Raw genomic sequence first — 57,671 nt, 5'->3', positions numbered from 1 at the left:
GACGGACCTCAGTGACGTGAGTGCCGTCGTCGTGCGGTATTTTGGCGGGATACTCCTGGGGGCCGGCGGGCTGGTGCGGGCGTACTCCGAGTCGGTGTCCGCAGCCCTTGACCTCGCGCCACTGGTGCAGCGCAGGAGGCTGCGCCTCTGCGCCGTCCGGGTACCCCATGCCGCTGCCGGCCGGCTGGAGAACGATCTCCGCGCCGCCGGCTATGCCATGGCAGCAACGGGATACGAGCCGCAGGCGACCGTCCTGCGGCTGGCCTTCCCGGACTCGCCGGAGGTCCTGGCGGAGGCGGCCGAGCGACTGGCAGCCATGACGTCCGGAAGCGCGGACCTGGAGCCCGAAGGCACAGACTGGGTGGACGTGCCGCTCCCCCGCTGACCGCGGCCGCGCCGGAGGCGGATGCCCAACGAAGTGCCCAACCAAGGATCTGCCCCGAGCAGATATCCGGACCAGGAAACCAATTATCAGGTTGCTTATCAGTTGCCTGGTTCCTAGGGTTGAGGTGTAAGCCAGCACCGCGCGCCCGGCCGGCCCGTGCCCGTGCGGCACACCTCAGGCGGCGCGCCACGTTGAAGGAGGACGAATGTCGGAACACAGCATCGCAGGCAAGAAAGTCGCCTTTCTGCTCACGCACGGCGTGGAGCAGGTGGAGCTGACCAGCCCCTGGAACGCGGTCAAGGAAGCCGGTGGCGAGCCCACCCTCGTTGCTCCCGTCAGCGGAAAGCTCCAAGGCTTCAACGGCGTCGAGAAAGGGGACACGTTCGACGTCGACCTCACCCTGGCGGAGGCCAGCGCCTCGGATTTCGACGCCCTGGTGATCCCCGGCGGCGTCGTGAACGCCGATCACCTGCGCGTGAACAAAGACGCCCAGGCCTTTGCGCGGAGCTTCTTCGAGCAGCACAAGCCCGTAGCCGCGATTTGCCACGGCCCCTGGCTGCTCATCGACGCCGGTGTAGTCAAGGGCCGGAACCTCACCTCGTACCACACCCTCGCGACCGATCTCAGGAACGCTGGTGCCAATTGGACCGACGAGCAGGTGGTAGTGGACCAGGGGTTCGTGACCAGCCGGAAGCCGGACGACCTCCCGGCCTTCAATGACAAGGTGCTGGAGGAAATCGCCGAAGGGGCACACGCGGGCCAGACCGCCTGACGCTGCCGGTTCAGCAACCCAAAAAGGTGGCCGCCCCCTTCCGGGGACGGCCACCTTTTTACTGGCTGTCAGTACTTACGGCAATTAGTTGCCGGTCAGCTTCTCGCGCAGTGCTGCGAGGGCCTCGTCCGAAGCAAGCGTGCCTGCACCGGTCTCGGCAGCAGCCGGCTCGGAGGAGTAGCTCGTGGTGCCGGAGTCGCTCTCACCGGACGTTGCAGCTGCAGCGTCGTCGGCAGCGTGCTGGGCAACCTGCTTCTTGTGGGCTTCCCAGCGGGTCTGGGCGTCAGCGTACTGCTGCTCCCAGGCTGCGCGCTGGTTCTCGTAGCCTTCAAGCCACTCGTTGGACTCCGGGTCGAAGCCCTCCGGGTACTTGTAGTTGCCCTCTTCGTCGTACTCGGCGGCCATGCCGTAGAGTGCCGGGTCGAATTCGGTGCTGTCGGCATCGACGCCCTCGTTGGCCTGCTTGAGGGAGAGGGAGATGCGGCGGCGCTCAAGGTCGATGTCGATGACCTTGACGAACAGCTCGTCGCCGACGGAGACAACCTGCTCAGCCAGCTCAACGTGGCGCACAGCGAGCTCGGAGATGTGGACCAGGCCTTCGATGCCGTCTTCGACGCGGACGAACGCACCGAACGGAACCAGCTTGGTGACCTTACCCGGAACAACCTGGCCGAGGGCGTGGGTGCGGGCGAAGGTCTGCCACGGGTCTTCCTGCGTAGCCTTGAGCGACAGGGAGACGCGCTCGCGGTCCAGGTCGACCTCGAGGACCTCGACGGTGACTTCCTGGCCAACTTCGACAACCTCGGACGGGTGGTCGATGTGCTTCCAGGACAGCTCGGAAACGTGGACGAGGCCGTCTACGCCGCCCAGGTCCACGAAGGCACCGAAGTTGACGATGGAGGAAACGACGCCGGGACGGACCTGGCCCTTTTCCAGCTTGTTGAGGAAGGTCGAGCGGACCTCGGACTGGGTCTGCTCGAGCCATGCACGGCGGGACAGCACAACGTTGTTGCGGTTCTTGTCCAGCTCGATGATCTTGGCTTCGATCTGCTGACCGATGTACGGAGCCAGGTCGCGCACGCGGCGCATCTCGACGAGGGACGCCGGCAGGAAGCCGCGCAGACCGATGTCGAGGATAAGACCACCCTTGACAACCTCGATGACGGTACCGGTGACAACACCGTCTTCTTCCTTGACCTTCTCGATGTCGCCCCAGGCGCGCTCGTACTGAGCACGCTTCTTGGAGAGGATCAGGCGGCCTTCTTTGTCTTCCTTGGTGAGCACCAGGGCTTCGACCTGATCGCCAACGGAGACGACGTCTCCGGGGTCAACGTCGTGCTTGATGGAAAGCTCGCGGGAGGGGATGACACCTTCGGTCTTGTAACCGATGTCGAGCAGAACTTCGTCGCGGTCGACCTTGACGACGGTACCTTCGACGAGGTCGCCGTCGTTGAAGTACTTGATGGTGGCGTCGACTGCTGCGAGGAAGTCCTCAGCGGTACCGATGTCGTTAATGGCGACTACGGGGGTACCGGGCTTCTCGGTGGAGGTGATGGTCATGTAGTAGGGGCTCCGTTGTGGATAGTTAGTCGGTCAGGCAAACCATCGCCCCAGCGTTATGGAACGCAGGCGCAAAGCGCGGCAGATCGCAAGAATCTGCCGGGTCCTCCTGATTTTGTGGATTAGAGATGCGTGCACGTAGTACACGCCCGTTTAGTCTAGTCGCTCGCGTGAACCCGGGTCAAAGCGTCGCGGCTACCCCTGCGGGCCTGTGACCTGCCCCAATGCGGTCAGAAGTGGGTCAGGCAGTGCGGCGCGCGCTCGACGGCGAACATGTGCCGCGCTTTCAGCGCCGCGCCGGGTCCATGCTCGGTAATCCGCCCGGCCGAGGCCAGCGTCACCGGACACACACCGCCGACGTAGATGGAGCCGAGTTCGGCGACGTCGAGCGACAGCTCCGGCTGGACACCGGACGGAGCCTCGGTGACCCGGGCATCGCCGCCGCTGACCTCGAGGAGGAAGGTGCCGTCCGCCAAGCCCAGGGAATCGCTGATCCCCAGGACCAGGGACCCGTCCGCGGAGTAGCGCCGGGCTGCCAGAGCCTTGCCTGCGTCGAGGATCCGGAGCCACAGCATGTCCCGGTGGTCGGAGGAGTCGATGCACCGCGGGTCTTCCAGCGCCCACCCGAGCGGGTCATCCGCCGGGGCGTCAGCCCAGCTGACCCGCTCGGTCAGGTCGATGCTGCCGAGGAACTGCCACAGCTCCAGGTAGGCGGAGTGGGTGGCGGCCACGAGGTCGACGAGTTCGATTGTGTAGGGCTTGGTGTCCCAGCCCGCGAACTTGTACGAGACATAGCCGTCCACGGCGCCGGAGGCGTCGTAGTGCAGGGCGCACTTGATGGCCTCGTCCTCTTTGCCTTCATCGCCCACGGCCCCGGAGACCTTCTGCCGGTAGGCTTCCTGCCGGACGATGGACCCCGGGGTGTGCCGGTGCACGCGTTCGAATACGTCCGGCGCCAGGTCCAGGAGGACTTTCCGGTCCGCTATTTCCACTCTCCCTGTCGCGGCATGGCGAAGTCGGAACCTCGGGCCGGTATCGACCTTGATGGACCGCTCGAAGGTGGCCACGCCGTAGCCGAAACGGCCGTAGATGGACCCCTCCGAGGCCGTAAGGGCCGCCATGGCCAGCCCGTCGGCCTTGGCGGACGAGAGGTCCTCGGTCATCATCCGGCGCAGGAGGCCCTGGCGACGGTGGGTCCCGCGCACCGTCACTGCCGTCACCATGTGCGTCCGGAGCTGGCGGCCGTAGCCGACGTTCAGGTCCTTTCGCAAGGTGCCAAACGTCGCCACGGGAACGTTGGCGCCCAGGGAATGCGGGGCAACCTGGCTGGTCTGGTAGACGCCCGTCAGCTCACGGCAGTCCACCCGGTACATTGCCAGGATCTTCTCCACGAATGCGTCATTCCGCCGGGTGTCGTGGAAGCCGAAGCCCACGGCCTGTAGCCAGTCGGCTCCCTCGGTGTACCCGGGCGCGCCTTCGTCCGAAACCCTGAATCGCCTGATCTCATAGCTATCTGCCATGTACTGCTCCCCCTTTGAACCGACTGAAATTTGGCCACGGATGACAATCATGCGCAGGGCGCCGGATAAGGCGCCCTGCACATTCTGTATGTACTAGTGGCCTGCGTCGTACCAGCTCGTGCCCACGCCGATCTGCACGTCCAGGGGAACGCTCAGTTGCGCAGCGGAGCCCATCTGCTCGGTGACCAGCTTCTCAACCGCCTCGCGTTCCCCCTTGGCCACTTCCAGCACGAGTTCATCGTGCACCTGCAACAGCATGCGCGACTTGAGTCCCTGCGCGGCCAGCTCGGCGTGCACGCCCAGCATCGCGCGTTTGATGATGTCCGCGGCGGACCCCTGGATGGGCGAGTTAAGCGCGATGCGCTCGGCGTTTTCCCGCATCTGCCGGTCCGTGCTGGTGAGATCCGGCAGGTAGCGGCGCCGCCCTTCGATGGTGGACGTGTAACCGTCGATCCTGGCCTGGTCCACCACGCCCCGGAGGTAGTCGCGGACGGCGCCGAACCGGTCAAAGTAGTTCTTCATGAGGGTCCTGGCCTCATCGACCGAAATTTCCAGCTGCTTGGACAGGCCGAAGGAGGTCAGCCCATAGGCCAGGCCGTAGGACATCGCCTTGACCTTGGAGCGCATGGCGCTGGTGACCTCTGCCGGCGGCACGTGGAAGATGGACGAGCCGACGAAGCGGTGCAGGTCCTCGCCCTGGCGGTAGGCCTCAATCAGCCCCGCGTCACCGGACAGGTGCGCCATGATGCGCATTTCAATCTGCGAGTAGTCCGCGGACAGCAGGCACTCGTACCCGTCGCTGACCACGAAGATGCCACGGACGCGCCGGCCTTCCTCACTGCGGATCGGGATGTTCTGCAGGTTGGGGTTGTTGGAGGAGATGCGCCCCGTCGCCGCCACGTTCTGGGCGTACGTGGTGTGGATGCGCCCGTCCTCGGCCACGGACTTCTTGAGCGTCTCCACCATCTGGCGCAGCTTGGCCGATTCGCGGTGCGCCATGAGCTGGACCAGGAATTCATGGCCCGTCTTCTCCAGCAGGTTCTTCAGCGAAGCGGCGTCTGTGGTGTAGCCCGATTTGATTTTCTTGGTCTTGGGCAGCTGCAGCTCGTCGAACAGCACAGTTTGCAGCTGCTTCGGCGAACCCAGGTTGACCTCGTGGCCGATCGCGGCGAACGCACGTTCCTGCGCATCGTCGATCACCCGGGCCAGGTCCGCCAGCTGTTCGTCCATCAAGTCCATGGAGACGGCGATGCCGGCATGCTCCATGTCGGCCAGGACCCGGCTCACCGGCAGTTCCAGTGTGGCGAGCAGTTCCTCGGCCTTGCGTTCCTGCAGTTCCGATTCGAAGAACCGGCTCAGCTTGTGGACGACGGCGGCGACCTGGACCAGCGCCCCCGACGCCGCTGCGGCGTCGTCGTCGAACGTCAGTTCCAGCTGCCCGGCCTTGGCGGCCTCAGGGGAAACGTGGATGTTCAGGTGGTATTGGGCCAGCTCGGCCAGCTCGTAGGTGCGGCGGTCGGGCTGGATGAGGTAGCCGGAGATGGAGGTGTCATCCACGACGCCTTCCAGGCCAAGCCCGCGGTTATTCAGGGCTTTCAGGGCTGCCTTGTAGCCGTGCATGACCTTCGCGGATTCCCCGTCCCGGAGCCACTGCGCCAGGACGTTCTCAGCGTCGGCGTCCAGCGAGGTGAGGTCGACGTAGGCGGCGGCGTCATCGCGCACGATCGCAACGGCGTCGGCGTCCTCGCCGATCCGGCCGGGCAGGACGTCGACGGCGAGGGCGGACCGCTGGCCGGCCCCTGCCTCCAGGAAGGACCGGAGCGCGTCCGCGTCGGTCAGCCTGGCGAAGTCCCGGCTCTCCAGGGGCTCGCGTTCCGCTTCCGGGGCCTCGCTGGCGTACAGGTCAAAGAGCCGCGTGCGGATGGTCTTGAACTCGAGGGTGTCGAAGAGCTCCTCGAGCGCTTCCTGGTTTGGCCGCGGATCCGCCAGTTCGTCCAGCGTCACGGGAAGGTCGAGGTCTGTGTGCAGCCTGTTCAGCTTGCGGTTGCGCTTCACCGCCTCAACGTTGGCCCGCAGCGCGTCGCCCACCTTCCCGCCGATGGCATCGAGGTGTTCCAGCACGCCTTCGAGTCCACCATAGAGGTTGATCCACTTCGCAGCCGTCTTGGGTCCGACGCCGGGAACCCCGGGGAGGTTGTCCGCGGTCTCCCCCACCAGGGCGGCGAGATCCGAATACTGGGCGGGCGAGACAAAGTACTTTTCCTGGACGGCGGCAGCGTCCATGCGCGGGATGTCGCTGACGCCCTTCCGGGGATACAGCACGAAAACGTTGTCCGTGATGAGCTGGAAGGCGTCCCGGTCACCCGATACGAGCAGGACTTCGTAGCCGGCCTTTTCACCCATTGCTGCCAGCGTGGCCAGGATGTCGTCCGCTTCGTAGCCGGGCATCTTGATGGTCTTGATGCCCCACGCGCCCATCACCTGGTCGATGAGGTCGATCTGGCCGCTCATCTCCCGGGGAGTCTCATTGCGGCCGCCCTTGTACTCGCTGTACTCGGCCTTGCGGTGAGTGGTGTCATCCGACACGTCGAAAGCCACTGCGATGTGCGTGGGCTTTTGTTCCTTGATCAGGTTGATGAGCATGGATGTAAACCCATGGATCGCATTCGTGTGCTGGCCCCGGGCGGTGGAGAACTTGTCAGCCGGGAGGGCAAAGAAAGCCCGGAAGGCCATGGAGTGCCCGTCCAGCACCAGAAGCCGGGGCTGGTCCGTCAGGGGAATGACGGGGGCCTCGGTTGCCGACACCGACGGGCCGGCAGGCGAGGACACCGCGATGTCCTGAAGGGTCTCGGTTGTGGACGGGAAGGGGGCCGGTTTGGTTGTTTCACTCACAGGTGCCAGCCTAGTTGCCATGATGGACAATTTCACTCTCGGCAGCCCTGACGGGGAACCGGCCGGGGATCGCGGGCCGGCGGAAGCAGCGCGCCCTGCCGGGGAGGTTCCCTCCGTCGAGGCCCAGTTCAGGGAAGAGCTCTTTGCCGCCGGTGTGCCAGAACACCTCCACGACTGGCTTGGCGGGTACGGAATCGGTGCCCTCGTGGTGAAGATGGGCATCCGTTTCCTGGAGATGAGCCCCGAACGGACGGTGGCCACGATGCCGGTGGAGGGGAACACCCAGGTGGCGGGAATCCTCCATGGCGGCGCCCACGTGGTGCTGGCCGAGACCCTGGGATCATTCGCGGCCGGGATGCATGCGGGGCCGGGCCGGCAGGCACTGGGCATCGAAGTGGGGGCGACGCATCACCGGGCCATCGCGTCAGGCACCGTGACGGGCACCTGCACGGCCATCCACTTGGGCCGCACGCTGACCACCCACGAGATTGTCATGACAGATGAGCAGGGCCGCCGGCTCTCCACCGCCCGCCTCACCAACCTGATCCGGGACACCGGCGCGTAGCTGCTCCGGCGTCTAGCCTTGCCCTGGGGCCTGCCCTGCGGCTGGCCCTGCCGCGAAGCGGTACCGCAACTCCACGATCCCCCGCCCCTGGGTGCGGGAATCCACCAACTCAAGCGGCGGCGTCGGACTTTTCAGCGGCAGCAGCCGCTTTCCCCGTCCGAGCACGACGGGGATGATCGAGACGATCAGCTCATCCAGCAGGCCTGCGTCGGCGAACTGGGCGGCGAGTTCGCCTCCTCCGACCACCCAGACGTTTTTGCCTGCGGCGTCGCCGGTGAAGTCGTCAGCGAACTCGGCGACGTCACCGCGGACGAACGTGATGTCCGCACCCGGCGGGGCGCTGAATTCGTGGTGCGTGAACACCCAGCAGGGCATGTCGGCGTAAGGCCAGTTGCCCGGCTCGTGGTCCATGAGCCACTGGTAGGTTGCGCCGCCCATCACGATGCAGCCCACGCCGGCCATGAAGGAGTCGTAGCTTTCTTTCCCGCCTTCGAAGCCGTCGAACTGCAGCAGCCAGGCAAGGTCATCATCAGCCGTGGCGATGAACCCGTCGAGGGAAGACGCCACGTAGTACTGGACACTGGACATGGGCCCAGCCTAGCGAGTCCCGTGCGAGGTTCCCAGAGCGGCGGACGCCGGCCGCTGGCCCGCTATCCGCTGAAGTAGGGAATGATCAGGTAAAGCCCGAACAGCACTGCCACGCCGCAAAGGCCGAAGCAGATGTAGGCGAAGTAGCGGACCCATACGGGGGCGGCAGTCTGGCTGTCTCCGGCGATGGCGGTGAGGCGGACGCCCAGGGAATACAGGACCACAACGGTTACGGCTGCGGTCAGCGTGGCACCAGCTACGGTGAGGAGTTCCAACCACTTCATCGCTGCGTATCCTTCGGATTGTTCGCCTTGGCGCGCTCGGCCGCGCGTGCGGCCCGGGCGAGGGCTTTCTTCTTGGCGAAGCGGACGGCCTGCCCCGCTTCTTCGACCTCCACAGCGTTGTGATGCCCAACTGCGGACTTGCGTGAGACCAGGAACATGTAGAGCACTGCTCCGGTTCCGGCGACGGCGGCGATCACCACGCCCACGGTGCCTGTCTTGACGAGGATCGCGGTGAGTGCGCCGACAACGCCCGCTGCGGGCAGGGTGAAGAGCCAGCCAAGCGCGATGCGCCCTACCATGCCCCAACGGACGGTTGTCCCCTTGCGGCCCATGCCCGAACCGATCACGGAACCGGACGCCACCTGCGTGGTGGAGAGGGCGAAGCCAAGGTGCGAGGAGGCGAGAATGGCGGAAGCGGTGCTGGATTCGGCAGCGAAGCCCTGCGCGGGCTTGACCTCAGTAAGGCCAGCGCCCATGGTCCTGATGATCCGCCAGCCGCCTGCGTAGGTTCCGATGGCGATGGCGAACGCGCAAGCCGCGATGACCCAGAACACCGGCCCTGAACCCGGCTCCTGCGTTCCGGCGGCGATCAGCACGAGCGTGATGATGCCCATGGTCTTCTGGGCGTCGTTGGTGCCGTGCGCCAGCGCCACGAGGCTGGATGTGAAGATCTGGCCGGTCCGGAAGCCGCCGCGTTTCTGCGTGAGCTTGCTGCCGGTCTCGGGATCGTGCCGGGAGGTGAGCGCGTAGGCCACGCGGGTGCAGATGTAGGCCACGATCCCGGCGATGAGCGGGGCGAAGATCGCCGGCAGGATGACCTTTTGCATCAGGGACTCCAGATTGATGGAGTGGAATCCGATGCCGGCCACAGCGGCTCCGATGAGCCCGCCGAAGAGGGCGTGCGACGAGCTGGACGGCAGGCCCTTCAGCCAGGTGATCATGTTCCAAAGGATCGCGCCCATGAGGCCGGCGAAGATGATGTCCGGCGTGATCTGGATGCCGTCGTTTCCCTCACGGATGATGCCGCCGGAAACCGTCTTGGCCACTTCCGTGGACAGGAACGCGCCCACCAGGTTCAGGACGGCTGCGAGTGCAACTGCCGTCTTGGGTTTGATGGCACCGGTGGCGATGGGCGTGGCCATCGCGTTCGCGGTGTCATGAAATCCATTGGTGAAGTCGAAAAATAAGGCCAGTGCTATGACCAGCGCCACCATTAAGGTGATATCCACCTGTTGCCCAATCTGCAGAGTCGATGATCAGCAGTTCCACTTCCCCGGACGCCTGCAAAGCACAGAGTTCACCGGCTGTTCATGTGATGGGACTTGCAGTGGCTGCAGAAACGGGTTTGAAACCCTATAGATCGTACGCGCCACGCACTTCAGATCAAACCCGGTCTTCCATGAACGTCCGGATGGCTTCAAGCTCCCCGGGGGACAGCCCCCGCCTCGGATCGGGCGAGACCAACAGCGCACGCCCGCGCAGGATCCTGGCCCAGGACTGTGCCCGGCCTTCGAAGGCAAGCTGGTCGTCCACCCAGATGATCCGCTCGGGGCGGCTGAACTCAACGTCGGCCTGGATGGCCTCCAGCTTCCACCAGTCCGCTCCACTGCCCGCGCCGTCCGCGGTCAGCACCGGCCAGCCTCCGCCGTCGAGCCCGGTTGCGGGGCACAGCACCGCGGGCGCCAGTTCCTCCCAGCTGGTCAGCCAGACGCAACGCAGGCCCGGTGTCGGCGCCAGCCCGTTGAGTTCATCGATCAATTCCGCCGCATAGGCCACCTCAAGCATGCCGGTGTACGCATACCTCCAGGCCGAACCCCACGGCGTCTGTCCGGCCGCGCCAAACGGGCACACCACGCCGTCGACGTCCAGATAGAGTGACGCGTTTCCCACGGCATGGTCCTTCCACTGCGGCGGCAGGCCAAGGAACCCGCCCAGCCAGTCCCGGCTCTTCGGCCGCCCCCGGCCCTGGTTCCAACGTTATGGAACCGATGTGATGCCGGGCAAGGGGATGCCCCTCGACATGCAGCCTCCCACGGGGATCCAAGGTCCTAAAACTCCGGAGGATAGACTGTGGCCGTCAGCGCTGGAGCAGATCCGACGAGAGGCAGGCATGGGCGACACCGAGGCAGCCGAAGCCATTCCCACCGAAGAACTTGACCTGCTGCACCGGTATTGGAACGCCGCCAACTACCTCACGGTGGCCCAGATCTACCTCCAGGAGAACCCGCTGCTCCGGGAGCCGCTGAGGGCTGACCACATCAAACCACGGCTGCTCGGCCACTGGGGAACAGGCCCCGGGCTGTCCCTGATCTACGTGCATCTCAACCGTCTGATCAGGCGCACCGGCGCGGAGGTCCTTTTCCTTGCCGGCCCAGGGCACGGCGGGCCGGCCGTGGTGGCGAACGTGTACCTCGAAGGCACGTATTCGGAGGTGTACCCGGAAGTCAGCCAGGACACAGCGGGGCTGCGGCGTCTTGCGCGCCAGTTTTCGACGCCCGGCGGGATCGGAAGTCACGTGGGTCCGGCCACCCCCGGGTCGATCCACGAGGGCGGCGAACTCGGCTACTCCCTCATGCACGCCACCGGGGCGGTCATGGACAACCCCGGACTGGTAGCCGCCTGCGTTGTGGGCGACGGAGAAGCCGAAACCGGGCCGCTCGCAGCGTCATGGGACGCGCCCTTCTTCCTCAACCCGGCCAGGGACGGCGCCGTCCTGCCGATCCTCCACCTCAACGGGCACAAGATCTCCGGTCCCACCGTGTTGGGCCGCCGCTCTGACGAGGACGTGGAGGCGCTGCTGCATGCCCACGGCTGGGATCCCGTCACGGTCTCGGGCGACGATCCCGAACGGGTCCACCGGGAACTGGCCTCCGCCGTGGACCGCGCATATGCCGATATCCGCGGGCTGCAGGAGGCCGCCCGCAGCAACGGCGTGACCGGTGCCGCCCGCTGGCCGGCCATCATCCTGCGGACACCCAAGGGCTGGACCGGCCCGGAATCCGTGGACGGCAGTCCGGTGGAGGGAACGTTCCGTTCCCACCAGGTGCCGCTGTCAGGGGTCAAGGACAACCCGGAGCACCTCGCCTTACTTGAGCAGTGGATGCGTTCCTATGAACCCGAGACACTGTTCGACGCCGATGGCCGGCTGGTTCCCGAACTGGCCGCCCTGGCGCCCGAGGGCACGCTGCGCATGGGGTCCTTGCCGGCCGCGAACGGACGCCCGTCCGTACCGCTGGAGATCCCGGAACTGACGCGGTACGCCGTGGATCCCGGCGAGCGTGGCTCCACGAGCAGCGAAACCACCAAGCCGCTCGGCGAACTGTTCCGCGACCTCTACCGGAACACGGAGGAAGACCCGCGCTTCCGCCTCTTCTGCCCGGACGAAACCAACAGCAACCGCCTGGGAGCCGTCTTCGAGGCGAGCGACCGCTGCCTGCTGCTCCCGCCCGGCGGCGGCGACGCCGCGGCGTCCAGTGATCACGTCTCCGCCGATGGCCGCGTGATGGAGGTGCTCTCCGAGCACCTGTGCCAGGGCTGGCTCGAGGGGTACGTGCTCAGCGGCAGGCACGGTTTCTTCGCCAGTTACGAAGCCTTCGCCATGATCAGCGCCTCCATGACCGTCCAGCACGCCAAATGGCTCCAGCACGCGCGCGAACTCGACTGGCGCTCCCCCATTCCGAGCCTCAACATCCTGCTGACGTCCACCTGCTGGCGCAACGACCACAACGGTTTCAGCCATCAGGGACCCGGCCTCATAGATACAGTGCTCTCCCTCTCCGGCGAGGTGACGCGCATCTACCTCCCGCCGGACACCAACACCCTGCTGGCCACGGCCGAACATGCCCTGCTCAGCACGGACTACGTCAACCTTGTGGTGGTGGACAAGCAGCCACATCCGCAATACCTCACACTGGACGAAGCCCGCGAGCACGCCGAGGCAGGGGCCTCGGTCTGGGGCTGGGCAGGCAACGAGCGGCCGGAGAGCACGGCTGACCCGGACATCGTTCTTGCCAGCGCCGGCGACATCCCCACCGAGGAGACGCTGGCGGCTGCGTGGCTCCTGCAGCGCCACGTCCCCGGGGCCCGTGTCCGCGTGGTCAACATCATGGACGCCATGGTCCTGCCGCCCTGGAACACGCATCCGCACGGCCTCGACGACGGCACGTTCAGCTCCCTTTTTACGGAAGACTGCGATGTGGTCGTGGCCTGGCACGGTTATGCCCGCTCCTTCCACCAGTTGCTGCACGGGCGGCCCAACCCGGAACGTTTCCATGTGCGCGGGTACAGCCAGCAGGGAACCACCACCACGCCCTTCGACATGGTCGTGCTGAACCGGATGAGCCGCTATCACCTGACTCTTGAAGCACTGCGGCGCATGCCGCGCCGGCTGTCCGGGGCGGATGACCTGGCGGAGCTGTGCAACCGGCAGCTGGAAGCCCACGCCGTATACATCCGTGAGCATTTCGAGGACCTCCCCGAAATCCGTGACTGGATCTGGACGTCACCGGCCTCGCCCGAGTAGGCGTGGAGAGTCAGACTGGCTGCGGGCTTTGCGGGCATTGTTGGGGACGAAGCGACCAATGAATGTTGCCGTCACCGCCCCGAGCAGGGACATAAGGAGCCAGGGAGCGAGTGCAGTGGTTCCCGGAACGTAGGCGAGCTCATAGAGCGGAGCCAGGGCGACGTTGCCGATGACGACCGCGAGCCCTCCGGCACTGGCGAGCAAGCCGTAATACACGCCGGTGGGACGTCCGGCGGCAAACTCCATTACCAGGCCCATCGCCATGGGCATCACGCACATGTTCCCGAGGGCAAGACCGGTTACCAGCACAAGGGCCGGCAACACAGGGAGGCCGCTTGGCGAAGGGAAGACCGCCAACGCCCCGAGGGAAGCGAAGCCCAGGGCCTGCAGGGCAAAGCCAAGGGGAAGTGCGATTTCCGGTCCGGCTTTGCGCATGAGCCGGGCTATGGGCCACTGAAGGGTGATGGTCAGAACGGAGGCGTAGGCAAAGACGACAGCCAATGCACTGACTCCTGCACCGCTGCGTTCCAGTTCCACCGGCAGCCCGAAAAACAGCTGGTTGGCCGCCAGGAGGTTGACGCTGTAGAAGGCAACGAACCCGATGAACTTTTTCTCCCTAAGGCAGGACCAAAGGCCCGATGCCGGCGGGGATGCCGACATTTCGGTTGAGGTTGCGGGGGCTTCGGGCCGCTGTTTTGGCTGCGGTTTTGGCAGGAAGCAGAAGAAGACGGCTGCCATTATGGCAAAGACTCCCGCCCCCGCAAGCAGCGCAGTATCAAAGCCTGTCTTCAGTAGAAGCGCTCCCAAAAGCGGACCCACAACAGCACCCACCTCACTGCAGACCACCAGCAAGGCAAAGAGCGAAGATCCCTGGTTTTTCCGTGCGGCACCGGGGTGCGTGGCATCGTCCCGTGTGGTGCCTTCCTGCACCCTGGCGCGCCGCTCGGCGGCGGAGGCAACGAGACTCCGCGTGCCAGGCGCAAACAGTGCACCACCCATGCCCGTGACCACTGCGCCGAGCAGGAACAGCGGGAAGTCCGAGGCCCAAACCAGAAGCAGAAAGCCCATGACCCGTACTAAACAACCCGCGATCATCGATTGCCGTGCTCCCCATAGGTCGACAAGCGCGCCACCCAAAAGGAACAACCCCTGTTGTGCAAAAGTGCGCGCGCCAAGCACGATCCCGACCGCCATCGTACTCATGCCGAAGTCATCCCGCATGACGACCGCGAGGAACGGCACCGCGGCATTCGCTACAAGACCTTCTCCGTGGATTCCTCCGAGACTTACCATGGCCAATGTGTCCCCCGGCTTAGGCCACTTGTGCTGGTAGGGTCTGCGCATGGATGAAAACTTGGGGAAGTTCATCGACGATTTTGCTCAACTGGTGCAGCTTGCACAGTCCGGCCAGCACCGCGTGCAGGGCGGAGAGCAGCTGCTGACCACTCTCACTGAACATCTCGGTGTTCCCGCGGAAACGCTGTCCGTGGTCGTGGAGGAGATACCCGTGCACCGGTTCGTCGATGCTGACATCCTGATGGCAGAACTTGCCGCCGAGAGCGAGGACTTCCAGCTGCTGGGCATCGGCGGCGGGGACCAGCGCCATCACCAGTCACTGAGCGACATGCTGCAACAGTCCCGGTTCTTCCCGCAGTTCCCTCTGTCGCAGCCCGATTTCAAGAACCTGGCTACCGGGCCGGATGAGCAACGCCAGGCCGTCGCCATGGGCCTGTGGCTGTTCAGACAGGGAGGCCGCCCAGTTGCCGTATGGCAGCGGGATGCAAACCCGCGGTTTGGGCGGCTGTCAGCTTCCCTCGAGGTCCTCGCGGGTGACACCGGCAGTGCAGCGGAATTCCTCTCCGCGTTCCGTCGAAGACTGCAGCACCGGAGCGTCCTCAAGGGTCAGATGATTTCATTGGTTATGGGCGAGTACGGTCCCAGCGCCGCAGGCGTCACCTTCCATGCCAGACCTTCCCTGACAGAGTCCGAGGTCATTCTGCCCGACGGCTTACTGCAGAAGGTGTCAGGCCATGCGCTCGGCATCGCCGATCACCGAGAGTCGCTCAGCGAATACGGGCAGCACCTCAAGAGGGGCATCCTTCTCTACGGCAAGCCGGGGACGGGCAAAACCCATACTGTCCGCTATCTGCTGAGCCAGAGCGCGGGAACCACCGCCATCCTCCTGTCGGGGGGATCGCTGGCCAGAATCGCCGAGGCCGCCACCATGGCCCGGGCCCTGCAGCCTTCCATCGTCGTTCTTGAAGACTGCGACCTGATTGCCGAGGACCGAAGCTTCGGGCACGGACCGCAACCGCTGTTGTTCGAAGTGCTGGACGCCATGGACGGCCTGGACAGAGATGCAGACGTGGCCTTCGTCCTCACCACCAACCGCGTCGATATGCTCGAGCGTGCTCTGGCGCAGCGTCCGGGCCGCGTTGATCTGGCCGTAGAGATCCCGCTCCCGGCCTTGAGGGAGCGCATTAACCTCGTGAAACTCTACGCCCGCGCGATTCCCTTCAGTAGTGACGCTGTTGAAGATGCAGCATCCCGCACCGAAGGCACGACCGCCTCCTTTGCCCGAGAACTCGTCCGGCGGGCCGTGGTTGCTGCCGCCTTGGAGGGCGTCCCCGTTGATGATAGACATCTGAGCTTCGCTGTTGACGGGCTGATGGAGGACGGCGAGGCACTTACCCGGAGCCTCTTGGGCAGCGGAGCAGGCGCCGGCTTCGAGAACCCTGGCGTCAGCGGTTTTGGTGCACCCGGCTTATCTGGACCCGGCCCCGCCGGAGCCGGCTTTAGCGGGCCGTCGAGCGGCCATCTTTCCTACAGTTCTGGCATCAGCTCCGAAGCGGACGCATCATCCTAAAGTTGGTCATCTCTACGCCAAGCAGGATGGGGTGCTGCTCGCCGGCCACGGTGAAACCGTGCTGCTCAAAGAAGGGTCGCGCCGTAATGCTCGCGTTGGTGTGCAGCTCGGTTGCACCGGCCATGGCCGCGATGGCGTGGAGATGCGATAACAGGGCGCTGGCCACCCCGCATCGACCGAACTTGGGGGCTACAAACATCATGTCGATATAGCCGTCGTCTCCGACGTCGGAGAAGCCGGCGACCTCGGCCCCGATAGTGGCCACATAGGTATTTGACGCCATCCTTGCGGAGTTCCACTCGTTGGTGTCCCGTTCAGCTGGCCGTGCCCACGCCGCGATTTGCTCTGCTGAGTAATCCAGGGCAGCAGTCTCCGTCACCGCCGCCAGGAATACGCTCAGAGTCGCCTGGGCATCGGATTCGACGTACGGACGGATCTCCATCCCCTGATTTCATCACACCGGGCGGCTGCCCGATGGAAGTCCCCCGGCGGGCAGACGCCAGCTGCAGACGAAGATCGCGGCGGTGCCTCGTGCTGGGCAACGCCTGTCCCCCGGCATTCCCCGGCAGTAGGCTGGAGGCACTCATCCGGGAGCTGTCCGATGCCTGAACTCGACGACCTGATAACAACTGCCCGCGACGCCTATCAGCGCCGGGACTGGAACGTGGCGAACCGCAACTTCACTGCTGCGCTGCGCCAGTCACAGCAGGGGCCGGCACAGCTCGGCCCGGCCGACCTCGAGGGACTGGCCGACTCGGCGTGGTGGCTGGGCGACGTGCCGGAATCGCTGGCGGCTGCCGAGGAGCTGTACCGCCGGCAGGACAGTGATGGCGAGCCGGCTACCGCGGCTATGACGGCGATTGTGCTGGCCCTCCGCTGGGGAACGCGCGGCGACCTTGCCGTTGCATCCGGGTGGCTCAACCGGGCCCGGCGGCTGCTGCAGGGCATTACGGAATGTCCGGAGACCGGATACCTTTTGTACCTGGAGGCGGCCATGTCCATGGACCTCGAAGGGGACCCGGCTGCCGCCGCTGAGGCCGCCGGCAAAGTCGAGGCGCTGTCCCGGCGCTTCGGGGACCCTGCCCTCGCCTGTTTTGCCCGCGTGCTCTCAGCCATCGCCCTGGTGCGGGAAGGACGGACAGACTCGGGCTTCAACGACCTGGACGAGGCGATGCTGCCGGTGATCGCCGGTGACGTGGCCCCTGAGTGGGCGGGCGACATCTACTGCACCGTGGTCCACCTCTGCCACGAACTTGGTGACCTCGCCCGCATGCGGGCCTGGACCGCGGCTCTGGAGCGCTGGACCGCGGGTCTTTCCAGCACGTTCGTGTACGCAGACGTGACCCGCGTCCACGAGTTGCAGCTCCTCAGTGCCGAGGGGAACTGGGATGCCGTGGAGCGCGAGATCGGCCCCCTGAGCGAACGGCTGGCGACATCCCACGGCTGGATGGCCGGGGCCGGGTTCTATGAGCTGGGCGAAATCCGGCGGCTGCGCGGAGATACGGCAGGCGCCGTGGCGGCGTACGCCCGGGTGCGGGACACCGGCGTTGAACCGCAGCCCGGTGAGGCCCTCCTCCAGGCCGCCGCCGGTGACCACGACTCAGCGCTGGAGCACTTGCGGGTGGCGCTTGGCGAAAGCGGCCCCCTCGAAGGCGCCCGCATGCGCCTCGCTGCTGCCGAACTTGCCGCAGCCGCAGGACATCAGGCCCTCGCCTCGGCGTTCTGTGAGCAGCTGGAACAGACAGCTGTCCGCTTCGCGTCGCCCGGGCTGCAGGCCTGGGCAGCGCAGGCACGCGGAATCGTGCATTTGGGAGCCGGCCGGGCGGAGGAAGCCCTCGGCGCGCTGAACACCGCTGCCCGCATCTACCGCGAACAGCGCGCCCGCTACAGCACCGCCCGGATCCACGAACTGATGGCCGACTGCCGCGCCGTCCTCGGACAGCCGGACATCGCCGCCGCGGACCGGGCAACAGCGATTGCCATCTACCGTCAGCTTGGAGCAGCCCCGGACGCCCGGCGGCTCGAAGGCGCCTCCCCCGGCGGCCTCACGGCGCGTGAAACGGAGGTCTTGGCACTGGTCAGCGGCGGAGCAAGCAACCGGCAGGTGGCCGCGTCGCTGGTCATCAGCGAAAAGACGGCGCGCCGGCACCTTGCCAACATCTTCCTCAAGATCGGGGTCACCTCCCGCACCGGCGCAGCCGGTTGGGCGCAGGAGCACGGCCTGAAAAAGCGTCCGACGGCGTAACGCCGCTTTCGGACGGGACTCGCCCGCCGCCGTCGTACTTCAGTGGAACTGACACCCGACGCCGGTGCGGCGGGGCTGCATCAGGCGACCCATTCCCCGCCGCGAAACATGCACCATCCGCCCGACGCGCGTTCCGGTACGCGGACCGTAGCGTCAAAGTACCGGACATCCCCGTCCGGACTTCGGAAAGGACACGGACCATGAGCACCATTCAAACGGAAACAGTCCCGCAGACGGATGCGGTCGAGGCCGGGGCGGAGCGGCTCGTCGGCATCCTCAATGACGCCTCCATCGCCATCCTGGCGAGCATTGGCCACCAAACAGGGCTGTTCGAGACACTGGCCGCCCTGCCGGCTGCCAGCAGCGAACAAATCGCCGACGCCGCCGGACTGAACGAACGCTACGTCCGCGAGTGGCTGGGCGGCATGGTGACCGCACGCTTCGTGGAATATGACGCGGTTGCCAAGACGTACCTCCTGGACCGGGCCCTTGTCCCCTCAGTCAGCGGACCGGGCGTGGACAACCTCGCCCGCACGCTGACCTATGTCACGCTCATGGGGGAAGTCGCCGGAAAGATCGCCGACAAGTTCCGCACCGGCGGCGGGCTGAGCTACTCCGACTACCCCGGCTTCGTACAGATCCAGGCCGCTGACAGCGGCGCAGTCCACGACGCGTCCCTGCTGGAGTCCATCCTTCCGCTCACCGGGAGGGTGGAGGCACTGCGCGCCGGCATCGACGTCGCGGACATCGGCTGTGGCGCCGGCCACGCCGTGAACCTCATGGCTGCTGCATTCCCCGCCAGCCGGTTCACGGGCTACGACTTCTTCGAGGAGGCCCTCGATGCGGGACGCGCCGAAGCCCAACGCCTCGGTTTGGACAATGTCCGCTTCGAACTCCTTGACGCCTCGGCGCTGGACATCAGCGAAGGGCTGGACCTGATCACGGTTTTTGACGCCATCCACGACCAGGCCCATCCCGCCACCGTCCTGCGCAACATCCACAGGGCGCTCCGCCCCGGCGGCACCTTCCTCATGGTGGACATGAAGGCGTCGAGCAACCTCGAGGACAACATCGACCTTCCGTGGGCCGCATTCCTTTACGCGATTTCCACGACCCACTGCATGTCGGTCTCGCTGGCGCAGGACGGAGCGGGCCTCGGCACCGTGTGGGGCGTGCAGCTGGCCGAATCCATGGTCCGCGAGGCCGGTTTCGACGATATGGAGGTGCGGAACCTGGAGGAGGACCCCTTCAATGCCTACTTCGTAGCGCGGAAGTAGGCGTCAGGGAAGTAATCGTCAGGCAGTAATCGTCAGGCCGGGGACGCCTGCTGGGGTCCGGCGATGTTGACCAGCCAGGCAATGCCGAACCGGTCCGTGCACATGCCGAACGTGTCACCCCACGGCGCGGGCTCCAGCGGCACCGTGACGCTGCCGCCCTCGCCGGAGAGCTTGTCCCAGTAGCCGCGCAGTTCGGTTTCGTCCTCGCCGCTGAGCGACACAGAGATGGTGTTGCCAGGCGTGTAGTCCATGCCCGCGGGCGTGTCCGCGCCCATGAGGACCAGCCCGTTGCCGGCAGTCAGCATCCCGTGCATGATCTTGTCCGCCTCTGCCGGGTCTTCGCTGGCTTGGAAGTCGCCGAAGGTGCTGAGGGCCAGGTCCCCGCCGAAAACGGACTGGTAGAAGGTCATCGCATCGCGGGCGTCGTCGCGGAAACCGAGGTAAGGGTTGAGCACGGTAGGCACAGCATTCTCCTTCGAGTCGGGACAGGCTGGATGGCCGCTCGGGTGGCGGACCGCACTACACATGTTGCCCCAAACGGGCGCCCCTTCATAGGGTTCACGGGGTGTTGCGGATACGCTGGCCACGCTCGTCAACGCTCCTCGCGGCCGGCTGAAGGCCCGGCTGAAGGCCCGGTCAGGGCCGGAAGCGGTAGCCTATGCCCGCTTCCGTCAGGAGATGGCGCGGTTTGCCCGTGTCCGGTTCCAGCTTCCGGCGGAGCTGGGCCATGTAGACCCGCAGATAGTTGGCCTCCTTCTGATAGGCGGGCCCCCAGACCGTCGCCAGGATCTGCTGCTGCGTGATGAGCTTCCCCGGGTTGCTGACCAGCAATTCCAGGATGCTCCATTCGGTGCGCGTCAGCCGCACCGCCTCTCCATTCCGGGTGACGAGCCGCTGCCCCAGGTCCACCGTGAACTCGGCCGTGCTGACCGTGGCCGGCCCGCCCGCCACCGGGACGCGGCGCAGGAGCGCGCGGAGGCGAGCCAGGAACTCCTCAAGCCCGAACGGCTTGGTGATGTAGTCGTCCGCCCCCGCATCGAGTGCATCAACTTTGTCCGACGATCCGTGCCGCGCCGAGAGCACGAGGACCGGAACGGTGCTCCAGCGGCGGAGATCGCGGAGAACGGCCGCCCCGTCAATGTCGGGCAGCCCCAGGTCCAGGACAACAAGGCCGGGCGGATGGCGGGAGGCCGCCGTCAGCGCGGCCCGGCCATCCGAAGCCGTGTCCACGCTGTATCCGTGGGCCTGCAGGGTAATCCGCAGGGCGGTCAGCAGGTGCCGGTCGTCATCCACCACGAGGACCCGGATCACTGCGCGGCCCCCGCCGACGGGCGGGCGGCGTCCCGCGGGCCATGGACCGGGCCGGTGGACAAGGGCAGCCGGATCACCATGGTCAGCCCTCCGCCAGGGGTCTCCTCGGCGGTCAGGCTCCCTCCCATTGCGGACATGAACCCCTTGGCTACCGCGAGCCCGAGACCCACCCCCGTGGACTGCGGGATGTCATCGAGGCGCTGGAACGGCAGGAACATGGCGATCACGTCCCGGGCAGGCACACCGCTTCCATGATCGATGATCCTGAGTTCGCCCGCCGGCTGCCCGTCCAAGAGGGCCGCGCTCAGGCCATCCGACACACAAGCCACCGTGATGTCCGATCCCGGGGCGTACTTGACGGCGTTTTCCACGATATTTGCGATGACCCGCTCGAGCAGGCCGGGGTCCGCGTCCACGGCGGGCAGGTTGGGCGGAAGCTCCACCCGGACAGCCCCGGCCTGCAGTCCCTGCAGCGCTGGCGGGACCACATCAGCCCAACGGACCGGCACCAGCAACGGGCGAACGGAGTCGGCTGTAATGCGCGACATGTCCAGGAGGTTCGCCACCAGCAGGTCGAGCCGGTCTGCGCACTCGTCGATGGTCTCCAGCAGTTCCTGTTGTTCTCCGGGCTTGTAGGTCACTTCCTTTTGGAGGAGGCCGCCCACCGCGAGCTTGATTCCGGCCAGCGGCGTGCGGAGGTCGTGGGACACTGCCCGCAGGATCGCTGTGCGCATGGTGTTTCCTTCTGCGAGCCTCAGCACCTCCAGCCGGCTGGCGGCCAACTGCTGGCGCTCGAGCTGCGCCATGACGTGGGCGGCGAAGGCGCCGAGGAGACTGCTTTCGGCAGCCGGAACCCTCCTGCCTGCGAGCACAAGCCACGTCACGCCGTCGATCGGCTCCACGGTCTGGCCGTCGAAGTCCAGGCCCGCGCGCTCCCCGTCGGTGAGCTCCCCGGCGCTCGCAACCAGCCGCAGGTTGTGATCCGTCCCGTCGGCGGCCGCCGTGCCGGGCATCCCGGTGCCGCTGAAAACCGTTGCCGCCCGCGCCCCGAAGACATCCAGCGCCTGTTCCAGCAGGCTGCCCACGGTGTCGTCCGCTCGGGTGGCGCCGCGGGCCAGCTCCCCGAGCGTTGCGGCTTCCGCCTGCGACCGGGCCGCCTCCTTGGACCGCCGGGCTGACCTGTCCACAACGCCCGCCACTGCGACGGACACACCGACGAACACGCCCAGGGACAGCAGGTCCTGGTGGTCATGAATGGCCAGATCCCCCAGCGGCGGAGTTGAAAAGAAGTTGACCAGCAGGCTGCTCCACAGCGCACCTGCCACGGCCGGCCACAGGCCTCCGACCAGCGCCACTGCCACAGCCCCGGCGAGCTGGAGCAGCATGAGCACAGGAACGGCTGCCGCCAGGGCAAACCCAAGAGTCACCCGCAGGCGGCCCAGATCCCCCCGCCTTGTCCTGCCCATGCCGCGGCCAGCCCGGGGATGCGGCACCACCTGCACGTCGAAGTCCCCGGCCGCTTGAACGACCCGGGGTTCCACGCCGCCGCCCGTCGGGAGCCACGGCACCCTCCGGGACTGGCCGATGACTATCCGGGTGGCACCGACATGTGCCGCGAATTCGAGAAGGGCATCCGCAGGGTCCGCGGCAGCAACGGTGTGGTAGCTGCCGCCCAGCTCCACAACCAGCCGGCGCTGCGCTTCAAGTGCCTGGGGCGATTCGCCGGCCACGCCCTCTGAGGAGCGGATGTGCACCGCGAGCAGCTCCCCGCGGTCGGTGCCGTCCAGGATTCTGGCGCCACGGCGGATCAGCACGTCGCCCTCACCGCCCCCGGACAGGCCAATGACTATCCGTTCCCGTGTCATGACGCCATTCTTTCACCCGCGGGCGGCATCACCTGTGCGCCGGAATCCGCGCCGGGACGAGCGCCGGAAGCCCGGGCCGGCGCGGCGGGCAAGGGACGGGTTCGGTAGCGGGGCCGCTGTGCACTGCCTCACACGGGCGTTAAGGAACCGTCAAGATTCCTTCCCTTACGGGCCCGGCGCGCCCCGCCCGGTGCTACGTTCGGCTGTGCCCGTGGCGCCGTGCCGCGTGCTGAAAGGCCCCCATGACCACGATGAACCGTCCCCCCGCAGACCCGTCGGCGCTGCTGCTCAGCCGGAAGCCGTCCGTTAGGGACTGGCTCCTCCTGGGCCTTCAGGACGGCAAGGGGTCCCACCAGGGGCCTGGCGGCCGCACGCCTGCGCAGGAGCGCCGGCACCCATGGTGGCAGGTCATGAGCCTCACGGGCGTCGACTACTTTTCCACGCTCGGATACCAGCCGGCGATAGCGGCGCTCGCGGCCGGGGTGATTTCTCCGCTCGCCACGCTGGTGCTCGTGGCTGTCACGCTGTTCGGGGCGCTGCCCGTGTACCGCCGCGTTGCCGCCGAGAGCCCGCGCGGTGAGGGCTCGATCGCCATGCTCGAGCGCCTGCTCCCCCGCTGGGGCGGCAAGTTGTTCGTCCTGGTGCTGCTCGGCTTCGCGGCCACGGACTTCATGATCACCATGACGCTTTCGGCGGCGGACGCCACGGCGCACCTGGTGGAAAATCCGTATGCCCCCGACTGGCTGCCCGGCCAGGAGGTGATGGTGACGCTGGTTCTGCTTGCCCTGCTTGCTGCCGTTTTCCTGCGCGGGTTCAAGGAGGCGATCGGCATTGCCGTCCTCCTGGTTGCCGTCTATCTGGGACTGAACGTCGTGGTGATGGCGAGGGCCGCCGTCGAAACACTGACGCACCCGGCCGCCGTTAGCGACTGGTGGCAGACCCTGGTTACCTCCCACGGCAATCCATTGCTGGCCGTGGCAATCGCGCTGCTGGTGTTCCCCAAACTGGCACTGGGGCTTTCCGGTTTTGAAACCGGTGTCGCCGTGATGCCGCAGGTGCGGGGCCACGCAAGCGACACGGAGGAGAATCCGGCGGGGCGCATCCGCGGCACCCGGCGGATGCTGACCGCGGCGGCCCTGATCATGAGCGTGTTTCTGATCTGCAGCAGCTTCGTCACTGTGATCCTTATTCCTGCCGCCGAATTCGAGACGGGCGGGGAGGCCAACGGACGTGCCCTGGCATTCCTCGCGCACGAGTACCTGGGATCGGGCTTCGGCACGGTTTACGACATCAGCACCATCGCGATCCTCTGGTTCGCCGGTGCCTCGGCCATGGCGGGTCTGCTCAATCTGGTCCCTCGCTACCTTCCCCGCTACGGGATGGCGCCGGAATGGGCCAAGGCTGTGCGCCCCTTGGTGCTGGTTTTCGCCGTGACGGCGTTCCTGGTCACCATCCTTTACGAGGCCGACGTCGATGCCCAGGGCGGCGCCTACGCCACCGGCGTCCTCGTTCTCATGACATCCGCCGCTGTTGCTGTGGCGCTGTCCGCCCGGCACCGCGGGGAGCGCAAGCGGACTGCCGGGTTCGGGCTGATTGCCCTGGTGTTCATCTACACCACGGTCGCGAACATTGTCGAACGGCCCGAAGGGATCCGGATCGCCGGGCTTTTCATCCTCGGCATCATCGTCATCTCGCTGCTGTCCAGGGTGGGCCGGTCGTTTGAACTGCACGCCACGCACGTGCGGCTGGACCGGGCGGCCCTCGAATTCGTCGCGTCCGACGACAGCGGGCCCATCGGCATCATCGCCCACGAGCCGCTGCGGCAAAGCGCGGAGGCGTACCGGCAAAAGCTGACCTCGACGATAGAGGTCAGCCACCTGCCCCTCCACTACGAAGCCCTGTTCCTGGAAGTCTATGTGGGCGACTGCTCCGACTTCGAAACCGAACTGGAAGTGCGCGGTGTGGTCCGGCACGGGTACCGGGTCCTGGAGGTCCACGGCCCCGTGGTGCCGAACACCATCGCCTCGGTGCTCCTGCACATCCGCGATGTCACCGGGCTGATGCCGCACATCTACTTCCGCTGGACCGAAGGCAATCCTGTGGTGAACCTGCTGCATTTCCTGTTCCTTGGCGAAGGGGAGATCGCGCCGGTGACCCGGGAGGTGCTGCGGGAAGCCGAACCCGATGTCACCCGGAGGCCGTGGGTGCACGTGGGGTGAATGCGGGAACCGGCCCCGGGGCCGTAGGCTCTAGCCATGGCGAGATACTTTGATGTTCATCCCGAGGACCCCCAGCCGCGCGCGATCGCCCAGATCGTGGATCTCCTTCATTCCGGCGGGCTGATCGCCTACCCCACGGATTCCTGCTACGCCCTGGGTGCGCAGCTGGGCAACAAGGAGGCGCTGGACCGGATCCGCACCATCCGCCAGCTCGATAGCAAGCACCACTTCACACTGGTCTGCAGGGACTTCGCCCAGCTGGGGCAATTCGTGAACATCGGCAACGACGTATTCCGCAGCATCAAAGCCGTGACGCCCGGCAGCTACACGTTCATCCTGCCGGCCACCAAGGAGGTGCCGAGGCGGCTCCTGCACCCCAAGAAGAAGACCGTGGGCGTGCGCATCCCGCAGCACAGCTTCGTCCAGGCGCTGCTTGCCGAACTGGGCGAACCGCTGCTCTCCAGCACGCTGCTGTTGCCGGACGAGGAGGATCCGCTGACGCAGGGCTGGGAAATCAAGGAACGGCTCGACCACGTGGTGGACGCCGTCGTCGATTCCGGCGACTGCGGGGCAGAGCCGACGACGGTCATTGACTTCTCGAGCGGCGTCGCCGAGGTGGTGCGACGGGGAACCGGCGATCCGTCGCGGTTCGAATAGCGCGGGCCTACCGCCGGTCGTCACAACGCGCTGGAAGCCACTTAATAGTGCCTCGCCGCTGCATGCGGACCTTACACTGTTGTCCACGCTGGGGACCCAGACCCTTCCGTGAGAGCAGGACAGCATGGCAGAAACGCAACAGGGTGGTTGCACGACTGCGCCGACGGTCACCGGACTCGTGCGGCCGAGGCTGATTCATGCGCTCCGCGGATCACCACGGGCAAGACTGGGGCTCGTGATCGCTCCCCCGGGATCCGGAAAGACCACTCTCCTGGCGCACTGGGCAGCCCAGGAGGACGCAACCGTCTTCTGGTACCGGGCAACGCCCGGTGATGCAGTCCCTGGCCAGATGCTGGCCAGGTTCACAACTGCCCTGGCAGCCGTCGTCGGCGATGAACCTGCACATTCCCTTCCCGAACTCGCCATGATGGCCGGAAGGCTGCACACTCCCGTCTACTTTGTGGTGGACGATTTGCACGTTCTGGCCGGCACCTGCGCGGAGTCAGAGCTGGAACAGTTGCTGTTGCTGGGTTCGCCGCAGCTCAATTTCCTCCTGGGCAGCCGGCGCCCCCCGTCGTTCAATCTGGCCCAGTCGGAACTCCCATCCTTCGTCACAGTTGGACCGGATGAACTGCGCTTCCGCGCCCCCGAAGTGGAGCAACTGTTCCGAACCACCTACAAACAGCCCCTGAGCGCAGCCGGCACATTCAACCTGACACGCAGAACAGACGGTTGGCCGGCAGCCCTCCACCTCTTTCACACCGTCACTAAGGGTCGTTCCACGGTTGAACGCCGACGTGCAGCCGAGTCCCTCGGCGAGGTCCCGCGCTATGCAGAGGATTACCTGACGAATCACGTTCTGGCCGGAACGACCCCGGAAATGGCAAAGTTGCTCCGCCAAACGTGCCTCCTGGATCAGCTGACGCCCGCCCGATGCGACGTGCTGCTGGACAGTACCGAGAGCGGTCTCCTTCTGAACGAACTGGCAGAGCTGGGAATCCTCGTGCGGGAGGACGGCGCAACAACATTTCGGCTTCCGGAAGTATTGCGACAATATCTGATTGCCGGTCTGGGAGACTTCGGTCACACGGTTACGGGTAGCATCCGGCGAAGCACATCAAGCGTTCTTGAACGGGAAGGCATGTATCGCGCTGCCTTGCGGATCCTGGCTGAGGGCCAGGACTGGGAGGGAGTGCGCGAGATGATGGACCGCACCGGACACCGTGTGCTCGTTCCCGGTGCGTGCCGTTGGGCAGCACTCGCGCCTGCGGGCTTGACCAGCCAAGATGCACGTTATGCTTTGGCCGCAGCACGGAGCCTGCTGGATGACGGTTGCGCTGCCGGCGCATACCGGGCAGCAGCAGAGGTTCCCAAGCTGACTGACGATGAGGAGTACCTCCGGCTGGCCCGGGAGCTGCGTACAATCGCGGCCGTTTGGGCAGGGGACCAACCGGCAGCTGGGCCCGGTCCTTCCGGTGTTCTCCGGGCAGCCAGTCATGGCGGCCCACGGTCTGCCGCACGGTCGATGCACAATCCCCGTGTGCCAGGGGAGGTCCTGGCTAAAAGCATCGCTCTTCTACTCGCAGGCGACCAACGCGGCGCGCTCCCATTTCTCAGGAAGTGCGCCGAGAGTCCGGATGACGAGACACCGGCCGCCCTCGCCGCCCAACTTGCGTTGGCTGTTCTCGGGCCCGATCCGGCACCCTTGGGAGTCAGCGGTCCGGCTGAAGAGATTGATGCCGTTCAGCGGCAGGCAGACCGTCTGGGATTCACTTGGCTCGCCCGTCTCGCCCAAGGCATTCAGGCTTCACTGTTCGGGGGTGCTGCTCGCCAGGATGCGGTGCAGGCCGTGCTGGAGGAATGCGAGCTGAGAGGGGATGAGTGGGGCGCGGCCCTTGTTGCTGCATCAGACGCACTCATGAGACTACGAAGCGGCCGGCCCGAATACCTTGCCTTCGAAGCGCTCGCGGCACGTTTCCGAAGACTGGATGCGGGTGCTTTGGAAGCGTGGGCCCAAGCGGCGCAGGCCCTCGTCGGTGCAATACAGGATCTACCCGGCGCTGCCGAGGAAGCGCTGACCGCTGAAGCATTCGCACGCACCGCTGATGTCCCGGGCGCGCTTGCGGTGGCGTATGCCGCCATGGCAGAAACCCGGCCGGAGCGATATTCCGACCTTATGCAGGCGGCTGCCGAAACTGCCAAGTCGGCCGGATTCGTCTGTCGGCCGTGGACATGGATTGGATCCGGGTCAAAGAGCCCAACTGCCACGTCCCGGACTGGGCCGGTTCCAACACAGTCGCCAGGCAAGGCACCTGCGCCCGTGTCACAGGCACCTCCCTTGCCCACTCTTCATATCAGGTGTTTCGGCAGATTCTCGGTCGCTGCCGACGGAGCCGAAGTCGACTTGTCGCGCGTGCGCCCTCAGGCACGGACTGTACTTCGCATCCTGGCGCTCCATGCAGGGCGTCCGGTACACCGAGACCGCCTTGCCGGGGAACTGTGGGCCGATCTTGACACACCATCGGCGCTTCACAACCTCCAGGTCAGCGTATCGAGTCTGCGCCGCGCCCTTCAGGCCGAGGGGCCCGCGGCCGAAACGCGCCAGCCCATCGTGCGGCAAGGCGAAGCCTATGCTTTGGTCCTGAACAGCGGATCAACCTTCGATCTCTCGGACTTCGACCAGGCCATCCACGACGCCACGGTGGCACGAAGCACCGGCAGTTCCGAACAGGCAGCAGTAAAGTTGCGGCAAGCAGTCGGACTGTATGCAGGTGAGGTGCTGCCTGAGGACGGAGCGGCGGAATGGGTGATGGACGCACGCGAACGCTACCGGCTGCGCGCCGCCGAGGCCGCTGCATCGCTCGCACATCTTGAGCTTTCGTTTGGCGACAATGCCGCGGCGGCCGCGGCAGCCGTGAGAAGCGTCGAAATCGATCCGTGGCGTGACGAGTCATGGCGGACCCTCATAGGGATCTACCGCTCGTCCGGGGACCCCGCTGCAACTGAACGGGCCGAACGGAGGTATACCAACATGCTTAAGGCATTAGGTGTGTCACCCAACCTCGGCCTGCCCCCGCGGATCTGATAGCTGTCATCGCCCAGAAAATTGCACTCCCGCAATGGACACGGACTTGGCCGTACGGCTGTTGGGCTCCATGATGGTCAGCCGCACAGCTCTGACATTGTCAGATCCGACGTAGAAGCCATGGCGCTTTTCGTCATCAGCTACCTCAACTTCGGCGACATTCTGATAGGCGCCTTCCTTGGCACCCTCATAGTGAACGGATATGAGGACTTTTGATGGCCGCAGTTCCGCCGGTGCATGTGGTTCCGCGGAAAGCTTGGTAATGAACACGTAGACCAGACGTGTGGGCCCGGCAAACCTGGCTTCCAAGAAGTTGGCGTGCACACCGTCTTTGAGCTGACCCGCCCACAAGGTGTTGGAGTACTCGTCATCGGCAAGCTCGGGGCGGTGATCCTTGAAAGAATGGGAGGCCTTCATGTCCGCTGCAACCGAAACATCGAAAAATTCGTCCAGGACGCGCTGCGGAGCGCCTCCAATCGAGTCAGCGTTGCCATATGCCGCGCCGCCCAGCAACCCGAGCGCCGCAGACAACGCGATGGTTTTCCTCGGAAACCGCCTTGACTTCCATCTCGGCCGGGTGCCGGCTGGTAATGCCTTCCCCTCCGGGGGCCCAAACAGCCGCCTCCACCAGGACAGCCGCGGGGCCTCCGGAGCCTCCGCGACGGGGTCCGCTGTGAGGCTCTCCGCACAACGGCGGCAGAAGCTTCGATCAGCCGGGTTGCCTGTCCCGCAGGCCGCGCAGATGAGCCCGCCAACAGCAGGGAGGTTTCCTTCGTCCGAAGTTTTAGCCACCGGGGCGCTGGCGGTTCGTTGGCCGGGCTTCACGGCGGCAGGCTCGGTGTCAATGACAGTAACAGGGTCACCGATTGCGTTTCCATTATTGGCGGCCTCCGGTGTTCCGTGCTGAAGTTCAGCCGGCACCCGTCTGGCAGGCACGGATATCTGGGGCAGCTCAGCCGTGTCCGGCGGGCCCTTGGGCCCCGGTGCGGACGTGGCAGCTTGCGGCTTGTCTGCGGCACCGGCGAGCGGCCGCTGCCATTCCAGGTAGGCGCCGCAGTTGGTGCAGAAACTCTCTCCGTCGTCGTTTCGCGCACTGCACTCTCCGCAGATCAGCACCGCCTGCTCCTCAGGAATCGTCGTCGGAAGGAACGGCCGAGGCAAGAACCTCGACGGTGTGGGGAACATGGGCCGGTTTCACCGAGCTTATGACGCCCTCCAGCCGTGCGAGGCTGACACTCTCCGTGGTTGCGGCATACACCGTGACGTGCAGTCTCGCCGTGCTCTGGCCCGGCAGCTCCGCGCCTGGTATTTGGGACCAGGCTGCCCCACCGCTATCTTCGATCCTTACGTCCCGGACACCACCGACAGCCAGCCGCACGGCATCGGCCAGGCCTGGGACCGTGCCGCGCCGACGGTGAATGGTTGCTGCGTTGGCAATCACCTCACGCCGCTGATCCGTTGACCAGGAATCATTCACCCTTACGCCCACCCAGTCGGCAAGCCAGTCCAGGAAATCCACGGGGGCCAGGCGCGGATCCAAGTAACACGCGAGGCCGTCCAAGGTGGTGAATACGGGGGCGAGGGCGTCGTCGAAGGCCAGCAGGAATTGCTGGAGGAAACCGTCCTCCTGCAGGACGGCAGGAAGGCGCGTGGCCAACGGCACGGCACTCCCCAGTCCCTCCACCATGCCACGCATGTCACGTCCCTTCCGAGACGCGCACCCGGTGATCAAAAGAAAAGACCAGTGCATTCCGGTTCACGTCGATGCGCTGCTGCGGTTCTCCCCGCTTCCCTGTGAGCGGATCGGCGGCAAAAACGTGGACCTCGTCAACAATCTCCGTCCCGGACAGGCCCTGAAGGACGGCATGCACCTCGCCTGCATGCACGGGGCGGCCGAACGGCCAGCCTTCGCCGTCGGGCCCGCCCCTGATCGGGTCGAAGTAACTGTAGAGCGCCCGAAGCGCCTCTGCGCGCAGACGCTCCGGCGAGATCCTGGGACGGGCGGTCAGCTGTGCGACTACCGTCACGCCGCGGTAGAACGGCGGTTCCACCAGCACCCGGGCGCCAACCGGCCGGCGCTCGTCCAGGTAGGCGGCGACCGCGGCCAGAGTCTCGGAGTCCGGCACCAAGTCACCGAACGTCAGCCGGTTGTCCTTGTCCGGAACCGCCGCGGGGACCACCAGGATCCGGACGCCACCGGCCTCGTCAGGGGTAACAGCCGGGATGCACCGGACGCGGGCGATGTCCGGGGCGGCACGTTTCGCGAGCTGTTCGTAGTCCTCGGCGGTGATGGCACGGTCCCGGGTACGCAGCGCGAGGGGCCCGCGCTCCTTCGCCTGCTCAATGGTTTCCCCGGCTACCCCACCGTGTGCGGCCCGGCGATTCTCCACGCTGTTGACGAAGGGAATGGAGGAGCGCAACACAGACAGAGCCCGGGCGGCAATGTTCCCCCGCGGGCCGCCGCCCGTTCTGTAGTGCGGAATACGAATCGGGCTTCCGGCGGGCGGCACGGCACCGTAACTGCGGAGGGATCCGTCTGGCTCGCGCACTGCCGGGGGAAACCGCACGGTACCGGACGCGCGGTCCAGCACCACTACGTGGTCGTCGGGATCTGAGCCGGCGAACGAGTCCACTTCGGCCCAGGCCTCCCAGCCGGAGCCTGCGGCCACCTCCACGATGAAGTCATCGCCGCCTGGCAGCACGGGGCGGCGGCCCAATTCGAACGACTGCCCCGGCACGCCTTCAGACATTCCGACGACTTCGTCGTAGATGGTCTCGGCATGGATGGCGGGAACGGAGCCGCCTATCGTAAAGGCGCTGGCGGAACTCACCGTAGGAGAAGCACTATAGGACGGGTAGCCGGGACGCGGCTCCACCACGCGGCATCGGAGCCAGCCTGCCCGCGCACCGCCCTGAACAGATGAACTATGGCGATGTGGCAAATGAATCACGACGTCGCCGGGCCGGTTCAGCCCGCCGGTCCCGTCGCTGTCCAGGTCACACGATACCCAGGAGCTGCCGTCCCACGCCTCCCACACGAGGGGCGGGTTGCTGGGGTTTACCCCCACGCCCCTGACCTCGCATTCGAACCGCAGCACGACGGCGCATGAGGGAGCCGCGTCGTTGAGGCCCAGCAGCAATACGTCGCCGGGCGCGGGCGGCGTACCGAAGCAGGGAAAGCTGCCGTCCCCGCGTAATGCTTCAGTGCGGGGCACGGCGGCCCCGCCGTGCCCCTGCGTTATGACATTGGCCAGCCGGCGCGGCGGCACCGTCAACTCACGGGTCGTCGCGAAAACGATGGCCTCCTCTTCCTCTGTGCGCCGCGTCGAAGCCTCTGTCCCTTTCGGGATCACGACGGCGTCCGGCTGTGGAGCGGACAACCGCATCAGGAGTTCGACGGACGCGGCCGTCGGGGGGTGAAGGGTGACCCCCAGCAACTCCAAAAAGGCCACGTACAAGCGATCGGGCACGCGGTTCAGCCGGTAGAAGAGCTCGTCCACCATGAAGGCGAAAGTTTCAATGAGCGTTACGCCCGGATCCGAGACGTTGTGGTCCGTCCACTCTGGGCAATGGTGCGCCACCATGCGTTTGGCGTCGTCCACAAGATCCTGGAAGCGGCGGTCATCAAGATTGGGTGAAGGGAGCATTAGGAAGCGGCCTCCTCGCCGTTGCGCGGAATGACATAGAAGGGGAAGACGAGGTTGCGCGGATCGTTGGTGCCCCTGATCGTGTACTGCACATCGATGAGAAGCACTCCCGCGTCCGCGCCCTCGAAGTTGACGATCACGTTCTCAAGGGTGATCCGTGGCTCCCAGCGGTCCAAGGCCACGCGCACGGCGTAGGCGATGTCTCCTGCCGTTGCGGCGTCGGCAGGAGCGAACACGTAATCGTGCACAGAGCACCCGAATTCCGGCCGCATCGGCCGCTCTCCCGGGGATGTTGCCAGGATGAGGTGGATGCTCTCCTCAATTTCGCGCTGGTCGCGGACCAGCGCAATGCTGCCTGTCCGGTCGGTCCGCAGCGGGAATGCCCACCCGGCGCCTATGAATTCCTGTCCCACCTCGCTGCCTCCTGTCGTTGTCCGGCATCCTGCGCCAGACTCAGTTGATGCGGACCAGCCCGCCCTTGACGGTGGTAGTTGCCCCGCCGGAGAGTTCCGCCGTCGCATCCCCGGCCACCTTGACGCTGGGGGCTTTCAGTTCAGCGGACGCAGTGCCGGAGATCTTCACCGTGGCGCCCTTCAGTTCGAGATCCGAGAGGGCTTCCACCGTCACTTTCTTGCCTTTGATGGTTACCGCGCCGGTCGACGTCGTCACGGCAACGTCCTTTTTGGCTGTGAGGCTGACCGGCCCTTCCGAATGAATTTCGATTGCAGCGTCCGGTTTCTGGACCAGCGAGATCTTCTGTCTGCCCCCGCTCGTACTCACTGTCACCTGTTCCCCGTCGGGGGATTCGAGGAACTCCACCAGCATTCCGGTGCGCGAGACGAAAGCGCGCCGTGTGACGGCGCCATCGGTCGAGCCCACGTGGTCCGCCCAGGGTTTGTCCGGTTGGTCCTGGCCGTTGTACAGGCCTCCGAGCACGAACGGCTGCTGGAAGCTGCCGTGGCCGAAGGCCACGAGGACCTCGTCCCCCACTTCGGGGAGGATGACGGCGCCCCGAGATGCACCTGCGCCGGCCTGGACAGTGCGGGCCCACCAGCTCTCGTAGTTGTCGGACAGCACCGGAAATTTCACCTTGACCCTGCCTTGGTTTTCCGGATCCTTTGCGGCCGTCACAACGGCGTTGACCACTCCAGGTACGGCGCCCCGGCCGCTGCCGCCGGCGGCGACCCCATAGAGGGAGCGCTCGGATTCGTGGCTCACGGAGAACGTGGTGAGGTAACCCGTGTCGGGGCTGAATTCGTGGCGGGATGAGCTCAGCGTGTACCGGCCGTCAAAGGGCTTGCCAGCACCCTTAAGCACGACTGCGGTGCCGGCCCGCAGCTTCGGGTTCCCGCGGGCCAGGCCTTCCAGTTCCGCGAAGGCGCCTCCCAACCGCGAGGCGATGGCGGCTGCCGCGGCGTCGCATTGTGCTGCCTGGTCAAAGGCCGTGGGAGGGGCGACGTACCGTGGACTTCCAAACTTCTTGGCAAGGGCAGCTGGGTCCACATCTGGCAGTTTGGCACTGCGCGTCTGCGCCTGTGCAACGGCCACAATCGCCTTCTTTGCGGCGACATCCCAGCCCCTGACCTCCACATCGGGGACCTGGTCAGCGGACGTGACCGTGCCGCGGAGCGCAACGAGGTTGACGCCCCGCTCAAGGACGAGCGGGTCCTCCTTCGCCCCGCCGACACCCGCCGGCGCCGTCGCTGAATCCGTCGACGGTGTGAAATGCAGTTCACCGCCGGACACGGAGAGGACCACACCTGATTCGACGGCCAGCCGGTGCAGGAAGTCCCAGTCGCTGATGCCATCCTGTGCCACGTGCTGGAGCACGGGACCCTTCGCGGCGATAGTGCCCGCCTGGATTCCCGCTCGCTGGGCTACCTTCCGGACAATGTCCGCGGCGGTGCTCTGAAGGTACGCTTCAACGCGCCGTCCGCGGAACAACCGATGGGAGTGATCCAGGCCCCGGACAATGGTGTACAAGCCCTCGTGGTCCATCTCGGTCTCCAGCGCCGTCACTTCGCCAGAGAGCAGCGGAACGGGACCTCCGGGGCCGCTCTGCTGAACGGACAGCTTAATGGGAACTCCGATGCTGAAGCCGCCTTTCTCCAGGACAGTGGAGTATTCGTCACTGAAACGGAGCAGAAAGAGGTCGGGGACGTTGCTGCTGTCGTCGACGTAGCCGGCAACCAGCCGTGCGGTTACATCCGGTGGAAGCGGCGTGCCGCCCACCTCCACCAGGAGCATGTTGCTGAACTCCTCACTGTGCCCCACGGACCACCTCCCGCACCCGGCCGGTGGCATGGGTCGGGGCCTCTGAAGGCAGTTCATCCACGGCGGGCAACAGGATAGAGTTGCCGGGCCGCAAACGCATGGGATCATCGATGCCGTTGGCCGCCGCCACGGCCCGCCACAGGGATGCATCTCCGTACTCGCGGTAGGCGATCCCGGCCAGCGTGTCCCCCTCCACCAGCACGTGAACCCGCCGAGGTACCAGGCCGCCGGAACTGGGATTCTGTTTGGGCGGGTCTCCGGATATTTCTTCCAGCGTGACGGTACAGGTGGCGCGGACCGGCAGTCCTGCGGCGGTGAAGAGTGTGTACTTGACCTGCACGCTGGATACGTAGGCAAGGAAGCCCGTGAGTTTGCCCCATCGGAACAGCACCCAGGGGGGTGAACCCTTGTTCTGCTTCAGCGACGCCTCAGTGGGCGCGCAGCACGCGAACAGCTTGTCGACGCGCTGGACCACCGCATCGTCCTGCTTCCCCGAGGCATCAAAGAACATCTCCAAGGCCAGTTTGGAAGGCATCGGGCCCTTGTACTGCGGCGCACCGGCTTTCCCGTTGGCTTTGGCCGTTTGGCGCGCCCACGAGGCGGACTTGCCCATAGTGAGTTCTTTGGGATTGAACTGGAAATCAATCCGCCCGAACTGCGGGCCGGGTTTGTCCAGTGACCCGTCCTTGGACGGTTCGAACAGCTCAAGGTACGCGTGCGAGAGTTTGAGCGCCTCCTCGCCGCCGCGGCCGGACGGGCCTCCGGCAGCGGCAGCCGCCGCGGGAGTGGCCGCTCCCTTAGCCGGCGCCGGGACTGCAACTGTAGTCACGTCGGGCTCCTTCCGTCAGCGAATCTTTGCGACAAATCCGTGATGGGCGATTTCAAGGGTTTCCATCATGACCTTGGGCTGGTCGGGGTTGAATGAGGGCCCCTTCCACCGCACCGGAACGACGTCGTAAAGTTCCCAGCCCGCGATTTTGGTGCCGTTGCCGGTCATCGCCTCGATAATGCCGGTACAGCGGGTGTAGCCCGACGCCATGTCGGCGAACCACTTGGCGATCTTCTCCGTGTCCTTTCCCAGAGGCCGGGTCAGCGTGATGTTCGGGTACTTCAGCCGCGTGGGCAGCTGCCAGATGAAGGAGTTGTTGCCTCCCTCCTCCCGGGATTCAATGACTACTTCGCAGCCAAGTCCCTCGCATGTGGAAAACGTTCCCAGGTCGGCGTTGTCCAGGGCCACGAGGTATTGGACGCTGACAGCGGTGGCGACATCCTCCAGCATGGTTTCCTCAATTCGGATCGGTGCGCAGGCCGCGGCGCTCGCGGTCCAGCAGCATCTCGGCCTTGATGCGGCGGATGAGCGGCCCTGCAAGCCGCTTGGCAAGCTCCTCCAGCTGGTCGGGTGTTGCGGCGGCCGCCACGCCTGGCGCCCCCGTGGACCGCGCGGCTGCTGGCGGGGCGGGCCCCGCGGGAGGCGTTTCACTGGCCGCTGCCGATGACGCGCCGGAGACCTCCTGCGGCGCGGTTGCCGGCGGAGGTACGCCATCGGGCGGGTCGGGCAGGCTGTCCCGCTGGACGGTACCGTTGAAATCGTGCCCGTGGCCTGTCTCCCCAGCCATCCGCGCTTCCACTGTCGGGGCAGCGAGGGTCAGGACGACTGGGTCCTGGGCAGGGAAATCAACAACGGGATGAGCGGCAGTTCCATGGAGATCTGCTGACATGGGGTCGCGGGCTGTCCGGACCGGAACCGGTCCCGGGAAGGCCGGCATGCGCTGAAGGGCCCGTGCGCCGGATCCCGGCGAGGGCTTGGAAACGCGAGTGTCTCGGAAGGGCATTCCGGCCCACGGAGATCCGTCCAGGGGACGCGCGGCCTGCGCGTCCAGAGTGAGGGTTCGCTGAATGACGCTTCCGACGGTGGCACTTGGGCCGGGCGGTGCGCTCACGTCCTGCAGGTTGGGCCCGCCGACGTAAGCCGGTTCGGATTGGACGGCTGCCCCCGAATGGTAAACGGAACCAGGTTCGGCCCGGAAGCCAGAGGGCAGACCGTCTGAGTCGCCCTTGACGAGGTCCCCTGAGGCGCTGTCCGCACCAGATGTGCCCGTCCCCTCATCGGTGCTGTACGTGGAAGAACCCGGGGTCGTGGGCGCCGGAGTGGCCAGCGCAGCAGCCACTGACGAAGGTTGCTGGACGCTCGGAGGGATCGCCATCCGCTGCCACGTAAGGGGCGTGGAGCCCGGGGTCGCCGGCCGCGAAGCACGCAAGGCTTGGCCTGACTGTAAACCGGATGAACGGGCCACAGTGCCAGGAACTGCTTGATCCGCACGCTGGACTGTCTGGCTGGATTGGATCTCTTGCTGGGTTGTTCTGGCTTGCTGGGTTGTTCTGGCGGCTTTCGATTCCTGCATCGCTCCGGTCGCCCGTTGCAAGATGCTTTGAGCGGGGAGCAGCAGAGCCGGCACTGTTCCCGCTGACAGCTGGGCTGAACCAGTGCCAGCCGGAACCACGTTGTCGGTGACCCTTTGAACAGGGATCCCCGCTTCGATGGGGAATCCATTGTCCGCAGGCAGTCCGGCCCCTTCGTTACCCAGGAGACCGCGGCTGCTTACCGGTGATTCGGCATGCTCGGAGGCCGTGATCCGGTCAGGTTCCTGCAGAGCGGCGACCATTCCGGAGGCGGCCATTCCGGAATTGCCGGCCGGCACGTCGTCGTGTCGGTCGTCCGGCTGAAGCAGGGACGCTGCAGTCTCCCGGGGTGCCGGCCCTCCGTCGGACCCGTTGTCCGCTGGATGGTCAGCCTTGGGAAACCGGAAGACGACGGGCAGGTCCCCGGTCCCTTCCGTGTCAGTGCCCCGCGGGTGAAGAGTCCCCATCCCGGAATCTTCCGACGGGGACGCTGCTGCCGGTTGCACGACGTCCGAAAGCAAGGGCGCCGACCCGTCGTTCCCTTGCGGCACGTGCGATGGCTGCCGCTCCCCCGAACCCTCACCCTCCCCGGCGGTTGCGCCATCTTCTGCGCTGTTACCGCCTTCCGTGGACCCGGCCGCCGGGCTTTCAAAGAACGTCGGCGGCGCACTCGGACTTGGCTCCGCAGGGGCGGCCACGCCGGCAATTGGTCCGGCCACGGTGTCCGGGCTGTCGGCAGAAACCATGTCAGCCGACGACTGCGGGGCTACGGCGGAGGCGGGCGGTGCGGATGCTTCCGCCTGCTGTAGGGGCCGGTGGGTTTCTGGCGCATCCGGTACCCGATGTGTTGGGTGCTCGGAGGACTCCGGGTCTGAAAATGACAGAGGCCGCCCCAGCCCCAGCCTGCTCGGATAGGTAAAGTGCGTTGCTTCCCGTGCAGCGGACGGCGGGCTCGGAGCCCAGGCCGCGGACCGCTGCACGGCGGGCGGAGCAGGCAACGGCACATAGGTGGCGCTCCCGTCGGAGGTGTTGCCCTCAAGGTCAGGGCGCGGCGCGGCCACCACGTCCCATGGTTCGGCCAGTCCAAATTCGGCGGGCGGACGGCCTGGCTCCTTGGTCTGGGGTGCCACGGGCGTAGGTTGGGCCACGGCTGCCGACCTTTGCACCGGCGCCGCAGGGTGCATGGCCGCTGGCAGGTTCCCGGAGGCCACTTGGGTAGGGAAGGCTGCATTGTCCGGCACCGGCTGGGAGTCCGCCACCGGCGACGGAACCGGTTCGACGGGCAGCACGGCAATGTCATCCGGCACCGCCGCCGAAGAAGCCCCATCAGGGGCGTCGTCGGCAGAAGAGGCGCGCTGCACCGCCGTCGGGAGTCTCCCCACCGGGTGTGAACGTGCAGGGGGGAGGAGCAGTGTCATGTCCGCCGGTTCCGCACGGTACGCTTCCCCCGCGCCGGTTCCGCCGCCGTCGACGTCTATCACCCCCGGCGGTGCGTCCGCCGTTATCAGGTGGCTCATTGCTCCGGTGAATGAGGGGTTGGCCCATGCCGCCAGGGAACCGGCGAAGCGGTCAGGGCCGTGCGCCAGGTCCATGGTGCCGATGGTGCGCTGGAGCGGTGGCAGGAAGGCCCAGCCGGCGGGCGGGACTGTAGGCTGCGGAGCGCGTTGCTGCGTCTCTGCTTGCGGCCCCGGCTCGGGGCGCTCGCGTTGCCAAGGCCACCTCATGGTTCAGCGCTCCTGGGAAAGCCGGGTGTTGATTCCCCCGATTTCCCGGACGTACCGGAGCCGCTGGCCGTGTTCCAGATCCAGGATGTCGTCAAGGGGCCAGTGGAAGTGATACGCCACGTACGCCACCTCCTCGTAGATCCGGTCCGGCGCGTACGTCATGATTCCCCCAGGCGGCCACCTGCGAGATCCGCGGTGAAGCGGTGGGAGCATTCCGGGCAAGTGACGGCGATCCGGGTGTGGCCTTCGGCGTTGATCCGGCGGTAGAAGTCCTGGAGGAAGGCGACGTCGGAGGCGAACATGTTCTCCACTACCGCGGACGTGACTGCGCCCAGGGTTCCGAGCGAGGTGATGACCCGGCCGAGAAGGACTACGGTTGTGTAGGCCGCGTTCTCCTGGACCCGGGCGTCGTAGAGCGGGAGGAGTTCATCGCGGGCCGTTGCCAGCCGCATCACGCCGGACTTATGGACGGCGCCGTCCTGGTCGACGTACCCCCGCGGGAGCTCAAAGTTGAACTCCGTGCGGAGCGGCTGGCGGTCGGCGTGGCGGTCCTGCCCGTTGGCTCCGTTCAGTTCGGCTCCGGGAGCGTCAGCGCCCGGGGCCGACAGCACAGCCGCACCGTGTGAACGTTGCATCATGAGATGGTGGACTCGTCGTAGCAGATAACGAATTTCTCCGTGGCCTGCTCGGTTGCGCCGGCCTTGAGTGAATTCAGTTCAACGCTTTTCACCCAGCAGTTCACGAAGTTGTAGGTCTTGAGCGTGTCGCCCTTGTAGTCAAGCAGTGCGACGGCGGCGGTCTTGCGGGCACCGGCGACGTCGCCCTCCATGACCGTCTTGAGCCAGTCAGTTACGGTCTTGCTTTCGGTCAGTCCACGGGTGATGCTGAGCTCGCCCGGCTTGGGGCGGCCAATGAGCTGGCGCACCACGTATTTTCCATCCTTGGTCTGCTGCTTCAGCTCGATCTTGTCCACCTCCGACTTGAGGCCGCTCACTTCGATCACCCTCGGCACCTCGATGCCGTCAATGGTGACCGTAAAGGCGTTGGCTGGTGAGTTGTCAAAATCGCCGAGGGCCATGGTCTTGCTCCTTTTGAACTGGGATTACTCGCTCACGAGGCTGGTGCCGCCGGAGAACTGGGACAGCTGGAAAATAACGAACTCGGCCGGTTTCACCGGAGCAACACCGATCTGGCAGACCACCTGGCCAGCGTCAATGCCCTCGGCGGGGTTGGTCTCCGAGTCACACTTGACGAAGAATGCCTGCTCGGGGGTGAGGCCGAAGAGAGCGCCCTTGCGCCATTCGTTGGTCAGGAAGGCGCTGATGGTGCGCCGGATACGGGACCAGAGGGCGGGATCATTGGGTTCGAAGACAGCCCACTGTGTTCCCTGGAGGATGGACTCTTCGAGATAGTTGAAGAGGCGCCGGACGTTCAGGTAGCGCCACTCGGCGTCGCTGGACATTGTGCGGGCTCCCCAGACGCGGATTCCACGGCCCGGGAAGGTGCGGATGCAGTTGACGCCGATGGGGTTCAGCAGTTCCTGCTCCGTTTTGGTGATCTGGGTCTGCAGGCTGGTGATGCCGCGGATGACCTCGTTGGCCGGTGCCTTGTGGACGCCACGGGTGTCGTCGTTGCGGGCCCAGACGCCGGCCAAGTGTCCGGACGGCGGGATGAACCTATTCGTTCCGGTGCTGGGGTCGAATGCCTTCACCCAGGGCCAGTAGAGTGCCGCGAACTTGGAGTCGTAGCCGCCGCCGTCCATGCGCCAGTCTTTGACTTGCTGGGCGTTGAGGTTGGGCGGCGGGTCGATGATGGCGATGCGGTCCCCCATCAGCTCGCAGTGGGCAATGGCGGCAAGCTGGACGGCCTTGACCGTTTCCAGGTCGATGGATCCCTGTTCGTAGGCGGCCATCAGGTCCGGCACCGCAACCATTGTCACCTCGTCCACGGCCTCCAGGCCGCTGAATCCGGTGCGGTCAGCGGCGTCGCCTACGTAGTCGTCGGCGTTCAGCTCTTCGGTGGTTGGCGGCTCGGGCTCCGGCTCCGGGGCGATGAGTTGGACGGTGCCCTTGTCCGGCTTCACGAGGGCACCGCCGGTGGCGACTTCCTCGATGGTGACGATCTTCGATTCGGCGCTGACCTTCGTGGCAGCGTTGTTGGGGCCGCGTTTTGTGGTGACGTTATCCCAGACCTCGGACGGCTTGCCCTCCGAGGTGATGACAATCTTAAACTGGTCCTCGGACGGGTTTTCCCCGCCTGGGTCAGCGATTTCCACGGTGACGGGTTTCGGGTTCGCGGCATTGGATTTGGCGGTCAGACGGTATCCGCCAAGCTCGGCTGTCGGCGCGGCCGTCACAGCCTTCGGCGTTTGCTTCGGTTTCTCCTCCCGCGCTCCGTCCGCTCCGATGCGCACTACGTAGCAGTTCCCTCCCCCGTTGAGGAAGTAGCCGTAGACGGCGTGGGCAAGGTATGAGCCCGGGACGAAGTCCCCGAAAGTTTCTGAAAACTGGGTCCAGTTGGACACCAGGGTTGGCTGATTGTCCGGGCCTTTGGAGGCAAGCCCGACGAACGCGGCGACCGCGGTGCCTACGCCCTCGATCGGCCGAGTGCCTGCCTCAACCTCGTTTACGTACACACCTGGCGCAAGATAGTTCGGCATTTTGTCTCCTCGATGAACCCAAAACGTGGTTCAAGGGTCCTGCTGCGAGGAGGTGCGCGGTACGGCTATCTGGATGCGCTGACGGGAAGGATGGGGTGCACGAAGGGGCAGCGGATGAAAGGCGACGAATAGATGCCGACGACGGCTGAATACCGATGCACGGCTGGCCGTCCAGTGAATCCAACAGTGCGGAGGCCCGCTGGCCCCGCCTTCGGTGCCGGAGCGTGCTCCGGTGACCTCGACCACTTGGAGGCGAAAGGCCTAGCCCGGCGCACCCCTCAGTTGGGTCTATTTGAAGTCTTTCTTGCTCTTAACGGCCCCATCAGGCATGAAGACCCGCACCTGGTCTGAGGCCACGACTATAAACTTCTTGCCGCTGACAGCCTGGTCCTTGAACCACAGGATGCACTGGGCACATTGCGGCAGCGTGGAGACACCGATGGCTTGTGCGCCGTTCATACGATAGATGTTCTTCTCGGCATGCACCAGATCGGCACGTCCTGGGATGCCCTGATCACGGGGACTTCGGCGAGGCAGCCACTCATTTGTCACTAGGCTGTGTGCCTCCCTCAGCTCCTTGTTACGGCCCTCGTAGCTCTGCCCGTGTACGTAGCTTCCCGTGCGACGCAGAAGGCTCTCGATCTCCGCCTCCCGCTTCTCGCGTGTCTTGACCGTTTTGGCAGCCTTAGCCCGGGCCTTCAGGCTCTTTAGTTCATTCCGGGCAACCGGCGTCAGCGTGGTCATCGCGTCAATGTCGTGAGTGGGCGCTAGTTCGGTGAACTTCGCCATCTCCGCTGCCGCGTACGGTGTCATGCGTGTCACCGTCTCCCCTTCCGCAGGTGCCTCGCCTGCTCCCTGTAGAACGAGGTCGCCCCCGCCGCTGGCCCATACCTGCCCGCGGTCTCCGCCCTCCTTCTTGTGGCGTGCCACGGCCTTACGCTTCTCAACCTCGGCTGCCGCTATCGCGGCATTGATCAGCGCTTCGTCCCCTGCCTGTGCCGCCGCCGGCACTGGGCGACTTCCAATGTCAGACACAGCGTAGGTCCGGCCGTAGGTGCCTAGACCGCGTACTAGCGAATCAAGTCCCGTCTGGATTGACAGGTCTTCTGACTTGGCACTCTTGATTAACTCGACATGACTCTCTGCCTGGGCGAGAAGAGCCTTTGCATCTGCCGTCTGCTCGGTATGCCCGGCAGTAAGCTCTATCTCGCGCCGCAGCTTCGCGATGAGATGTTCCGGGCTCGACGCCATCATGAGTGTCGGGTCCGGCCCTGTGCGAAGGGTCAACGTGTGAGCTTCGGAGCCGAGCCGGAACCGTCGACGAATGAGCCCTAGCCTTTCACCCGCTGCCCTCGCTCCGGCCCGTACTTTGGCCTTTCCAGCCTCGACCTTCCCCTTTACCCAGGCTTTGCCCGCGGCGGCCTTCGCCTTCACCTTGCCGCCGAAGCTCTTGAGCCCCCGAATAATGGGCCCGGCGAGCTTGAGGCCGGTCTTGATAACGAAATCGAGGGCCTGGTTCACCGGCTTCTGCAGTGTCTCAATGATCTGCCGGATCTTCTGTCCGATGCCGCCAATGCCGATCACGCTGGCGAGGAATCCGATGAGGATCGGGACCATCTGGCCCAGGACGTCGTTGATCTTGTTCACCACGCTGCTGACGTTGCCGCGCACGATGTCCGCCACCGACTCGATGATGGTGTTGACGAACTTCATGATCCGTTCGGCATTGTTCACGAAGAACATCACCACGTCGTAGATCAGCTTGCAGGCCTTGATGAATGCCGCTGCAGGATTGAGCAGGCCGATCAACCACGTGATGCCGGCCGTAATGATCTTGGTGATCACGAAGTCCTTCACCTGCTCGAGGATCATGTCCTTGATGTTGCCAAGCTTTTCCACGAGCATCTTCCACAGTCCCGCGACGCCCTGGCTGGCAATGATCTGGAAGATCTCCACGCCCTTCTCGACGGCGTCCATCGCCTTCGCACCTATCTGCTTGACCACCCGGTTCCGGATATTCGCCCAGGTAAGGCCGAACAGGGACGCGAGCAGCTTGATGATGCCCTTCACGTCGAAGGTGTCCGGAAGCTCGACGCCGCCCTCCGCCAGGGCACCGAACAGCCAGCCCATGAGGCCCTTCTTGAGGTGGCCGAGGATGTTGTCCTTGAACTTGAGGATTCCGCCCTTCACGCCCTCGATCAGGTTTCCCAAGAAGGCGACCGGATTCTTGATGATGTCCCCTACGACCCCCGCGGCGCGGGAGAGTACGTTCTTGAGCATCGAGGCAAGCTCGCGGATCGTGTTGATGATGGCCTTGATCGCGCCGATCGCCTTGTCCACCAGGCCCTTGTTCTCCGCCTGCAGGGCCTCGATCCGCTCATCCAGACCCTTCCGCGCCTCGACGTACTTCGTCGCCAGCGCGTCGACCACGGACTCCTGCTTGGCGTTCACGTCGCTCTCGAGCTGCGAGAACTTGTCGCCGATCTCCTTCGAGGCCTCGGCCCCGACCTTCTGCAGGCTGGCAGGGAGGCTCGCCGTGTAGGCCGCGATCTCGGATTTGCCCTTGGCGATCCGCTGCTTCGCTGCGTTCAGATCTGTCCCGACGATGTCCGCCACGTTGGAAATGACGACGTTCATCTTCGTGAGGTACAGCTCGCGGCCAGCCTCGTAAAACTCGTTGACCTTAGCGGGCATGCCCGCGATCTTATCCTTGAGCCAGCGGTACCCGCCGAGCCAGCCTCCGTACCGGTCCTTCTTGTACGCCGACATCTTGGCCTCAACGTACGCCTCGAAGGCAGCCCGGGCACCGGCCTCGCCCTTCTCAAAGGCTGCGTCCACCTTCGGGTCGATCCCGTCGAGGATCTTCTTCACGTCGGCCTCAGCCGCGGAGAAGATGCCCTGGACCTTCGCCGTGACCTCGGCGCGCTTCGCCTCATCCTTGGACTTCGTCTTCCCCTTGTCCGCAACGAGGTTCGCCAGCGCCGCCGCCTTGGCAGTCTGCATCCCCGTCACACCCGCCGCGGTCTGCGCTCCCGCTTCCGCCTTGCCCTGCTGGAGGACCTGCTGCTCTTGCTGGCGGAAGTCGGCAGGAGCGGTCTGGGCATGCTCGGCAGCGGCCTGCTTGTCGGCGAGGCCCTGCTGGAACTCAGGCTCATTCGACTGCGCCAGCTGCTGCTCGCTGACCTCGGCGTCGGCCATCTCCTGGTTGGCCTGATGGGTACCGGCGGCAAGGTTGACCTGCTCGGCCGGTGCCGGCTTGGGCACGGCACCCGCCGCGGGGACGGGCACCGCCTGCCCCGGCTGCTCCTGGGTCATCGGTGTGACTGCCTTCGGGACAGCCTTCGACTGGTCCGGCGGGGCTCCCGTGGCCGCCTCTATGTCCTTTGCCTGGCCTTCCTTGCCCTGCGTGACCAGGCCCTTCACCTGCCCCTTGGCCTCCCCAGCCTTGCCGGACTTCTTGTAATCGTCGGCCTCCTGAAGGGTCTTCGGCGACTTCGCCTCGATAGCAGCCTTAACGGCGGCGATGAAGGCCTTCTTGTCGAAGGACCCGGCCTGCTGGGCGTCCATTGCGTCGACCTTGGCTGCCTTGGCCTGGCCAGCGACGTCATCGGACGGAGGAAGTGCAGCTGCCTGGGCTTCCTTGGCCTTGGACGCAGCCGGAGGGTGCGCTTTCCGTGACTGTGCGAAGCCCTTGATATTGCCGGTGACCTGGCTGAAGGCCGGATCATCCTCGGGCCGCACCGGGGTGGGTGCAACGGGCGGCTGCAAGAGCTTGTCTGCAGGCAGTGCAAGAGGTGCCAAAATTGCCGGAGCGGCCGTTCCCCCCGTGGGCGCGGCCGGAGCCTTTCCGCCCCGGGGGCCCTTGCCCGGCCCACCCCCTGCCTTGGCGCCGGCTTTCCCGAGGGGGCTGACTGCGGGAACAGGTTTGGGGGGAGGAGCCGGCTTCTTCGACGCCACCTGTTCGGGTCCGAATCCCGTCTTGGTCACCGCGAGTGCCGAGGCAGGCGGTTTGGGCCCCTCGAGCTCAACGGGAACGCCGGCCGTTTTGGCGGCCTTTAGCCCCTTCTCCACCGTGCCGACGGCGGGCTCGTCCTTGCGGACCTCCCGCAGCGCCGCATCGATCTCGGCGACGGCCTGCTCCCCTGGGAACTTCAGCTTCGCAGCCATGAGAGCGCCCACAGCGGCGTTGCCCGCCTGCCGCTGCAGGGCCAGCACGGCACGCTGATCGGCGCCCGCCCGCGTTGAGGCCCCAACTCGATGCCTGCCTTCTGCGAGAATGCCGGTGACGCCGCCCCGCACTTCCGGGGCGGCCGTCCGCGCGGCTGTCGGCCCGGCGCGCTGCGCCGGAACCTTGCCGGGACCGCCCTGAAAGGTCGTCGCCATGGACTGCTCGGCCGGGATCAGCCCGGCTCTTCCTCTTCCGCCTCGTCGCGCTGCACAGCGTCGCGCTGCACAGTGCTACCCGCTACGAAGGACCCCTGCGCGGTGTCTTTCTCCTCTTCGTCATCCTCGCGCTGGACCGATGCATCGCGCTGGACGTATTCGTCGCGCTGAACGACGGCGGAGTTGGCCGCGAAGCGCTGGGCCGTCGGAGCGGCAGGCACGGACATGGCCCGCTCAGCCGTTGCCGCTGCCTCACGCTCGAACCGGTCCGACGGATCACTCACGCGAACGCCGGTGCCGGTGGCGGTTCCGTCCACGGGACCGCTTCGCTGCTGGACTACGTGCGTGAGTTCATGGGCGAGCATGGTGCGGCCGGCGTCCGAACCCGGGTCATACTTGTCCCGCTGGAACACGATGTTGGATCCCACCGTGTAGGCGTGCGCGTTCACGGATGCAGCAGAAGAGTGCGCGGCATCGCCGGTGTGGACGCGGACGTCCGAGAAGCTGTGGCCCAGCCGCCCTTCCATGTCGGCCCGCACAGGCTCCTCGAGTGGCTGGCCGCCTCCGGAAGAGACGACGTCGAGCACGGGCGACCGTTCTTCCTCCGCCAGGCCGCGGACGCCGCTGTTGCCGATGGCGCGTTGCAGTGCCAGTATGCCCCGGGAGCCGACGACGTCGTACCGGCCGGCTGCCGCCGCCCGGTACAGCACCGCAGCATCTGCAGCTTCGCCCGGAGACGGTTTGGTCCGGAAACTGTCGGCGTCGGGCTGGTCGTGGTCGTGGCTGTGCATCATGCGCCCCTTTCATCAGACCTACACAGACGATGCCCCTTGCTTTGCGGGGCTGCAAGCGCCGCCGCGGCGCCGGAACGGGCAGCCGTTCCTGCCCGAAAGGGCACGGCACCCGGCCTTACACACCGGGCCTCCTTGCCGTCGAGAGCATCCCCCAATAGGGGCCGAACTCGCTCTCCAGCGTCAGCCTCCCCAGCTTGCGGTACTCCCGCTGCACTGCGGTGACGAGGTGCCTCATAGTGACCGTCCCGCCGTCGTCCGCTGCCAGATACGCGGCGGTGACAGCGGCCGAGCGGATGGCGCCGCCCGCCAGTTCGAAGGCCCTCCCCAGGAAGGCGAGGTCGAGGTCTGCTGCGCGTCCCAGGGTGCGCCCGAGGCACCTGTCCCACAGGACGCTGCGGTGGGCCGCGTCGGGCAGCGGAAAGTCCACGACGACGTCCAGCCTGCGGGTGAATGCCTCGTCGATGTTGGCGCGCAGGTTCGTGGCAAGGATCGCCAGGCCGTCGAAGGTCTCCATCCGCTGCAGCAGGTAGGCGCTTTCAATGTTGGCGTACCTGTCGTGGGCGTCCTTGACCTCCGAGCGGCGCCCAAAGACCGCATCGGCCTCGTCGAAAAGCAGCACGCCGTTGACGCCGGCCGCGGCCGTGAAGATCCGCTCCAGATTCTTCTCGGTCTCCCCCACATATTTGTCGACGACGGTGGCCAGGTCCACGACGTAGAGGTCCAGTCCCAGATCCTGCGCCACCACTTCAGCCGACATGGTTTTGCCGGTTCCCGAGTCCCCGGCGAAGAGTGCGGCGACGCCGTGCCCGCGGCCGGCTCCCGGACGCATCGCCCAGTCGCCCAGGACCCTTTCGCGGTGCTTGGCCCTCAGCGCAACCTCCTGCAGGGCCAGCAGCACGGCATCGGGAAGGACTAGGTCATCCCAGCCGACCACCGGTTCCACCCGCCTGGCCAGGCGGTCCAGGGCAGAGCCGTTTTCGGCCCTGGCCCCTGCACCGAGATGCGAGGCGGTGATGCGGCCGTCGGCCGCGAGGGTGGCCTGGATCTGGGCCGATCCGGCAGCGCGGGCGACCTGTTCCGGACGCAGCCGGAACGCCGAGGTTGCCGCCGCCACGTCCAGGCCGTTGAGCGGGCCAAGCGCGGTCCGCCACAGGTCTGTTCTCTCGGCTGAGGTGCTGACAGGAACGTCCACGAGCAATGGCGGGCGGGTAGTCCACGCCGGATCCCACACCGCTTCCCCGACGAGCAGCACAGGCTGCGGCTCGGCATGCAGCGCTTCGAGCAAAGCGGGATGATCGGACACCGCACCGAGGGGGCCAGCAACCAGCCCCGCGCCCCGGAGCCGTGCTTCCCGTACGGCGGCCTGCACGAGTGGGAGCTGGTCCCGCTCTGCGGCCAGACGTGTCAGATCGAGGAGAACGGCGCCACATCCGATGGACCGCAAGGCCTCTGCAGCCAGCACGCGTCCGGATCCGGTTGCGGGCTCGCGCAGATAGGCCAGGCGGACGCCCGCATTCAGTGCCCTCACGAGCGGCCCGGCGTCACCCCAGCTGACCGCCGGCTGGGCCGCCAGGACGGCTGCTAGGCCCGGTTCAGGCGTATCGTCGCCCAGGAGATGCCCGACGACGCGGTCAGGCACCCGCAGCGCGCGTCCGGGCAGCGGGCGGTCCGGATCCTCAACGGCCAGGAGACCGCCTGTGATGAGCGGACCAGTCAGCAACCGGGCTCTGCCCTCTGCTGCGGTCAGGGGCGCGCCGCAGAGAGCCAGCGCGACGGCGACCGACGGGCGCCGTCTCGTGACATCGTCGTTCAGATAGCCGAAGAACTGTTCGAAGCGCGGATCCAGGTCCGCCGCGAGCGCGACGAGCAGGAGGTCGACGTCGAGCGGCGACAGTCCGAAGGTGGCGGAGATTTCCCGGAGCCTGAGCCGGTGTCCAGCTTCCTCAGCTTCGTCCGCCGACAGTTCGCATTGCGACCGCCGCTCTGCGGAGACGCTCGCATCCTGACCGTCCCCTTCCAGGGAGGGCGAAGCTCCACTGAGCAGGCGGTCCACCGCCTCGTCGCTGAGGTACAGCCCGCGGAAGGGGTCGTCAGGCTGTGGGTCCTCGGCCCGCCGTGACGCCACCAGGAGACGGATGCGCTCCTCGAGCACACCCACCCTGCCGAGCAGGTACGCGAGGCTAGGGTTCTCGGACATCGAGGCTCACCGCGGCGGGCGGCGGCGGGCTCCGCCCAGGGAGGCAGCCGGCGCCGTGTGCTGGTGCCGCCCCACATCGGCGGCGCCACTCCTGGTATCGGACATGTCCACGTGAGTACCTTGGGATGCCGGCGGGCCAGCCTGGTAGATGATGCCGGTGTCGACCGGGGCGATGACCACGATGTCAAGCGACGGCTTCAGTTCGCCGCCCAAAGCAGACCACACGTCAGCAAACGCCCGATCCTCCGGCGGGGGAAGCCCCACCGTCAGCGGCACGACCAGCCCGGTTTCGGCCAAGGGTCCAACCACAAGCTCGTCCGGAAGGGCATCGTGCTTGAGGAAGCAGCGCAGCAACTGGTCAAGGAGTCGATGCTCGTCCTCCGGCCTTTGGGTCCAGGCCGTGACGAGGTAGGACAGCTTGAAGTGGCGCGGTGCCGGCCGCCGGGTACGGACGTGGCCATCCTCGCCCCGTTGTTCCGACAGGCCGCGCTCGCGACGCCGGACATCCTCACGGATGTCGTAGAGGTACAGGTTGACCGTAGGCGCATTGCGCCGGGCTGCCCAGTCCTTGGTGGGCGCGTCGAAGACCACGTCCACTTCCGAGCCGTCCAAGGCCTCAGTCCGGATGAGGGTACGCAGTGCGTCGTCCACCTGGGCAATCACGAAGTCTCTCCCTGATTGTCGGACCTTACGGTCAGTCTTGAGGCTGACCGTAGGTCCACGTTGATCGAGTCCGGCCTCAGCCGGCACCCTGAACCGGGCACGCGTTCGGGAACTGCCTGTTACCCCTTCGGGCAGTGCGCTAAATCAGCCCCTCCCGCAGTGCGTACGCCACGGCATGGGAGCGGTTGCGAAGCTGGAGCCGCGTGGTCACGTCGTGCACCACGTTCTTCACCGTGCGTTCCGAGTAGGCCAATTTTTGAGCAATCTCGCAGGTGTCCAGGCCGTCCGCCAGCAGACGCAGAACTTCAACCTCCCGCGGGGCGAGGCCGGTGAACATGATGCCGCGCGGGCCGAGGACGTGACGCTGAAGCTTTCCGACCTGGTCCAACAGGCGGCCCAGCAGGTCCGGCGGCACGCTGCCCTCACCCGCCGCGGCAGCTGTAATGACGGAGATCAGCCGATCAGGCGTCGCTTCGCTGCGACGCACCAGCCCGACCACTCCGGTTTCTACGGCCTTGACGAGGTCGCCGTCGTCGAGGCGGCCCGCGACAAGGACGGCCCGCGACGTACCTTGGCGTTGGACCTGGCGGAGCAACGTCAGTGCGTCATCGTCTACTGAATCGGCAACGACGACAACAACCCTTGCCTTGTCCGCATTGGGTGCCCGCACGACGCGGACTTCGGGACGGGCCCGCAGTTCGCTGGCGACTCCGGCTTCAGATATGGGATCCCGTGCGTGGACTTTGACAGTGATTGGTTCCATGAATCCTCCCTTCGTACTTCTGGTGGCCGCGGACCTGCCTGGTAGCCCACACCAGCTTCCCGTACCTGAACCCGGCACGCCCGCAGCACTGAATGTAGCTGATGCTTCTCTTCGTGCAGTCAACACAGGCTCAACGGGCAAACGCGCTGCCCGCAAGTCCGGCCACCCGGAGTGTTTCCAGCCCACGCCCCGCCCTAGTCTTCGAATACCTGCGAGTGCATTGGCGGAGCCGATGCGCCCGAGCTTCCGGAGGAGGGCCATGAGCACCACTGCAACCCTTGATTCACCCAGCCTCACCCTGGAAGCCGGGACAGCAGCGTCTGTCCGGCTGACCATCCGCAATGACAGTGAAGTTGTCGAGGAGTATTCTCTTCGGGTCGTGGGTCCTGGCCAGTCCTGGGCCGAGGTCGTACCGGACCGCGTCTCGCTCTACCCGGGACATGGCACCACCGCGCTTGTGGAGTTCAGGCCTCCGCGGTCCCCCTCCGTCCACGCCGGCGTATTCAAGTTCGGCGTTCATGTGGTGCCCAGGGAGCATCCTGACGGTGCCGTGGTGCCGGAAGGGACAGTCGAAGTCCTGCCGTTCCTTCAGATGTCTGGCGAACTCATGCCCAGAATGTCCCGGGGAAAGCTAGGCGCCAAACACACTGTCGCGATCGACAACAACGGCAACGTCCCCATCACCGTCGACGTTGCAGGCTCCGACCCCGGGGCGCTGCTGGAGTTTTCGCTGCAGCCTCAGGAACTCACGATCGTTCCGGGAACGGTTCAGTTCACAGGGGTACAGGTCCGTCCAGGTGAGAAAATCTGGCAAGGCCGGCCAGCCACGTACGCCTTTGCCGTGACGGCGACCCCTTCCGACGGTGTGCCCGTTCAGCTCGACGGGACCCACGTGCAAGACCCGGTGCTGCCGTCACGGACCATTAAAGCCATACTCTTCCTGCTGCTCTTGGCCGTGGCGCTGACCGTCGGATGGCACATCGTGCTCGACTCGGTGAGTGAAAGCGCGCCCGACAGTGGAGCCTCAGCCCGTTACGGAGCCGGGATCAGAGCTCTCCCCCATGGTGGTCAGTGATGCCCACGGGTCCGGCGCTCAGGGTCGGTGACACGTCTTTGTGCCCTTTGTCCGATGGCCCTAAACCGCACGTCGGCGGTCCCATTTCTCCGGCGGCAGGCATCCCAACGGTGCTCATCGGGGGCATGCCGGCCGCAGTGGCGAATGCCCTTCCCGGCGGCATTGTCTGCGTCTCGCCAGCACCCAATGGCATCGCCGCCGGCAGTCTCACCGTACTCATTGGAGGGTTCCCGGCTGCCCGCCTCGGTGACCTGAGTCTTCATGGGACACCCGTCGCGCCTGGGCCCGGGTGTCCAACTGTAGTCATTGGTGGTTGAACGTCTTCGTCGCTCCGGCCCCGGGAAGGTGAGCGCAGGGTGGGTATGCCGGCTGCTTACTCGAGGGCCGCTGGAGTTTCATTCGAAACCGGCGTCTCCGTCGAGACAGTCGGCGGAGTGGGGTCATTCGAACCACCCGACGGATCAGTCGTTACCGTCGGGCAGGATGCGCCCAGGTCGATAGTGTCCTTGGCTGGCAAGGTCAGTGCTATGTCGAGCAAATTGTTGTCCTCGTCGACTTCTTCGATCTTTTTCTCCGGGTCAGCTGTGATGGTCAGTTGGTGTGTTCGGCCGAAGTCGGTCGGTCTGAGTTTGACTTGCAGTTCGGTGAGCTCCGGTTCCGGTCTTGCCACCATTGTTAGGTCGTTAGTGAGCTCTGGGTCGATGGCCAACGAATTACTTGTCAGCCTGACCGGCACCGAGGCGGTCTCGGCGCCCGGGTCGTGCAAGCCCACCGGAATGAAAAGGCAGTCGGCCACCTCGGGCGCATTCCCGAGAGCCAAGGTGCAAGTTTTCGGAGCGACCACTATGAAGTCCGGTTTCGCCGGGACAATCTCAGTCGGCGGCGATGGCGTCGCGGTGTTTGGCGGAAGCCGGGGTGATAGTGGGTCACGAGGCGTGCATTTGAGGGGGGCAGGATCCGGCTCACCAGGACCCGGATCACCAGGACCTGACGGCGATGTCGGATCCGGCTCACCCGGACCCGGATCACTAGGATCCGGATCACCAGGACCCGGCTCACCCGGATCTGCAGGACCCGGATCACCAGGATCTGACGGCGATGTCGGATCAGTGGGCGGAACCGTGGGCGGACCAGTCGAACCCGTTGTAGCCGGTGGTGCCGGTGGCGCCGGAGCAGTGCTGAGCTTCGCAACAGGCACGCCGCAGCCGGCAAGAGCGAACACCAGGAGCAGAAGCACCGAAATGTAGACCCTATCCCGACGAAAAACCATCTGTACCCGCTCCGCTCAGACTCAAGTCCAGTATTTTGCTCCGGTGCAGCCACGTGTGCGCAGCAGAATCCTCCCAGCAGGAATCCATCGTGCAGCGGCGACGCCTCTGCAATGCGGCCTAAAAGGGCAGATTTCGGGGCAGTATCACGTCTGGGAACCGTCTGCGGGCGGCTGAACTACTCCTGCTTCTTGGCCCGGCTCGGCTGAACGCGGGGCGGCTCGCCCGGCATCTTCGGGTAGTCGGGCGGGAACGGCAGCTCACCCAGCCCGTCCTTGACATCCCGCTCCCACCAGTCGAGCAGCGTGTCGATGCTCCCGGGGTTGGCATTCATGTCCGCCCACGGATCGCCCACGGTCTTCAGCCGCTCGGGAACGGTGAGGATGGTGAAGTCCTTCGGATTGACGTTCTCCAGTTCGTCCCAGGTGATCGGACAGGAGACTGGGGCGTGGGGCAGTGCGCGCGGGCTGTAGGCGCCCGCGATGGTGCGGTCGCGGTTGGCCTGGTTGAAGTCCAGGAAGACACGCTTGCCGCGTTCTTCCTTCCACCAGTTAGTGGTGACCTTCTTCGGCATCCGGCGCTCGAGTTCCCGCGCGGCCGCGATCACGGCATGGCGCACGTCCAGGAACTCACGCTTGGGCTCGACCGGCGCGTAGACATGCAGCCCGCGGTTCCCGGACGTCTTGATAAAGGCCTCCAGCCCGGCCTCCGCCAGGACTTTCTTCAGCTCGAGGGCTGCGGGGACGGCGTCGTCGAAGTCGGTGCCGGGCTGGGGGTCAAGGTCGATGCGCAACTGGTCGGGGTTGTCCGAGTTCTCGGCCCGGGACGGCCAGGGGTGGAACACCACCGTGTTCATCTGCACCGCCCACACCGCTGCAGCCGGCTCGTCCAGGACCAGCTGCGGATGCGAGCGCGCGCTTGGATAGACCACCGTGACAGACCGGACGAAGTCCGGCGTCCCCTTGGGCGGGTTCTTGGAGAAGAACTGCTCGCCGTCAACGTTGTCCGAAAAACGCTGGAGCGATACCGGCCGGTCACCGTTGGCGGCGATGAAGGCTCCGCCAACGTCCACCATGTATCGGGCGAGGTCGAGTTTTGTCAGGCCCAGCTCCGGCCAGAGGACGCGGCTGGGGCTTGAGATCCGCATGTCCCGCGGGCCGTTGGGGCCGTCAACGGTGAGGATGGTGTGTTCGCTGGCCATGGGGACAACCTACCCCGGCCCGGACCACTGCGTCAGTACCTTCTACGCACAAGAAACACATCCCCGCGTATGGGCAGCGGGGGGTGCATCTGTAAGGATAAAACGGACCCGGCACTGCCCAGTGCCCAAGAATCGTTGAAGGGGACAGTCTCCATGGTTGAATCCGCCCGTCTGGACCAGGCATCAGCGAAGCAGGTGCTCAGCTCCGTTGCCGAGCAGGTGGACATTCCGAAGGGAAGCAGGGACTGGGCAGACTTCGAGCGGCGCTTCGACCGTCATTTCCCCGACCTGTTCCGGCTGTTCCATTCCCTGTACGGCTCACGGCCGGACTTCCAGGACCAGCTGGCATCCCTCGTGATCGATGCCGCCCGCTCCTGGAAGGAACGCCCCACCGATCTGAAGGTCAAGGACGCCGAACGCGAGGGCACCGGCGACTGGTTTCAGTCCAACCGCATGCTCGGCGGGGTCTGCTACGTGGACCGGTACGCCGCCGACCTTGACGGGGTCCGGGCACGGATTCCCTACTTCAAGGAACTCGGCCTCACGTACCTGCACCTGATGCCACTGTTCCTGGCCCCCGAGCCCTTCTCCGACGGCGGCTACGCAGTCTCCAGCTACCGGGAAGTCAACCCAAAACTCGGGACGATGGAACAGCTGCGCGGACTGGCTACACAGCTGCGCGCCAACGGCATCAGCCTGGTGGTGGACTTCATCTTCAACCACACCTCCAACGAACATGAGTGGGCCCGGAAAGCCGACGCCGGAGATCCGCGCTACAGCGACTACTACTGGATCTATCCCGACCGCACCATGCCCGACGCCTTCGAGCAGAATGTGCGCGAAATCTTCCCCGAAGACCACCCCGGCTCCTTCGTTCCGCTGCCGGACGGCCGCTGGGTGTGGGCGACGTTCCACACCTACCAGTGGGACCTGAACTATTCCAACCCCGAGGTATTCCGCGCCATGGCCGGCGAGATGCTCTTCCTGGCCAACCAGGGCGTGGATATCCTGCGCATGGACGCCGTGGCGTTCATCTGGAAGCGGCTCGGCACGACATGCGAGAACCTGCCGGAAGCCCACACCCTGCTGCAGGCCTTCAATGCGGTCTGCCGGCTCGCTGCCCCGTCGCTGCTCTTCAAGTCCGAAGCCATCGTCCATCCCGACGAAGTGGCCCTGTACATTGACCCTGCCGAATGCCAGCTCTCCTACAACCCGCTGCAGATGGCACTCATCTGGGAGGCGCTGGCCACGCGCGATGCCTCCCTGCTTTCCCAGGCCTTGGAGCGCCGCCACAACATTCCGGCGGGAACATCCTGGGTGAACTATGTACGCAGCCACGACGACATCGGCTGGACGTTTGCCGATGAGGACGGCGCCGAGCTTGGCATCAACGGCTTCGACCACCGCCGCTTCCTGAACTCCTTCTACGTCAACCGCTTCCCCGGCAGCTTCGCCCGCGGCGTGCCGTTCCAGGACAATCCGCGCACGGGAGACTGCCGCATCTCCGGAACCACGGCCTCGCTGTGCGGGCTCGAGGACGGTTCGGCGGAGGCCATCCGCCGGATCCTGCTCGCCCATTCGGTGGCTTTCAGCACCGGCGGCATCCCGCTGCTGTACCTGGGCGACGAGGTGGGCCAGCTCAACGACTATGACTATGCGCTCGAAGACGGCCACGAGGCGGACAGCCGGTGGGTGCACCGGCCGCAGTTCCCCGCGGAACGCTACGCCAGCCGGACAGATCCGGCGACTCCGGAGGGAGCCATCTTCGCCGGGCTGCGCAGGATGACGACGGTACGCGCCGCGACGCCGGAACTGGCCGGGACGCGCCTGGTCCCGTTTACCACCAACAACCCCGCGGTGCTGGGCTACCAGCGGCCCGGAGACGGGTCGCTCATCCTCGTGCTGGCCAACTTCAGCGACGGACCGGCGGTGCTTTCGGCCGAGACGCTGTCCGGATTTGAAGCAGTGGCCCGGGACCTGTTTTCCGATGACGACGTCCGCATTGACGAGGGCGTCGTTCTGCGCCCGCAGGACTACGTCTGGCTCAGGGTGGTGCCGGCCGGACAAGCAGGCGCCGGGGGCGCTGCCGGCTGAGCAGGCGCCGCACGGGGGAGATCCGGCATCATGGACTCATGCCCCTTGCTGAATCCCCTGTCACCTTTGATGTCGGCGACGTCCAGGTCTCCGGCGTGTACGCCCGCCCGGACAACGCCTTTGCCACGCTGGTGGTCGCGCACGGGGCAGGCGCGGGCATGGAGCATCCGTTCCTGAGCGGCTTCACCCGCGCGCTAAACGACGACGGCGTCGCCACCTTGCGCTTCAACTTCCCCTATCGCGAGGCAGGCAGGAAGTTTCCCGACCGGCCGCCGGCCGCGATCGCCGCGTGGCGGGCCGCCATGGACGCAGCCCGGTCCCGGTCGGACGGCGAACCGTTGTGGGCTTCCGGTAAGTCCTTTGGCGGCCGCATGGCTTCCATGGCCGTCGCTGACGGCATGCCCGCCGCCGGCTTGGTGTATCTCGGCTACCCGCTGCACCCGCCGGGCAAACCGGAGAAGCTGCGCGACGAGCACCTGTACGGCCTGGAACTGCCCATGCTGTTCCTGCAGGGGACGCGTGACACCTTCGCGACGGCGGAACTGCTTGAGGGCGTGGTTTCCCGCGTCGGACCGAATGCCACGCTGCACTGGTGCGAGGGCGGCGACCACTCCTTTGCCGTGGCAGGGCACAAGCGCGGAGCCGCCGAGATCGGCGCCTCGCTTGCCCCGCCTGTGGCTGAGTTCCTGCGCGCCAATAGCCCCTCCGGCCGCTAGGCCTGCGACTGCCTGGCAGGTGGCTTGCTCCGAAGCTGCCGCAAGGCCGGTGGCGGTTCCAGCAAGGCTGGATGCCAACGCCTGGGCATGCTTTCTTGCCCAATGGGGCAGCACGTCCGGGCTGCCGGTCGGGATCCAATTGGGATTCTTGCGTCATTCCCTAGGGAAATTGCGCAAATCTCGTTGTAACCAAGGGGCTCTAAGGGGCAACGTCCAGAAGCAGGCGCATGGATGGCGGGTTTGCCTGCCCACTAGGTGACGTCAAAATGAAGTCAATGCTCGCCGGGGGCCGAGTTGGGTGGGTCAATTTCAGGAGCATTCCGTGGCAGCTCAAAATGGACGACACACACCTCAGGCACCGGCTTCCGCTGAGAGGAATAGCGTTGGCGGGGTAGCGTTGCGAACTCTCTCGGCGGTGCTGGTGTTTTGTTTTGCCTTCTACGCGTTCGGGTTCCAAAGCCCAGTTACTTCAGGAGGTCGGCCCGTCGGCGAGGTGTTCTTTCCACCATCTCCCTCAGGCAGTGAGGAAAAACATCTCTTGGATCCGAACGATACCGTCCGAGTACGGGTGCCCTATCGTCCCGTGAGTTCGAGTGCTGTGGCCAGTGGAACCTCGTCCCCTGGAGTCGCTTTTTCACTGCTGAAACGGCCAGCCAAAGGCTTCCTTATGGCACCTCTTGAGGAATTGGTCAAGACATCTCCATTCGGGCCGAGGCGTAGCCCGATTACAGGTGAGCTCGGTGAAGTTCACTATGGGCAGGATTTTGGCGCCCCTTGCGGAAAGCGCGTCTACGCGGCCGACGCCGGCGTCGTCCGGGCGGCGGGCTGGCACCCGTGGGGAGGCGGCAACAGGTTGGAGATCGACCACGGCAATGGCCTAATTACGACCTATAACCACCTGCTAGCCGTGGGCACCGAGAAGGACCGTAAGATCCGTGTCGGCCAGGTTATCGCGGAGGTTGGAACGACTGGATCTTCCACAGGGTGTCACTTGCACTTTGAGGTCATTGAGAACAAAGTGCATGCGGACCCGAATCGGTGGACACTGCTACCGATTCAGCAGATTGACCAGTTGGTGCGTGGCAAGATGATCAGCTTTGATCCCAGCGCAGTACGAACGTTGGGGTGGACAATTCCTTTTATTTCTGGGAAGACCGACAGCAAGGGTTTGCCTACTGAGCCTGCTGCGCCGTCCCCGCT

At 65.7% G+C, this 57,671-nt stretch carries 46 protein-coding genes (1 of these 46 running past the window's edge); 15 read left to right on the top strand and 31 right to left on the bottom strand.

Going from position 1 to position 57,671, the window contains the following annotated elements:
* Positions 1-385, top strand: partial view of an IMPACT family protein gene (locus AC6CH3_RS10150; RefSeq protein WP_498132324.1) — the 3' portion only. Its footprint begins 308 nt before the window's first position; 385 of the gene's 693 nt are visible here — the last part of the coding sequence; its start codon lies beyond the left edge, outside the window; it ends in the stop codon at positions 383-385.
* 205 nt (positions 386-590) lie between these two features.
* Complete coding sequence (locus AC6CH3_RS10145; RefSeq protein ID WP_498132323.1) at positions 591-1,157, top strand: type 1 glutamine amidotransferase domain-containing protein; 567 nt, start codon at positions 591-593, stop codon at positions 1,155-1,157.
* An 84-nt stretch (positions 1,158-1,241) separates the two neighbouring features.
* Here AC6CH3_RS10145 and rpsA read toward each other — a convergent pair whose 3' ends face one another.
* From rpsA to polA, 3 genes are all read right to left on the bottom strand, one after another.
* Positions 1,242-2,717, bottom strand: coding sequence for a 30S ribosomal protein S1 (gene rpsA, locus AC6CH3_RS10140; RefSeq protein ID WP_018773018.1), 1,476 nt, complete (start codon positions 2,715-2,717; stop codon positions 1,242-1,244).
* A 230-nt stretch (positions 2,718-2,947) separates the two neighbouring features.
* The gene (locus AC6CH3_RS10135) at positions 2,948-4,237 is read right to left on the bottom strand and encodes a GNAT family N-acetyltransferase (RefSeq protein ID WP_498132322.1); all 1,290 of its coding nucleotides are present in this window, start codon (positions 4,235-4,237) and stop codon (positions 2,948-2,950) included.
* 93 nt (positions 4,238-4,330) lie between these two features.
* Positions 4,331-6,970, bottom strand: a complete 2,640-nt coding sequence (polA, locus tag AC6CH3_RS10130) for a DNA polymerase I (protein WP_498132416.1) — start codon at positions 6,968-6,970, stop codon at positions 4,331-4,333.
* Between the two features lie 178 nt (positions 6,971-7,148).
* On the opposite strand from polA, the gene AC6CH3_RS10125 reads away from it, so the two are divergent.
* Complete coding sequence (locus tag AC6CH3_RS10125; RefSeq protein WP_498132321.1) at positions 7,149-7,694, top strand: hotdog fold thioesterase; 546 nt, start codon at positions 7,149-7,151, stop codon at positions 7,692-7,694.
* 12 nt (positions 7,695-7,706) lie between these two features.
* Here AC6CH3_RS10125 and AC6CH3_RS10120 read toward each other — a convergent pair whose 3' ends face one another.
* From AC6CH3_RS10120 to AC6CH3_RS10105, 4 genes are all read right to left on the bottom strand, one after another.
* The gene (locus AC6CH3_RS10120; RefSeq protein WP_498132320.1) at positions 7,707-8,282 is read right to left on the bottom strand and encodes a dihydrofolate reductase family protein; all 576 of its coding nucleotides are present in this window, start codon (positions 8,280-8,282) and stop codon (positions 7,707-7,709) included.
* Positions 8,283-8,344: 62 nt separating this feature from the next.
* Positions 8,345-8,566, bottom strand: coding sequence for a hypothetical protein (locus AC6CH3_RS10115; protein ID WP_498132319.1), 222 nt, complete (start codon positions 8,564-8,566; stop codon positions 8,345-8,347).
* Positions 8,563-9,795 carry an inorganic phosphate transporter gene (locus AC6CH3_RS10110; protein WP_494036651.1) on the bottom strand — a complete coding sequence of 411 codons (1,233 nt, stop codon included), beginning with the start codon at positions 9,793-9,795 and terminating at the stop codon, positions 8,563-8,565. The genes AC6CH3_RS10115 and AC6CH3_RS10110 overlap by 4 nt, the downstream gene beginning before the upstream one ends.
* A gap of 154 nt (positions 9,796-9,949) precedes the next feature.
* Entirely contained in the window at positions 9,950-10,456 is a 507-nt protein-coding gene (locus AC6CH3_RS10105) for an HAD domain-containing protein (protein ID WP_498132318.1), read from the bottom strand.
* A 220-nt stretch (positions 10,457-10,676) separates the two neighbouring features.
* Here AC6CH3_RS10105 and AC6CH3_RS10100 point away from each other — a divergent pair, with 220 nt between their 5' ends.
* Positions 10,677-13,088 (top strand): phosphoketolase family protein, encoded by a 2,412-nt coding sequence (locus AC6CH3_RS10100; RefSeq protein WP_498132317.1) that lies wholly within the window; start codon positions 10,677-10,679, stop codon positions 13,086-13,088.
* Here the strand turns inward: AC6CH3_RS10100 and AC6CH3_RS10095 are convergent.
* Entirely contained in the window at positions 13,068-14,381 is a 1,314-nt protein-coding gene (locus AC6CH3_RS10095) for an MFS transporter (protein ID WP_498132316.1), read from the bottom strand. The genes AC6CH3_RS10100 and AC6CH3_RS10095 overlap by 21 nt on opposite strands.
* A 49-nt stretch (positions 14,382-14,430) precedes the next feature.
* Between AC6CH3_RS10095 and AC6CH3_RS10090 the strand changes: the two genes are divergently transcribed.
* Positions 14,431-15,954, top strand: a complete 1,524-nt coding sequence (locus tag AC6CH3_RS10090) for an AAA family ATPase (RefSeq protein ID WP_498132315.1) — start codon at positions 14,431-14,433, stop codon at positions 15,952-15,954.
* Here AC6CH3_RS10090 and AC6CH3_RS10085 read toward each other — a convergent pair.
* Positions 15,926-16,396: a GNAT family N-acetyltransferase gene (locus AC6CH3_RS10085; RefSeq protein WP_498132314.1), complete on the bottom strand. Its 471-nt coding sequence runs from the start codon at positions 16,394-16,396 to the stop codon at positions 15,926-15,928. The two genes, AC6CH3_RS10090 and AC6CH3_RS10085, sit on opposite strands and share 29 nt — an antisense overlap.
* 159 nt (positions 16,397-16,555) lie before the next feature.
* Between AC6CH3_RS10085 and AC6CH3_RS10080 the strand changes: the two genes are divergently transcribed.
* Positions 16,556-18,199: a LuxR C-terminal-related transcriptional regulator gene (locus AC6CH3_RS10080; RefSeq protein WP_498132313.1), complete on the top strand. Its 1,644-nt coding sequence runs from the start codon at positions 16,556-16,558 to the stop codon at positions 18,197-18,199.
* 200 nt (positions 18,200-18,399) lie between these two features.
* Positions 18,400-19,476, top strand: a complete 1,077-nt coding sequence (locus tag AC6CH3_RS10075) for a class I SAM-dependent methyltransferase (protein ID WP_498132312.1) — start codon at positions 18,400-18,402, stop codon at positions 19,474-19,476.
* Between the two features lie 32 nt (positions 19,477-19,508).
* Here AC6CH3_RS10075 and AC6CH3_RS10070 read toward each other — a convergent pair whose 3' ends face one another.
* The 3 genes from AC6CH3_RS10070 to AC6CH3_RS10060 form a co-directional block, all read right to left on the bottom strand.
* On the bottom strand, positions 19,509-19,940 hold the full coding sequence (locus tag AC6CH3_RS10070; RefSeq protein WP_498132311.1) for a VOC family protein: 432 nt from the start codon (positions 19,938-19,940) through the stop codon (positions 19,509-19,511).
* A 172-nt stretch (positions 19,941-20,112) separates the two neighbouring features.
* The gene (locus tag AC6CH3_RS10065) at positions 20,113-20,787 is read right to left on the bottom strand and encodes a response regulator (RefSeq protein ID WP_498132310.1); all 675 of its coding nucleotides are present in this window, start codon (positions 20,785-20,787) and stop codon (positions 20,113-20,115) included.
* Complete coding sequence (locus tag AC6CH3_RS10060; RefSeq protein ID WP_498132309.1) at positions 20,784-22,652, bottom strand: DUF4118 domain-containing protein; 1,869 nt, start codon at positions 22,650-22,652, stop codon at positions 20,784-20,786. The genes AC6CH3_RS10065 and AC6CH3_RS10060 overlap by 4 nt, the downstream gene beginning before the upstream one ends.
* A gap of 242 nt (positions 22,653-22,894) precedes the next feature.
* On the opposite strand from AC6CH3_RS10060, the gene AC6CH3_RS10055 reads away from it, so the two are divergent.
* From AC6CH3_RS10055 to AC6CH3_RS10045, 3 genes are all read left to right on the top strand, one after another.
* Complete coding sequence (locus AC6CH3_RS10055; protein ID WP_498132308.1) at positions 22,895-24,871, top strand: APC family permease; 1,977 nt, start codon at positions 22,895-22,897, stop codon at positions 24,869-24,871.
* A gap of 36 nt (positions 24,872-24,907) precedes the next feature.
* Complete coding sequence (locus AC6CH3_RS10050; RefSeq protein ID WP_400576613.1) at positions 24,908-25,528, top strand: L-threonylcarbamoyladenylate synthase; 621 nt, start codon at positions 24,908-24,910, stop codon at positions 25,526-25,528.
* A gap of 235 nt (positions 25,529-25,763) precedes the next feature.
* Positions 25,764-28,613, top strand: coding sequence for an AfsR/SARP family transcriptional regulator (locus AC6CH3_RS10045; RefSeq protein ID WP_498132307.1), 2,850 nt, complete (start codon positions 25,764-25,766; stop codon positions 28,611-28,613).
* Positions 28,614-28,619: 6 nt separating this feature from the next.
* Here the strand turns inward: AC6CH3_RS10045 and AC6CH3_RS10040 are convergent, their stop codons facing one another.
* The 17 genes from AC6CH3_RS10040 to AC6CH3_RS09960 all read right to left on the bottom strand — a co-directional run bounded on the left by AC6CH3_RS10040 (position 28,620) and on the right by AC6CH3_RS09960 (position 50,117).
* Positions 28,620-29,144, bottom strand: coding sequence for a hypothetical protein (locus tag AC6CH3_RS10040; RefSeq protein WP_498132306.1), 525 nt, complete (start codon positions 29,142-29,144; stop codon positions 28,620-28,622).
* Between the two features lie 595 nt (positions 29,145-29,739).
* Positions 29,740-30,309, bottom strand: a complete 570-nt coding sequence (locus tag AC6CH3_RS10035; protein ID WP_498132305.1) for a phage tail protein I — start codon at positions 30,307-30,309, stop codon at positions 29,740-29,742.
* A gap of 1 nt (position 30,310) precedes the next feature.
* Positions 30,311-32,260 carry a putative baseplate assembly protein gene (locus AC6CH3_RS10030; protein ID WP_498132304.1) on the bottom strand — a complete coding sequence of 650 codons (1,950 nt, stop codon included), beginning with the start codon at positions 32,258-32,260 and terminating at the stop codon, positions 30,311-30,313.
* Positions 32,260-32,673 (bottom strand): GPW/gp25 family protein, encoded by a 414-nt coding sequence (locus AC6CH3_RS10025; protein ID WP_498132303.1) that lies wholly within the window; start codon positions 32,671-32,673, stop codon positions 32,260-32,262. Before AC6CH3_RS10025 ends, AC6CH3_RS10030 begins: the two co-directional genes overlap by 1 nt.
* 40 nt (positions 32,674-32,713) lie before the next feature.
* The gene (locus AC6CH3_RS10020) at positions 32,714-34,534 is read right to left on the bottom strand and encodes a VgrG-related protein (RefSeq protein WP_498132302.1); all 1,821 of its coding nucleotides are present in this window, start codon (positions 34,532-34,534) and stop codon (positions 32,714-32,716) included.
* Positions 34,521-35,363 (bottom strand): CIS tube protein, encoded by an 843-nt coding sequence (locus AC6CH3_RS10015; protein WP_498132301.1) that lies wholly within the window; start codon positions 35,361-35,363, stop codon positions 34,521-34,523. The genes AC6CH3_RS10020 and AC6CH3_RS10015 overlap by 14 nt, the downstream gene beginning before the upstream one ends.
* 15 nt (positions 35,364-35,378) lie before the next feature.
* Positions 35,379-35,813 carry a phage tail protein gene (locus tag AC6CH3_RS10010; protein WP_498132300.1) on the bottom strand — a complete coding sequence of 145 codons (435 nt, stop codon included), beginning with the start codon at positions 35,811-35,813 and terminating at the stop codon, positions 35,379-35,381.
* A 7-nt stretch (positions 35,814-35,820) separates the two neighbouring features.
* Complete coding sequence (locus tag AC6CH3_RS10005) at positions 35,821-38,658, bottom strand: hypothetical protein (RefSeq protein ID WP_498132299.1); 2,838 nt, start codon at positions 38,656-38,658, stop codon at positions 35,821-35,823.
* 3 nt (positions 38,659-38,661) lie between these two features.
* Positions 38,662-38,820: a DUF6760 family protein gene (locus AC6CH3_RS10000; protein ID WP_498132298.1), complete on the bottom strand. Its 159-nt coding sequence runs from the start codon at positions 38,818-38,820 to the stop codon at positions 38,662-38,664.
* Complete coding sequence (locus AC6CH3_RS09995; protein ID WP_498132297.1) at positions 38,817-39,293, bottom strand: hypothetical protein; 477 nt, start codon at positions 39,291-39,293, stop codon at positions 38,817-38,819. Before AC6CH3_RS09995 ends, AC6CH3_RS10000 begins: the two co-directional genes overlap by 4 nt.
* Positions 39,293-39,736, bottom strand: a complete 444-nt coding sequence (locus tag AC6CH3_RS09990) for a phage tail protein (protein ID WP_214967135.1) — start codon at positions 39,734-39,736, stop codon at positions 39,293-39,295. The genes AC6CH3_RS09995 and AC6CH3_RS09990 overlap by 1 nt, the downstream gene beginning before the upstream one ends.
* Before the next feature lie 24 nt (positions 39,737-39,760).
* Positions 39,761-41,317, bottom strand: coding sequence for a phage tail sheath family protein (locus AC6CH3_RS09985; RefSeq protein ID WP_498132296.1), 1,557 nt, complete (start codon positions 41,315-41,317; stop codon positions 39,761-39,763).
* 288 nt (positions 41,318-41,605) lie between these two features.
* Complete coding sequence (locus AC6CH3_RS09980) at positions 41,606-45,700, bottom strand: phage tail protein (RefSeq protein ID WP_498132295.1); 4,095 nt, start codon at positions 45,698-45,700, stop codon at positions 41,606-41,608.
* Between the two features lie 17 nt (positions 45,701-45,717).
* On the bottom strand, positions 45,718-46,491 hold the full coding sequence (locus tag AC6CH3_RS09975; protein WP_498132294.1) for an eCIS core domain-containing protein: 774 nt from the start codon (positions 46,489-46,491) through the stop codon (positions 45,718-45,720).
* A gap of 118 nt (positions 46,492-46,609) precedes the next feature.
* Positions 46,610-48,691, bottom strand: a complete 2,082-nt coding sequence (locus tag AC6CH3_RS09970; protein WP_498132293.1) for an ATP-binding protein — start codon at positions 48,689-48,691, stop codon at positions 46,610-46,612.
* Between the two features lie 6 nt (positions 48,692-48,697).
* Positions 48,698-49,354: a Pvc16 family protein gene (locus tag AC6CH3_RS09965; RefSeq protein WP_498132292.1), complete on the bottom strand. Its 657-nt coding sequence runs from the start codon at positions 49,352-49,354 to the stop codon at positions 48,698-48,700.
* A 139-nt stretch (positions 49,355-49,493) separates the two neighbouring features.
* Positions 49,494-50,117 carry a response regulator transcription factor gene (locus AC6CH3_RS09960; protein WP_498132291.1) on the bottom strand — a complete coding sequence of 208 codons (624 nt, stop codon included), beginning with the start codon at positions 50,115-50,117 and terminating at the stop codon, positions 49,494-49,496.
* Positions 50,118-50,376: 259 nt separating this feature from the next.
* Between AC6CH3_RS09960 and AC6CH3_RS09955 the strand changes: the two genes are divergently transcribed.
* Together AC6CH3_RS09955 and AC6CH3_RS09950 are read left to right on the top strand one after the other, a co-directional pair.
* Positions 50,377-51,192 (top strand): COG1470 family protein, encoded by an 816-nt coding sequence (locus AC6CH3_RS09955; protein WP_498132290.1) that lies wholly within the window; start codon positions 50,377-50,379, stop codon positions 51,190-51,192.
* On the top strand, positions 51,192-51,509 hold the full coding sequence (locus tag AC6CH3_RS09950; RefSeq protein WP_498132289.1) for a PAAR domain-containing protein: 318 nt from the start codon (positions 51,192-51,194) through the stop codon (positions 51,507-51,509). The genes AC6CH3_RS09955 and AC6CH3_RS09950 overlap by 1 nt, the downstream gene beginning before the upstream one ends.
* 56 nt (positions 51,510-51,565) lie before the next feature.
* Here AC6CH3_RS09950 and AC6CH3_RS09945 read toward each other — a convergent pair whose 3' ends face one another.
* Both AC6CH3_RS09945 and ligD read right to left on the bottom strand, forming a co-directional pair.
* Entirely contained in the window at positions 51,566-52,012 is a 447-nt protein-coding gene (locus AC6CH3_RS09945) for a hypothetical protein (RefSeq protein ID WP_498132288.1), read from the bottom strand.
* A gap of 626 nt (positions 52,013-52,638) precedes the next feature.
* Positions 52,639-53,661, bottom strand: coding sequence for a non-homologous end-joining DNA ligase (gene ligD, locus AC6CH3_RS09940; protein ID WP_498132287.1), 1,023 nt, complete (start codon positions 53,659-53,661; stop codon positions 52,639-52,641).
* Positions 53,662-53,814: 153 nt separating this feature from the next.
* Here ligD and AC6CH3_RS09935 point away from each other — a divergent pair, with 153 nt between their 5' ends.
* The 3 genes from AC6CH3_RS09935 to AC6CH3_RS09925 form a co-directional block, all read left to right on the top strand.
* Positions 53,815-55,755, top strand: a complete 1,941-nt coding sequence (locus tag AC6CH3_RS09935) for an amylosucrase (protein ID WP_498132286.1) — start codon at positions 53,815-53,817, stop codon at positions 55,753-55,755.
* 38 nt (positions 55,756-55,793) lie between these two features.
* Positions 55,794-56,471, top strand: coding sequence for an alpha/beta hydrolase family protein (locus AC6CH3_RS09930; protein WP_498132285.1), 678 nt, complete (start codon positions 55,794-55,796; stop codon positions 56,469-56,471).
* Positions 56,472-57,138: 667 nt separating this feature from the next.
* Positions 57,139-57,671, top strand: a 533-nt coding sequence (locus tag AC6CH3_RS09925) for a M23 family metallopeptidase (RefSeq protein WP_498132284.1), incomplete at its 3' end; no start/stop codon positions are given.

The organism is Arthrobacter sp. GQ119, from assembly GCF_059759125.1.
Note: the sequence above shows the minus strand (reverse complement) of the source record. Positions and strands in the feature narration are given on the sequence as shown.

Excerpts from the sequence above, each read along its gene's own strand:
- rpsA (WP_018773018.1), bottom strand. The coding sequence starts at position 2,717 with ATGACCATCACCTCCACCGAGAAGCCCGGTACCCCCGTAGTCGCCATT.
- AC6CH3_RS10115 (WP_498132319.1), bottom strand. The coding sequence starts at position 8,566 with ATGAAGTGGTTGGAACTCCTCACCGTAGCTGGTGCCACGCTGACCGCA.
- AC6CH3_RS09985 (WP_498132296.1), bottom strand. The coding sequence starts at position 41,317 with ATGCCGAACTATCTTGCGCCAGGTGTGTACGTAAACGAGGTTGAGGCA.
- AC6CH3_RS10055 (WP_498132308.1), top strand. The coding sequence starts at position 22,895 with ATGACCACGATGAACCGTCCCCCCGCAGACCCGTCGGCGCTGCTGCTC.
- AC6CH3_RS10050 (WP_400576613.1), top strand. The coding sequence starts at position 24,908 with ATGGCGAGATACTTTGATGTTCATCCCGAGGACCCCCAGCCGCGCGCG.
- AC6CH3_RS10125 (WP_498132321.1), top strand. The coding sequence starts at position 7,149 with ATGATGGACAATTTCACTCTCGGCAGCCCTGACGGGGAACCGGCCGGG.
- AC6CH3_RS09960 (WP_498132291.1), bottom strand. The coding sequence starts at position 50,117 with ATGGAACCAATCACTGTCAAAGTCCACGCACGGGATCCCATATCTGAA.
- AC6CH3_RS09995 (WP_498132297.1), bottom strand. The coding sequence starts at position 39,293 with ATGCAACGTTCACACGGTGCGGCTGTGCTGTCGGCCCCGGGCGCTGAC.
- AC6CH3_RS09970 (WP_498132293.1), bottom strand. The coding sequence starts at position 48,691 with ATGTCCGAGAACCCTAGCCTCGCGTACCTGCTCGGCAGGGTGGGTGTG.
- AC6CH3_RS09955 (WP_498132290.1), top strand. The coding sequence starts at position 50,377 with ATGAGCACCACTGCAACCCTTGATTCACCCAGCCTCACCCTGGAAGCC.
- AC6CH3_RS09930 (WP_498132285.1), top strand. The coding sequence starts at position 55,794 with ATGCCCCTTGCTGAATCCCCTGTCACCTTTGATGTCGGCGACGTCCAG.
- AC6CH3_RS10035 (WP_498132305.1), bottom strand. The coding sequence starts at position 30,309 with ATGCGTGGCATGGTGGAGGGACTGGGGAGTGCCGTGCCGTTGGCCACG.
- AC6CH3_RS09980 (WP_498132295.1), bottom strand. The coding sequence starts at position 45,700 with ATGGCGACGACCTTTCAGGGCGGTCCCGGCAAGGTTCCGGCGCAGCGC.
- AC6CH3_RS09950 (WP_498132289.1), top strand. The coding sequence starts at position 51,192 with ATGCCCACGGGTCCGGCGCTCAGGGTCGGTGACACGTCTTTGTGCCCT.
- polA (WP_498132416.1), bottom strand. The coding sequence starts at position 6,970 with ATGGCCTTCCGGGCTTTCTTTGCCCTCCCGGCTGACAAGTTCTCCACC.
- AC6CH3_RS09935 (WP_498132286.1), top strand. The coding sequence starts at position 53,815 with ATGGTTGAATCCGCCCGTCTGGACCAGGCATCAGCGAAGCAGGTGCTC.
- AC6CH3_RS10060 (WP_498132309.1), bottom strand. The coding sequence starts at position 22,652 with ATGACACGGGAACGGATAGTCATTGGCCTGTCCGGGGGCGGTGAGGGC.
- AC6CH3_RS10100 (WP_498132317.1), top strand. The coding sequence starts at position 10,677 with ATGGGCGACACCGAGGCAGCCGAAGCCATTCCCACCGAAGAACTTGAC.
- AC6CH3_RS10080 (WP_498132313.1), top strand. The coding sequence starts at position 16,556 with ATGCCTGAACTCGACGACCTGATAACAACTGCCCGCGACGCCTATCAG.
- ligD (WP_498132287.1), bottom strand. The coding sequence starts at position 53,661 with ATGGCCAGCGAACACACCATCCTCACCGTTGACGGCCCCAACGGCCCG.
- AC6CH3_RS10030 (WP_498132304.1), bottom strand. The coding sequence starts at position 32,260 with ATGCTCCCTTCACCCAATCTTGATGACCGCCGCTTCCAGGATCTTGTG.
- AC6CH3_RS09990 (WP_214967135.1), bottom strand. The coding sequence starts at position 39,736 with ATGGCCCTCGGCGATTTTGACAACTCACCAGCCAACGCCTTTACGGTC.
- AC6CH3_RS09975 (WP_498132294.1), bottom strand. The coding sequence starts at position 46,491 with ATGCACAGCCACGACCACGACCAGCCCGACGCCGACAGTTTCCGGACC.
- AC6CH3_RS10090 (WP_498132315.1), top strand. The coding sequence starts at position 14,431 with ATGGATGAAAACTTGGGGAAGTTCATCGACGATTTTGCTCAACTGGTG.
- AC6CH3_RS10135 (WP_498132322.1), bottom strand. The coding sequence starts at position 4,237 with ATGGCAGATAGCTATGAGATCAGGCGATTCAGGGTTTCGGACGAAGGC.
- AC6CH3_RS10120 (WP_498132320.1), bottom strand. The coding sequence starts at position 8,282 with ATGTCCAGTGTCCAGTACTACGTGGCGTCTTCCCTCGACGGGTTCATC.
- AC6CH3_RS10005 (WP_498132299.1), bottom strand. The coding sequence starts at position 38,658 with ATGAGGTGGCCTTGGCAACGCGAGCGCCCCGAGCCGGGGCCGCAAGCA.
- AC6CH3_RS10075 (WP_498132312.1), top strand. The coding sequence starts at position 18,400 with ATGAGCACCATTCAAACGGAAACAGTCCCGCAGACGGATGCGGTCGAG.
- AC6CH3_RS10145 (WP_498132323.1), top strand. The coding sequence starts at position 591 with ATGTCGGAACACAGCATCGCAGGCAAGAAAGTCGCCTTTCTGCTCACG.
- AC6CH3_RS10010 (WP_498132300.1), bottom strand. The coding sequence starts at position 35,813 with ATGCTGGAGGATGTCGCCACCGCTGTCAGCGTCCAATACCTCGTGGCC.
- AC6CH3_RS10000 (WP_498132298.1), bottom strand. The coding sequence starts at position 38,820 with ATGACGTACGCGCCGGACCGGATCTACGAGGAGGTGGCGTACGTGGCG.
- AC6CH3_RS10085 (WP_498132314.1), bottom strand. The coding sequence starts at position 16,396 with ATGGAGATCCGTCCGTACGTCGAATCCGATGCCCAGGCGACTCTGAGC.
- AC6CH3_RS10095 (WP_498132316.1), bottom strand. The coding sequence starts at position 14,381 with ATGGTAAGTCTCGGAGGAATCCACGGAGAAGGTCTTGTAGCGAATGCC.